This is a genomic window from Patulibacter defluvii, assembly GCF_034096925.1.
GTDB classification, from domain to species: Bacteria; Actinomycetota; Thermoleophilia; order Solirubrobacterales; family Solirubrobacteraceae; genus Patulibacter; species Patulibacter defluvii.
Genome location: NZ_JAWZSQ010000016.1, coordinates 1 through 56,493 on the forward strand (window position 1 = coordinate 1; position 56,493 = coordinate 56,493).

General features: G+C 75.4%; 53 protein-coding genes and 2 tRNA genes (1 of these 55 only partly in view). 34 read left to right on the forward strand and 21 right to left on the reverse strand.

Features of this window, described 5'->3' with window-relative positions; translation table 11 throughout:
- The first annotated feature begins 99 nt into the window (after positions 1-99).
- Positions 100-429 (forward strand): ArsR/SmtB family transcription factor, encoded by a 330-nt coding sequence (locus SH587_RS15870; protein ID WP_320671613.1) that lies wholly within the window; start codon positions 100-102, stop codon positions 427-429.
- A gap of 11 nt (positions 430-440) precedes the next feature.
- Here the strand turns inward: SH587_RS15870 and SH587_RS15875 are convergent, their stop codons facing one another.
- Positions 441-1,565 carry a nucleotide disphospho-sugar-binding domain-containing protein gene (locus SH587_RS15875; protein WP_320671614.1) on the reverse strand — a complete coding sequence of 375 codons (1,125 nt, stop codon included), beginning with the start codon at positions 1,563-1,565 and terminating at the stop codon, positions 441-443.
- A 100-nt stretch (positions 1,566-1,665) separates the two neighbouring features.
- Here SH587_RS15875 and efp point away from each other — a divergent pair, with 100 nt between their 5' ends.
- From efp to SH587_RS15910, 7 genes are all read left to right on the forward strand, one after another.
- Entirely contained in the window at positions 1,666-2,226 is a 561-nt protein-coding gene (gene efp, locus SH587_RS15880) for an elongation factor P (RefSeq protein ID WP_320671615.1), read from the forward strand.
- Between the two features lie 57 nt (positions 2,227-2,283).
- On the forward strand, positions 2,284-4,440 hold the full coding sequence (locus SH587_RS15885; protein WP_320671616.1) for a phosphoinositide-specific phospholipase C-related protein: 2,157 nt from the start codon (positions 2,284-2,286) through the stop codon (positions 4,438-4,440).
- A 48-nt stretch (positions 4,441-4,488) separates the two neighbouring features.
- On the forward strand, positions 4,489-4,911 hold the full coding sequence (gene nusB, locus SH587_RS15890; protein ID WP_375341775.1) for a transcription antitermination factor NusB: 423 nt from the start codon (positions 4,489-4,491) through the stop codon (positions 4,909-4,911).
- An 81-nt stretch (positions 4,912-4,992) separates the two neighbouring features.
- Positions 4,993-5,184 (forward strand): hypothetical protein, encoded by a 192-nt coding sequence (locus tag SH587_RS15895; protein WP_320671617.1) that lies wholly within the window; start codon positions 4,993-4,995, stop codon positions 5,182-5,184.
- The gene (locus tag SH587_RS15900) at positions 5,181-6,122 is read left to right on the forward strand and encodes a polyprenyl synthetase family protein (protein WP_320671618.1); all 942 of its coding nucleotides are present in this window, start codon (positions 5,181-5,183) and stop codon (positions 6,120-6,122) included. The genes SH587_RS15895 and SH587_RS15900 overlap by 4 nt, the downstream gene beginning before the upstream one ends.
- Positions 6,123-6,129: 7 nt before the next feature.
- Positions 6,130-8,127: a 1-deoxy-D-xylulose-5-phosphate synthase gene (gene dxs / locus SH587_RS15905; protein ID WP_320671619.1), complete on the forward strand. Its 1,998-nt coding sequence runs from the start codon at positions 6,130-6,132 to the stop codon at positions 8,125-8,127.
- 2 nt (positions 8,128-8,129) lie between these two features.
- Positions 8,130-8,651: a DUF4333 domain-containing protein gene (locus SH587_RS15910; protein ID WP_320671620.1), complete on the forward strand. Its 522-nt coding sequence runs from the start codon at positions 8,130-8,132 to the stop codon at positions 8,649-8,651.
- A gap of 116 nt (positions 8,652-8,767) precedes the next feature.
- On the opposite strand, the gene SH587_RS15915 is transcribed toward SH587_RS15910, so the two are convergent.
- Positions 8,768-9,121, reverse strand: a complete 354-nt coding sequence (locus tag SH587_RS15915; protein WP_320671621.1) for a hypothetical protein — start codon at positions 9,119-9,121, stop codon at positions 8,768-8,770.
- A gap of 112 nt (positions 9,122-9,233) precedes the next feature.
- Here SH587_RS15915 and SH587_RS15920 point away from each other — a divergent pair, with 112 nt between their 5' ends.
- From SH587_RS15920 to recN, 3 genes are all read left to right on the forward strand, one after another.
- A complete protein-coding gene (locus SH587_RS15920; RefSeq protein WP_320671622.1) occupies positions 9,234-10,040 on the forward strand; it encodes a TlyA family RNA methyltransferase in 807 nt (268 codons plus the stop codon).
- Entirely contained in the window at positions 10,037-10,903 is an 867-nt protein-coding gene (locus SH587_RS15925) for an NAD(+)/NADH kinase (protein WP_320671623.1), read from the forward strand. Before SH587_RS15920 ends, SH587_RS15925 begins: the two co-directional genes overlap by 4 nt.
- Positions 10,904-11,050: 147 nt before the next feature.
- Positions 11,051-12,721 carry a DNA repair protein RecN gene (recN, locus tag SH587_RS15930; RefSeq protein ID WP_320671624.1) on the forward strand — a complete coding sequence of 557 codons (1,671 nt, stop codon included), beginning with the start codon at positions 11,051-11,053 and terminating at the stop codon, positions 12,719-12,721.
- Positions 12,722-12,735: 14 nt separating this feature from the next.
- On the opposite strand, the gene msrB is transcribed toward recN, so the two are convergent.
- A complete protein-coding gene (gene msrB, locus SH587_RS15935; RefSeq protein ID WP_320671625.1) occupies positions 12,736-13,164 on the reverse strand; it encodes a peptide-methionine (R)-S-oxide reductase MsrB in 429 nt (142 codons plus the stop codon).
- Between the two features lie 265 nt (positions 13,165-13,429).
- On the opposite strand from msrB, the gene pyrG reads away from it, so the two are divergent.
- From pyrG to mutM, 7 genes are all read left to right on the forward strand, one after another.
- Entirely contained in the window at positions 13,430-15,115 is a 1,686-nt protein-coding gene (gene pyrG, locus SH587_RS15940) for a CTP synthase (RefSeq protein ID WP_320671626.1), read from the forward strand.
- Between the two features lie 16 nt (positions 15,116-15,131).
- The gene (locus SH587_RS15945) at positions 15,132-16,352 is read left to right on the forward strand and encodes a M20/M25/M40 family metallo-hydrolase (RefSeq protein WP_320671627.1); all 1,221 of its coding nucleotides are present in this window, start codon (positions 15,132-15,134) and stop codon (positions 16,350-16,352) included.
- A gap of 33 nt (positions 16,353-16,385) precedes the next feature.
- A complete protein-coding gene (locus SH587_RS15950) occupies positions 16,386-16,940 on the forward strand; it encodes an NUDIX hydrolase (RefSeq protein ID WP_320671628.1) in 555 nt (184 codons plus the stop codon).
- A 105-nt stretch (positions 16,941-17,045) separates the two neighbouring features.
- Positions 17,046-18,020 carry a site-specific tyrosine recombinase XerD gene (xerD, locus tag SH587_RS15955; protein WP_320671629.1) on the forward strand — a complete coding sequence of 325 codons (975 nt, stop codon included), beginning with the start codon at positions 17,046-17,048 and terminating at the stop codon, positions 18,018-18,020.
- Between the two features lie 63 nt (positions 18,021-18,083).
- Complete coding sequence (locus SH587_RS15960) at positions 18,084-18,791, forward strand: hypothetical protein (RefSeq protein WP_320671630.1); 708 nt, start codon at positions 18,084-18,086, stop codon at positions 18,789-18,791.
- Positions 18,788-19,960: a phosphopentomutase gene (locus tag SH587_RS15965; protein WP_320671631.1), complete on the forward strand. Its 1,173-nt coding sequence runs from the start codon at positions 18,788-18,790 to the stop codon at positions 19,958-19,960. The genes SH587_RS15960 and SH587_RS15965 overlap by 4 nt, the downstream gene beginning before the upstream one ends.
- Before the next feature lie 163 nt (positions 19,961-20,123).
- Positions 20,124-20,975 (forward strand): bifunctional DNA-formamidopyrimidine glycosylase/DNA-(apurinic or apyrimidinic site) lyase, encoded by an 852-nt coding sequence (gene mutM / locus SH587_RS15970; protein ID WP_320671632.1) that lies wholly within the window; start codon positions 20,124-20,126, stop codon positions 20,973-20,975.
- Here the strand turns inward: mutM and grxC are convergent.
- Positions 20,959-21,225, reverse strand: coding sequence for a glutaredoxin 3 (gene grxC, locus SH587_RS15975; RefSeq protein ID WP_320671633.1), 267 nt, complete (start codon positions 21,223-21,225; stop codon positions 20,959-20,961). The two genes, mutM and grxC, sit on opposite strands and share 17 nt — an antisense overlap.
- A 27-nt stretch (positions 21,226-21,252) precedes the next feature.
- Here grxC and recO point away from each other — a divergent pair, with 27 nt between their 5' ends.
- From recO to SH587_RS16010, 7 genes are all read left to right on the forward strand, one after another.
- The gene (recO, locus tag SH587_RS15980; protein WP_320671634.1) at positions 21,253-21,975 is read left to right on the forward strand and encodes a DNA repair protein RecO; all 723 of its coding nucleotides are present in this window, start codon (positions 21,253-21,255) and stop codon (positions 21,973-21,975) included.
- A 34-nt stretch (positions 21,976-22,009) separates the two neighbouring features.
- A complete protein-coding gene (ppdK, locus tag SH587_RS15985; protein WP_320671635.1) occupies positions 22,010-24,682 on the forward strand; it encodes a pyruvate, phosphate dikinase in 2,673 nt (890 codons plus the stop codon).
- A 134-nt stretch (positions 24,683-24,816) separates the two neighbouring features.
- Positions 24,817-26,415, forward strand: a complete 1,599-nt coding sequence (locus SH587_RS15990) for a tyrosine-protein kinase domain-containing protein (RefSeq protein ID WP_320671636.1) — start codon at positions 24,817-24,819, stop codon at positions 26,413-26,415.
- A 28-nt stretch (positions 26,416-26,443) separates the two neighbouring features.
- Entirely contained in the window at positions 26,444-28,051 is a 1,608-nt protein-coding gene (locus SH587_RS15995; RefSeq protein WP_320671637.1) for an O-antigen ligase family protein, read from the forward strand.
- A 2-nt stretch (positions 28,052-28,053) separates the two neighbouring features.
- Entirely contained in the window at positions 28,054-28,980 is a 927-nt protein-coding gene (locus SH587_RS16000; protein ID WP_320671638.1) for a glycosyltransferase family 2 protein, read from the forward strand.
- Positions 28,980-30,140, forward strand: coding sequence for a glycosyltransferase family 4 protein (locus tag SH587_RS16005; RefSeq protein WP_320671639.1), 1,161 nt, complete (start codon positions 28,980-28,982; stop codon positions 30,138-30,140). The genes SH587_RS16000 and SH587_RS16005 overlap by 1 nt, the downstream gene beginning before the upstream one ends.
- Positions 30,137-31,036, forward strand: a complete 900-nt coding sequence (locus SH587_RS16010; protein WP_320671640.1) for a glycosyltransferase family 2 protein — start codon at positions 30,137-30,139, stop codon at positions 31,034-31,036. The genes SH587_RS16005 and SH587_RS16010 overlap by 4 nt, the downstream gene beginning before the upstream one ends.
- 16 nt (positions 31,037-31,052) lie before the next feature.
- Here the strand turns inward: SH587_RS16010 and SH587_RS16015 are convergent, their stop codons facing one another.
- A complete protein-coding gene (locus SH587_RS16015) occupies positions 31,053-32,018 on the reverse strand; it encodes a glycosyltransferase family 2 protein (RefSeq protein WP_320671641.1) in 966 nt (321 codons plus the stop codon).
- Positions 32,019-32,106: 88 nt separating this feature from the next.
- On the opposite strand from SH587_RS16015, the gene dgt reads away from it, so the two are divergent.
- Positions 32,107-33,225, forward strand: coding sequence for a dGTP triphosphohydrolase (gene dgt / locus SH587_RS16020; protein ID WP_320671642.1), 1,119 nt, complete (start codon positions 32,107-32,109; stop codon positions 33,223-33,225).
- Positions 33,226-33,234: 9 nt separating this feature from the next.
- Positions 33,235-35,259 (forward strand): DNA primase, encoded by a 2,025-nt coding sequence (dnaG, locus tag SH587_RS16025; RefSeq protein WP_320671726.1) that lies wholly within the window; start codon positions 33,235-33,237, stop codon positions 35,257-35,259.
- Here the strand turns inward: dnaG and SH587_RS16030 are convergent.
- The 4 genes from SH587_RS16030 to SH587_RS16045 all read right to left on the reverse strand — a co-directional run bounded on the left by SH587_RS16030 (position 35,256) and on the right by SH587_RS16045 (position 38,079).
- The gene (locus SH587_RS16030) at positions 35,256-35,720 is read right to left on the reverse strand and encodes a peptidase inhibitor family I36 protein (protein ID WP_320671643.1); all 465 of its coding nucleotides are present in this window, start codon (positions 35,718-35,720) and stop codon (positions 35,256-35,258) included. The two genes, dnaG and SH587_RS16030, sit on opposite strands and share 4 nt — an antisense overlap.
- Positions 35,694-35,765, reverse strand: a tRNA-Asn gene (locus tag SH587_RS16035). The genes SH587_RS16030 and SH587_RS16035 overlap by 27 nt, the downstream gene beginning before the upstream one ends.
- The gene (locus SH587_RS16040; RefSeq protein ID WP_320671644.1) at positions 35,756-37,024 is read right to left on the reverse strand and encodes a glycosyltransferase; all 1,269 of its coding nucleotides are present in this window, start codon (positions 37,022-37,024) and stop codon (positions 35,756-35,758) included. Before SH587_RS16040 ends, SH587_RS16035 begins: the two co-directional genes overlap by 10 nt.
- An 11-nt stretch (positions 37,025-37,035) precedes the next feature.
- On the reverse strand, positions 37,036-38,079 hold the full coding sequence (locus tag SH587_RS16045; protein WP_320671645.1) for an LLM class F420-dependent oxidoreductase: 1,044 nt from the start codon (positions 38,077-38,079) through the stop codon (positions 37,036-37,038).
- Positions 38,080-38,191: 112 nt separating this feature from the next.
- Here SH587_RS16045 and SH587_RS16050 point away from each other — a divergent pair, with 112 nt between their 5' ends.
- Both SH587_RS16050 and SH587_RS16055 read left to right on the forward strand, forming a co-directional pair.
- The gene (locus SH587_RS16050) at positions 38,192-38,896 is read left to right on the forward strand and encodes a hypothetical protein (protein ID WP_320671646.1); all 705 of its coding nucleotides are present in this window, start codon (positions 38,192-38,194) and stop codon (positions 38,894-38,896) included.
- Between the two features lie 107 nt (positions 38,897-39,003).
- Entirely contained in the window at positions 39,004-39,939 is a 936-nt protein-coding gene (locus SH587_RS16055) for an SAM-dependent methyltransferase (protein ID WP_320671647.1), read from the forward strand.
- Positions 39,940-39,950: 11 nt separating this feature from the next.
- Here SH587_RS16055 and SH587_RS16060 read toward each other — a convergent pair whose 3' ends face one another.
- The 4 genes from SH587_RS16060 to SH587_RS16075 all read right to left on the reverse strand — a co-directional run bounded on the left by SH587_RS16060 (position 39,951) and on the right by SH587_RS16075 (position 43,823).
- Positions 39,951-40,730: a hypothetical protein gene (locus SH587_RS16060; RefSeq protein ID WP_320671648.1), complete on the reverse strand. Its 780-nt coding sequence runs from the start codon at positions 40,728-40,730 to the stop codon at positions 39,951-39,953.
- Positions 40,731-40,796: 66 nt separating this feature from the next.
- Positions 40,797-41,831, reverse strand: coding sequence for a hypothetical protein (locus SH587_RS16065; RefSeq protein ID WP_320671649.1), 1,035 nt, complete (start codon positions 41,829-41,831; stop codon positions 40,797-40,799).
- Positions 41,832-41,900: 69 nt separating this feature from the next.
- Positions 41,901-42,890, reverse strand: a complete 990-nt coding sequence (locus SH587_RS16070; RefSeq protein WP_320671650.1) for a sphingomyelin phosphodiesterase — start codon at positions 42,888-42,890, stop codon at positions 41,901-41,903.
- A gap of 45 nt (positions 42,891-42,935) precedes the next feature.
- Positions 42,936-43,823, reverse strand: a complete 888-nt coding sequence (locus SH587_RS16075) for a peptidase inhibitor family I36 protein (RefSeq protein ID WP_320671651.1) — start codon at positions 43,821-43,823, stop codon at positions 42,936-42,938.
- A gap of 228 nt (positions 43,824-44,051) precedes the next feature.
- Here SH587_RS16075 and SH587_RS16080 point away from each other — a divergent pair, with 228 nt between their 5' ends.
- Positions 44,052-45,002 carry a DUF808 domain-containing protein gene (locus tag SH587_RS16080; RefSeq protein ID WP_320671652.1) on the forward strand — a complete coding sequence of 317 codons (951 nt, stop codon included), beginning with the start codon at positions 44,052-44,054 and terminating at the stop codon, positions 45,000-45,002.
- A 46-nt stretch (positions 45,003-45,048) separates the two neighbouring features.
- Here SH587_RS16080 and SH587_RS16085 read toward each other — a convergent pair whose 3' ends face one another.
- Together SH587_RS16085 and SH587_RS16090 are read right to left on the reverse strand one after the other, a co-directional pair.
- Positions 45,049-45,498, reverse strand: a complete 450-nt coding sequence (locus SH587_RS16085) for a VOC family protein (RefSeq protein WP_320671653.1) — start codon at positions 45,496-45,498, stop codon at positions 45,049-45,051.
- Positions 45,499-45,548: 50 nt separating this feature from the next.
- A tRNA-Ile gene (locus tag SH587_RS16090) sits at positions 45,549-45,621 on the reverse strand.
- Between the two features lie 132 nt (positions 45,622-45,753).
- On the opposite strand from SH587_RS16090, the gene SH587_RS16095 reads away from it, so the two are divergent.
- From SH587_RS16095 to pdxT, 3 genes are all read left to right on the forward strand, one after another.
- Entirely contained in the window at positions 45,754-46,629 is an 876-nt protein-coding gene (locus tag SH587_RS16095) for a MurR/RpiR family transcriptional regulator (RefSeq protein ID WP_320671654.1), read from the forward strand.
- 91 nt (positions 46,630-46,720) lie between these two features.
- Complete coding sequence (gene pdxS / locus SH587_RS16100; RefSeq protein ID WP_320671655.1) at positions 46,721-47,605, forward strand: pyridoxal 5'-phosphate synthase lyase subunit PdxS; 885 nt, start codon at positions 46,721-46,723, stop codon at positions 47,603-47,605.
- A 2-nt stretch (positions 47,606-47,607) separates the two neighbouring features.
- On the forward strand, positions 47,608-48,195 hold the full coding sequence (pdxT, locus tag SH587_RS16105; protein WP_375341777.1) for a pyridoxal 5'-phosphate synthase glutaminase subunit PdxT: 588 nt from the start codon (positions 47,608-47,610) through the stop codon (positions 48,193-48,195).
- Positions 48,196-48,237: 42 nt separating this feature from the next.
- On the opposite strand, the gene SH587_RS16110 is transcribed toward pdxT, so the two are convergent.
- The 5 genes from SH587_RS16110 to SH587_RS16130 all read right to left on the reverse strand — a co-directional run bounded on the left by SH587_RS16110 (position 48,238) and on the right by SH587_RS16130 (position 54,417).
- Entirely contained in the window at positions 48,238-50,844 is a 2,607-nt protein-coding gene (locus tag SH587_RS16110) for a zf-HC2 domain-containing protein (RefSeq protein ID WP_320671657.1), read from the reverse strand.
- A gap of 124 nt (positions 50,845-50,968) precedes the next feature.
- The gene (locus tag SH587_RS16115; protein ID WP_320671658.1) at positions 50,969-51,949 is read right to left on the reverse strand and encodes a hypothetical protein; all 981 of its coding nucleotides are present in this window, start codon (positions 51,947-51,949) and stop codon (positions 50,969-50,971) included.
- Positions 51,946-53,397, reverse strand: coding sequence for an exopolysaccharide biosynthesis polyprenyl glycosylphosphotransferase (locus tag SH587_RS16120; protein ID WP_320671659.1), 1,452 nt, complete (start codon positions 53,395-53,397; stop codon positions 51,946-51,948). The genes SH587_RS16115 and SH587_RS16120 overlap by 4 nt, the downstream gene beginning before the upstream one ends.
- A 28-nt stretch (positions 53,398-53,425) precedes the next feature.
- Positions 53,426-54,001 carry a hypothetical protein gene (locus SH587_RS16125; RefSeq protein WP_320671660.1) on the reverse strand — a complete coding sequence of 192 codons (576 nt, stop codon included), beginning with the start codon at positions 53,999-54,001 and terminating at the stop codon, positions 53,426-53,428.
- A complete protein-coding gene (locus SH587_RS16130; protein ID WP_320671661.1) occupies positions 53,998-54,417 on the reverse strand; it encodes a hypothetical protein in 420 nt (139 codons plus the stop codon). Before SH587_RS16130 ends, SH587_RS16125 begins: the two co-directional genes overlap by 4 nt.
- A 99-nt stretch (positions 54,418-54,516) precedes the next feature.
- Between SH587_RS16130 and SH587_RS16135 the strand changes: the two genes are divergently transcribed.
- The gene (locus SH587_RS16135) at positions 54,517-56,139 is read left to right on the forward strand and encodes an O-antigen ligase family protein (protein WP_320671662.1); all 1,623 of its coding nucleotides are present in this window, start codon (positions 54,517-54,519) and stop codon (positions 56,137-56,139) included.
- A gap of 3 nt (positions 56,140-56,142) precedes the next feature.
- On the opposite strand, the gene SH587_RS16140 is transcribed toward SH587_RS16135, so the two are convergent.
- Positions 56,143-56,493, reverse strand: the 3' end of a protein-coding gene (locus tag SH587_RS16140; RefSeq protein WP_320671663.1) for a glycosyltransferase family 2 protein. The gene runs 579 nt beyond the window's last position; only the last 351 of its 930 coding nucleotides appear in the window; its start codon lies off the right edge, out of view; it ends in the stop codon at positions 56,143-56,145.

Sequence of the window (56,493 nt, forward strand, 5' to 3'; positions counted from 1 at the left end):
GGGCGAGGGGACGGGGGCGGGGCGGGACGGCGACTGGGACACGGAGGGCCTCGAATCCAAACTTCCAAAGATTTGGAAGAACCGTTGTAGCATAGGTCGGTGGCCACTCCCCGCCTGCGCGACAAGTTCCCGGTCCCGCCGCTCGAGCAGGTCGAGCTGCCGACCGTCCTGCGGACCGTCGGCGAGCCGATCCGGCTGGAGATGGTGCGGCTGCTGGCGGACGGCCGCGCCCGTCCCTGCCACGAGATCTGCGAGGCGCTGGGCCTGCCCAACTCGACCGGCAGCTACCACATGCGGCTGCTGCGGGAGGCCGGCCTGACCCGGGTCCGGCCCGAGGGCACCGAGCGGCGGATCAGCCTCCGCCGCGAGGAGCTGGAGCAGCGCTTCCCCGGTCTCGTCGACGTGCTGGTGCGCGACGACCGCGACTGACCCTGGCTAAGTCAGGCGAGGCCGACGATCTTCGGCACGAGGTCGGAGGGCCTCGGCAGCGTCGCGATCTCGTCGGCCACCTCGGAGGCGGCCCGGCCCAGCCCCGGGTCGGTGAGCAGGCGGTCGATCAGCTCCGCGTCCACCTGATCCGGCTCCGAACGCAGACCGAGCCCGCGCCGCGCCACGGCGTCCGCGTTCATGTACTGGTCGGCGCCGTGCGGCAGCACGAGCTGCGTGACTCCGGCGTCGATCGCGGTCAGCGTCGAGCCGGCCCCGCCGTGGTGCACCAGCGCCGCGCAGGTCGGCAGCAGCGCGGACAGCGGCACCCACCCGGCCGCCCGCACGTTGTCCGGCAGTTCTCCCAGTGGCGACGGGTCCGCGTCGCCGAGGGCGAGTACGAACTCGGCGTCCAGATGCCGTGCCACGTCGACGAGCTTGGTCAACGACGTGAGCGCGCCGACCTGGGTCAGCACCGTGCCGAGGGTCACCGCGACGCGCGGGCGCGCGGGCCGTTCGAGCACCCACTCGGGTAGCACGGCGCCTCCGTTGTACGGCACGTACCGCATCGGCCAGCCCCGCACCGGCCGGTCGACCATGCTCGGCGGCGCCACGTCGATCGACTCGCGCACCTCGGGAAGCCCTTGCACGCCATGCCGTTCGCGTTCCTCGACCATCTTCTCGAAGATCGCCTCGGTCATCGACGCCTCGTCGGTGAACCCGAAGCCGTGCGACACGGCCGGCACGCCGAGCTTCGCGGCGACCAGCGGCCCGGTGCCCTCCATCGACGAGTGCACGACCACGTCCGGCCGCCACGATTCGGCCGCCGACACGGCCAGGTCCACCGACACGCCGGACAACCTGGCGAAGATCGCGCCGACGAACTCCAACCCCTTCTCGGTGTCGACGTCCGTGCTGTAGTCGAACCCCTCGGGTTGCTCGCTGGCCGCCTGATGGAACACCGCGCCGATGTCGACACCCGGCGCGGTGTCCACGACGTGCAGGCCGGCGTTCGCGGCCTCCTTGCCGCCCGGGGTCGCCACCAGCACCTCGTGGCCGGCGGCACGCAGCGCGTGCGCCAGGGAGATCGTCGGGAACACATGGCCAAGACCGGGGGAGGTCGCGAAGAGTGCGCGCACGATTCCCATTCAACCCGGATCTCTCCGAGCAAGGGTCACGCGGCAATATCGCGGCGCACCGCTACCCTCTTTGACCGCAGCGCGGACGAGGAGGCAAGTGGTGATCAGTACGAACCAGCTCAAGAACGGGAACCACATCGAGGTGGACGGGATCGTCTACAAGGTCGTGGAGTTCCAGCACGTCAAGCCCGGCAAGGGGCCGGCGTTCGTCCGCACGAAGCTCCGACGGGCGACCGACGGCAACGTGATCGACAAGACCTTCCGGGCCGGCGAGAAGTTCCGCGCCGTCCACACCGAGGCGCGCAAGATGCAGTACCTCTACGAGGACGGCACCGACGCGCACTTCATGGACAGCGAGTCGTTCGAGCAGCTGCCGATCCCGGTCGAGGCGGTCAAGGGCGCGCTGCGGTTCATCCGCGCCAACGACGAGGTCGACCTGCTGTTCATCGACGGCAGCCCGGCCGACATCCAGCTGCCGGCCTCGGTCGAGCTGGAGATCACCCACACCGAGCCGGGCCTGCGCGGCGACACCGCCTCGGGCGGCGGCGACAAGCCGGCGACGCTCGAGACCGGCGCCGAGATCCGGGTGCCGCTGTTCGTCAACGTCGGCGACCGCGTCAAGGTCCAGACCGAGACCGGCGAGTACATGTCGCGGGCCTAGCCCCGCGACCGCCGCACCCGCCCCGCGGCGCCCGCCGCCGCGGGTAGATTGCCCTCCGTGCGCCCAGCGCTCCGCCGCCGCGCGGCCACCGGCCTGGCCGTGGCCGCCGCGCTGCTGCTGCTCGCCGGGCTGGCGCTCGGGTACTTCCAGCGCGCGCTCGCCGACGACGAGCAGTTCGCCGACCGCGCCACCGCCGCGCTGCGCGACGACAGCGTCCGCTCGCTGACCGCCGAGGCGGTCACCGACCAGCTGATCCTGCGCCAGCAGGCCGACCTGATCGCGGCCCGGCCGCTGATCGAGTCGGCCGTCGACGGGGTCGTCGGCAGCCGCGCCTTCACCGGGCTCTTCCGGCTCGCCGTCCGCGACCTCCACCGCTCGCTGCTCGACGGCTCCAGCGACACCGTCACGCTGGCCCTGACCGACGTCGGCACCGTCGCCGGCGCGGCGCTCGAGCGGCTGCAGCCGAAGCTCGCCCGCCAGCTGGAGCTGACCGGCCGGGTCGAGGTGGTCCGGCGCGACGTCGGCGACCTCTCGGCCGAGCTGGCGCGGGCCGCCGACGACGCCTGGCTGGCGACGGCGCTGCTGCTGGCGGGCGCGCTGCTGCTGGCCGCCGCGGCGCTGGCCCTGGCCCGCGACCGGCGGCGGACGATCGTCGTGCTCGGCGTCGCCGTCGCCGCCGCCGGGGTGCTGCTGGTGGTGGCGCTGGCGATCGGGCGGACGCTGGCCGTGCGGGCGGTCGACGGGCCGCAGGAGCGGGCCGCGGTCGGGGCGATCTGGGACGCCTTCCTCGGCGACCTCCGCGGCGAGGCGTGGCTGGTGGCGGCGATCGGGGCGACCGTCGCCGCGGCCGCCGCCTCGCTGCTGCGACCGACCCCGCTCGGCGAGCCGCTGCGGCGGCTCGGCGCCCGCCTGCGGGCCGACCCGCGGACCCCGGCCGGCCGCGCCGCCCGCGGGATCGCGCTGGTGACCGCCGGCGTGCTGCTGCTGGTCGCCCGCGACGCGGTGCTTTCGCTGCTGGTCTCGCTGGGCGGCGCCTACCTGGTCTACGAGGGCGTGGTGATCCTGCTGCGGCTGGTCCAGCCCGCCGCCGGGCCGCGCGCCGACGCCGACCATCCGCCCGCCGGTCCCGCCGGTCCCGCCCGTCCCGGCCGCCGGCGGACGTTGGCGGTCGCGACGCTGGCGACCGCGCTGGTGCTCGCCGCGACGGCGGCGTTCGTGGCCGGCGGCGGCACCAGCGCGCCGGCGGCCGGCCCGGTGACCGCCTGCAACGGCCACGCCGCGCTCTGCGACCGGCGGCTCGACCAGGTGACGCTGCTGGCCACCCACAACTCGATGTCGGCGCCGCTGCCGGGCTGGTTCTCCGCCCTCCAGGAGAAGCCGATCGCCGGCCAGCTGGAGGACGGCGTCCGCGGGCTGCTGATCGACACCCACTACGCCGACCGGCTGCCGAACGGCCGCTACCGGACGGTGATCGCCGGCGACGTCCGCGAGCAGGCCGCCCGCGACGGCGTCGGCCCGCAGGCGATCGACGCCGCCCTGCGGCTGCGCGACCGGCTCGGCTTCGCGGGCCAGGGCACGCGCGGGATCTACCTCTGCCACTCCTTCTGCGAGCTGGGGGCGACCGCGCTCGACGGCGTCCTGACCGACCTTCGCCGGTTCCTCGTCACCCACCCCGGCGAGGTCGTGGTGGTGATCAACCAGGACGAGGGCGTGCCGCCGGCGGCGTTCGTGGCCGCCGTCCGCCGGGCCGGGCTCGAGCGGCTGGCCTACCGCGGCCCGGTCGACCGTCCGTGGCCGACGCTGCGGCGGATGATCGACCAGGACCAGCGGCTGGTGCTGCTGGCCGAGCACCAGGCCGGCGCCGCGCCCTGGTACCGGCCGGCCTACGCGGCCGCGCTCCAGGAGACGCCCTACGCCTTCGCCCGTCCGGCCCAGCTGACGTCGGCCCGCGACCGGGCCGCCAGCTGCGCGGCCGGGCGCGGTCCGGCCCGCGCCCCGCTGCTGCTGCTCAACCACTGGATCACCACCGACCCGCTGCCGCGGCCCTCGCTCGCCGACCAGGTCAACGGCGAGCGGTCGCTGCTGGCCCGCGCCCGCGAGTGCGCGCGGCTGCGCCACCGGCAGCCGAACCTGATCGCCGTCAACTACTACCGGCGCGGCGACGCGGCGAGGGTCGTGGATCGGCTGAACGGGATCGGCGACGGCCGCCGCTGACGGCCGCGGACCGCCCGGGCCCCGGCGTCCCGTACTCTTCGCCGCTGCATGTCCCGCAGGAGCGAGCAGCGGCGCGAGGCCGTCTTCACCGTCTACCAGCACGATCTGACGGGGAGGCCGCTGCACGAGCTGTTCGACCAACGAGCGGCGCTCTTCACCCGCTCGCTGGCCCACGCGACGACCGACCACCAGGACGAACTGGACGACCTGATCGGCCGCTACGCCAAGGGCTGGACGCTGGAGCGGATCGCCCCGCTGGAGCGCTCGATCATGCGCGTCGCGCTGCTCGAGATGCTCTACCCGGAGGTCGTCCCCGGCGAGACGCCGATCCCGCCCGAGGGCGCGATCTCCGAGGCGGTCGAGACGGCCAAGAAGTTCTGCGGCAGCGACGCGCCGAAGTTCGTCAACGGGATCCTGGCCGCGGTCCTGCGCGACCGGACCGCCGGCGAGCCGCCCGCCGCCGCCGGCTAGGCGACGGCCGCCACAGCCGCCCGCCGGGCGAGCGTGACGAGGACCCCGCCGGCCCCGTCGCCGATCCTTCACACTGTGGGGGTGGCCGACGATGCCGATCGCGACTTCCAGATCCAGCTCGCGCGGCTGGAGCACGCCCTCGGGCGGGTGACCGACGACGCGGCCGAGCCGGACGCGCAGGTGACCGCGGCCGAGCAGGCGGCGATCACCGCCGGCGAGGCGGGCGCCGCCTTCGACCGGATGGTGCGCGAGAGCGGGGGTGGGGGCCAGTGACCGGCACGCCCTCCGCCGACGCCGCCGCGACCCCGGCGCCGGTCTACCCCGACCACCTGCGCGACACCGTCGAGCGCTACCTGGAGCAGCTGCGCTTCCCGGCCCGCAGCGCCGGCGTCGCCGGCCTCGAGGAGGCGATGCGCTACTCGCTGCTGGCCGGCGGCAAGCGGATCCGGCCGGTGCTGGCGCTCGCCACCGCCCGCGCGCTCGGGCTCGACGACCGCGACGTGCTGCCGCTGGCGGCCGCGGTCGAGCTGGTCCACACCTACTCGCTGATCCACGACGACCTGCCGGCGATGGACGACGACGACCTCCGTCGCGGCCGTCCCACCTGCCACGTGGCCTACGGCGAGGACGTCGCGATCCTGGCCGGCGACGCGCTCTACGCCGAGGCCTTCCACCTGCTGCTGCGCGAGGGCGCCCGCCCCGACGGCCCGCCGGCCGAGCGGGTGCTGGCGGCGGCGACCGAGCTGGCCGACGCGACCGGCGTCGACGGCATGGTCGGCGGCCAGTTCCTCGACGTGAAGGGGATCGAGGCCGAGGGCGACGGCGACGCGGCCGCCCAGCTGCGGGTCGTCCACGGGCTCAAGACCGGCCGCCTGATCGGGGCCTCGGTCGGCGGCGTGGTGCGGCTGGCCGGTCTCGACGGCGAGCGGGCCGACCCCTACCGCCGCTTCGCCACCGAGCTCGGCGTGCTGTTCCAGATCGTCGACGACATCCTCGACGTGACCGGCACCGCCCAGGACCTGGGCAAGCCGCAGGGCAGCGACGAGCGCCACGGGAAGCGCACGTACGTGACCGAGTACGGTCTGGAGGGAGCGCGCGAGATGGCCCGGCGCCACCACGCCGCCGCCGCCAGCGCGCTCGACGACGCCGATCCCTCCGGCGCCCCCGACCTCCGGACCCTCACCGACTTCATCCACACGAGGACGAACTGACGCTCGCATGACTCGGCTGCTGGATCGCATCGACCGCCCCCAGGATCTCCACGGCCTCTCGGAGGAGGAGCTGCAGCAGGTCGCGCAGGAGGTGCGCGAGCACATCATCGACACCGTCGGCGAGATCGGCGGCCACTTCGGCGCCAATCTCGGCACCTGCGAGATCGCCGTCGCGCTGCACTCGATGCTCGACAGCCCGCACGACAAGCTGCTGTGGGACGTCGGCCACCAGGCCTACCCGCACAAGGTCCTGACCGGCCGCCGCGACCAGCTGGCGACGATCCGCAAGTACGACGGCCTGGCGCCGTTCTGCGCGATCTTCGAGTCCGAGCACGACATCATGGGCGCCGGCCACGCGTCGACCTCGGTCGGCTACGGCGTCGGCCTCCGCGAGGGGATGCGGCTGAAGCAGGAGGACGTCTCCGCCCGCGCTCCGGGCGAGGACGGCACCCCCGGCCGGGTGGTGGCCGTGATCGGCGACGGCGCGATGACCGGCGGCGTCGCCTTCGAGGCCGCCCACCAGGCCGGCGGCCTCGGCACGCCGCTGGTCGTGGTCCTGAACGACAACGGGATGTCGATCAGCCCCAACGTCGGGGCGCTCTCCCGCTACTTCCAGGGCGTGCGGCTGAAGCCGAAGCTGTGGCACGGCCGCGAGAAGGTCGAGGAGGCCCTGACCGACCTGCCCGGCGTCGGCGGGCTGGTCGAGCGGGTCGGGCCGACCCTCAAGGGCTCGATGAAGCTGCTCAACAGCGAGGGCGAGCTGTGGGAGTCGCTCGACTGGGCCTACGTCGGCCCGGTCGACGGCCACGACGTCCGCGCGCTGCGGGCCGCGCTGCGGCAGGCGTTCGCCGCCGACCGGCCGGTGGTCGTCCACGCCAAGACCGTCAAGGGCAAGGGCTTCGCGCCGGCCGAGGACGGCGGCCTGGCGGGCATGGAGCAGTGGCACGCGGCCAAGCCGGGCAGCATCGTCGGCGGCGAGCCGGCCCCGAAGGTCCCGGCCGACCCCGACGCGCCGCCGAAGCCGCCGGCCTACACCCAGGTCTTCGGCGAGCGGATGGTGGCCGAGGTCCGCGGCGACCGGCGGGTGGTCGGGATCACCGCCGCGATGAACTCCGGCACCGGCCTCAACCTGCTGCAGGAGGCCGAGCCGGCCCACTACTTCGACGTCGGGATCGCCGAGCAGCAGGCGCTGCTGTTCGCCTCCGGCCTGGCGCTGGAGGGGCTGAAGCCGGTCGCGGCGATCTACTCGACCTTCCTCCAGCGGGCCTACGACCAGATCGTCCACGACATCGCGCTCCAGGAGCTCGACGTGGTGCTGGCGATGGACCGCGCCGGCCTGGTCGGCGACGACGGGCCGACCCACCACGGCGTCTTCGACATCTCGTACCTGCGGGCGCTGCCGAACCTGGTGATCGCCGCCCCGCGCGACGAGGCCGAGCTGGTCCACCTGCTGCACACCGGGATCGCCCACGACGGGCCGTTCGCGCTCCGCTACCCGCGCGGCGAGGCGGTCGGCGTGCCGATGCCGGCCGGGCCGCTGGTCCAGGAGATCGGCAAGGGCGAGGTCCTGCGCCAGGGCGACCGGGTGGCGATCCTCGGCTACGGCACCGGCGTCCAGGTCGGGCTCCAGGCCGCGGCGCTGCTGCGCGAGGCGGGGATCGAGACGACCGTCGCCGACGCCCGCTTCGCCAAGCCGATCGACGTCGAGCTGGTCCGCGCGCTGGCCCGCGAGCACGAGCTGCTGGTGACGATCGAGGAGGGCGTGCTGCCGGGCGGCTTCGGCTCGGGCGTCTTCGAGGCGGCCGAGGAGCACGGGATCGCGCTGACCACCGCCGCCGGGATCGCCGGGGCCACGCAGCTGATCCGGATCGGGATGCCTGACCGCTTCGTCACCCACGGGGCCCCGAAACTGCTGCACGCCGAGGTCGGCTACAGCGGCCGCGCGGTCGCGCTGCGGGTGGCGGCGGCGCTCGGCGTGACCGACGCCGTGCCGGCCGAGGCGTAGCCGTGCCCGCGCCATCCCGCGCCCTGCTGCTGCTGGCCGCGGCCGGCAGCGTCGCGCTCGCCGCCTGTGGCACCGACACGCTCGACACCGGCCAGGTCGAGCGCACGATCGCCGAGCAGTTCAAGGCCAAGGGCATCCCGCTGACCGACGTCACCTGCAAGGACGACGTCGAGGCGAAGGTCGGCACGCCGGTCTCGTGCACCGGCAAGAACCCCGGCGGCACCGTCCTGCGGCTGGAGGGCAAGGTCAGCGAGCGCAACGGCGACCGCGCCCGGTTCGAGGTCAAGGCGGTCGGCGGCACGGCCATCGGCAGCGTCCTCGCCGACCAGGCGAAGGCGGTCCTGGAGCAGCGGGTGGGGCAGAAGGCCGACAGCCTGACCTGCCCGAAGACGGTCGAGATCCCGACCGCGAAGCCGATCCGCTGCACCCTCGCCGTGGGCGCGACCCGCTTCGGCGTGAGCCTGAACGTCAGCGCCGAGGGGGCGCTGAACGTGAAGGTCGACGACCGGCCGCAGCAGCGCTAGCCGCCCCGCCAAAGTGAAACGGCCCGCTCGAGAGCGGGCCGTTTCGGGGAGGAGAGTGCTGTGTGGGTCCAGCTATGTGATGTTGCGTTTCGTGCTCTGGGAGAAGTCTTGGTCGGTCAGCGAGCGCTGTACCGGGTCGCGAGGCTGAGGGCGAAGAGCGCGGAGGCGATCACCAGGATCGCGATCGCGACGGTGCCCTGACCGGCGAGGGCCAGCACCAGCGCGGCGCCGGCGCCGCCGAGGGCGAGGCCCTGGTCGTACGCCTGGTGCGCCGCCACCGACACGATCCCGCGGGGACCGTTGCCGATCGAACTGAGCGCGACCCCGGTGACGAGGACGCCCAAGCCGAAGCCGACGACGATGCCGGCGGGGTCGGCCCCGACGGCGAACGGCGCGACCATCAACGCCAGACCGAGCAGGAACTCGATCGCCCCGTGAGCGGGGAAGGAGATGAGGCGGGTGCTGCTCACGACGAGACCCATGTTGGGGCACGAACGCCTGTTCCGGTGTGCGGTCGATCACAGCCGATGTGACCGTCCTGTTGCGGCGCCGCCGCGCCCAGGCAGTACGGTGTGCCGGCCGATGGCCAAGGTCCGCCTCGACACGCTCCTGCACCAGCGGGGCCTGTACCCGTCGCGCTCGGCGGCGGCCGCCGCGATCCTCGCCGGCGACGTCCGGATCGGCGGTCGCGGATCGTCGGGGCCGGGGGCGCTGAAGCCCGGGACCCAGGTCGACGCGGGGGCCGAGGTCGAGGCCGCCGCGCCGCCGCGGTTCGTCTCGCGCGGGGGGATCAAGCTGGCCAACGCGCTCGAGCGGCTGGCGATCGACGTCGACGGCCGCCGGGCGCTCGATGTCGGCGCGTCGACGGGCGGCTTCAGCGACTGCCTGCTGCAGGCGGGGGCGGCGGCGGTGACCGCGGTCGATGTCGCCTACGGCGAGCTGGCGTGGGCCGTCCGCAACGATCCGCGGGTGACGGTGATCGAGCGCCAGAACGCCCGCCACCTCACCGCCGACCAGCTGCCGTACGCTCCCGATCTCGTGGTGGCGGACGTCTCGTTCATCTCCCTGACCAAGCTGCTGCCGGCGCTGGCCGCGATCGTCGCGCCGCGCTTCGACGCGCTGCTGATGGTCAAGCCGCAGTTCGAGGTCGGCCGCGACCGGATCGGCGACGGGGTCGTGCGCGACCCGGCGCTGCGGCGCGAGGCGATCGTCACCGTCGCGACCGCCGCCCGCGACGGCGGCTGGTCGGTGCTGGCCGCCGCCCCCTCCGGCCTGCCGGGTCCGAAGGGCAACCGCGAGACCTTCCTGCTGCTGGCCGAGGGCGCCCGCGGCGGCGTCGACGACCTGGCGGCGCTGGCGCTCGCGGCTGAGCCGGGGGAGGACGCGTGAGCAGCCGCCCGCCCGCCCGTACCGTCTCGGTCCTGACCCACGGCCGCCCGACCCAGGCCGCCGACGCGCTGGCCGCGCTGCGGGCGATCGCCGCCGAGGCCGGCGCCGAGCTCTGGTTCGACGTCGAGGAGACGGCCAAGCACGGCCTCGAGCCGGCCCCGGGGATCGTCGTCGACGCGCCCTGGCGGGCCGACGCCGACCTCTGCGTGGTGCTCGGCGGCGACGGCACGATCCTCAAGGGGCTGCGGCGGCAGGTGCTGACCGAGGTCCCGGTCTTCGCGGTCAACCTCGGCGAGATCGGCTTCCTGGCGACGGTCGAGCCGGCCGAGCAGGACGAGGGCCTGCGGCGGGCGCTGGCCGGCCAGTTCGACGTGCTGCCGCTGCCGGCGCTCGAGGTGACCTTGCCCGACGGCAGCTCGCACGTGGCGATCAACGACGTCAGCGTCCACCGGCGTTCCGGCGACCGGGTGGCGGCGCTGCGCTACAAGATCGACGGCGAGGACGTCGGCCACGTCCGCTGCGACGGGCTGGTGGTCGCCACCCCGGCCGGCAGCACCGGCTACAACCTGGCCAACGGCGGCCCGGTGCTGGCTTGGGGCGTCGAGGGCTACGCGGTCTCGTTCATCGCCCCGCACACGCTCTCCGCGCGCGCGCTGGTGGTCTCGCCGGAGGGCGTGCTGGAGCTGCACAACGGGTCGTCGACCCCGGTCGAGCTGGTCGTCGACGGCCGTCCCCGCGGGCTGCTGGCGGCCGACGCGCTGATGGGCGTGCGGTTCCGGCGCGACGCGGCGATGCTGGCCCAGACGCCGGACTCCAGCTTCTACCGCCGCCTGCGCGAGAAGTTCGGCCGCTTGGCCGGCTGAGGCGGGGCGGGGCGGGACCGCCGTGCCGCGGCCGATTCGCTGCCGATCCGGCGACGTTCGCGCCGATCCGGTGCCGGTTCTGTGCCAAATCCGCGCGACGGCCCGCCGACGGGGCGATCCGTCCTGTCGCGCTGCCACGCTCACGGCGTGCTGCTGGAGCTGCGCGTCGAGAACCTGCTGCTGATCGAACGGGCCGAGCTGGACCTCGTCCCGGGGCTGAACGTCGTCACCGGCGAGACCGGGGCGGGCAAGACCGTGCTCGCCCACGCGCTCGACCTGCTGCTGGGGGCGAAGCCGCGGAGCGGGATCGTCCGGCCGGGCGCGGCCGAGGCCTGGGTCGAGGGGGTCTTCGCGCTGCCGGACGAGCTGCCGGAGGAGATCGCCGACCGGCTGCCGGCCGACGCCGAGGAGCTGGTCCTCGCCCGCCGCGTGACCGCCGAGGGCCGCTCGCGGGCGTTCCTCGGGGGCCGCTCGGCGACCGCCGCCGACCTCCGCGAGGTCGGCACCGCGCTGCTCGCCTTCCACGGCCAGCACGAGGCCCGGCGGCTGCTCTCGCCGGCGGCCCAGCTGGCGCTGCTCGACGGCTTCTGCGACGCCCACGGCGGTGCCGGCGCCGGCCACCTGGAGCGGCGCGCCGAGCACGCGGCCGCCTACGCGGCGGAGCGCGACGCCCGTCGCCGGCTGGAGGAGCTGCGCGAGGCGGCCGGCGCCCGCGAGCGCGAGCTCGACCTGCTGCGGTTCGAGCTGGCGGAGATCGACGAGGTCGACCCGAGCGCCGACGAGCGCGAGGAGCTGGCCGCCGCCCGCGAGCGGCTGCGCCACGTCGAGGCGCTGCGCCAGGCGGCCTTCGTCGCCGCCCAGGCGCTCGGCAGCGAGGAGGGCGGCGCCGGCACCGCGCTGGTCGCGGGCGAGGCCGCGCTCGACGGCGTGGCCGGGGTCGACGCGGCGCTCGACGGGCTCGGCGAGCGGCTGCGCTCGCTGCGGATCGAGGCCGACGACCTGGCCGGCGAGCTGCAGCGCCACCTCGACGGGCTCGACGCCGATCCGGCCGAGCTGGAGCGGGTCGAGGAGCGGCTGCAGGCGATCTCGCGGCTGGAGCGCAAGCACGGCGGGACGGTCGAGGCGGTGCTGGCCCACGCCGACCGCTGCCGCGCGCGGCTGGCCGAGCTGGAGGACGTCGAGGGCGCGACCGCCGCGGCCGAGGCCGACCTGGCCGAGGCCGGCCAGCGACGGACGCTGCTCGCCGAGCGGCTGAGCGCGGCCCGCCGCGAGGCCGCGCCGGCGCTGGCCGCGGCGACGATGGAGCGGCTGGCCCAGCTGGCGATGCCGGCGGCGGTGCTCGAGGTCCAGGTCGGCCCGCGCGATCCCGGCCCGACCGGCGGCGACCAGTGCGAGCTGGTGCTGGCCCCGAACCCCGGCGTGCCCGCGGCCCCGGTCCGCGAGGCGGCCTCGGGCGGCGAGCTGTCGCGGGTGATGCTGGCGCTGCTGGCCGTGGCCGGCGACGGCTCGGGCGCGACCCAGGTCTTCGACGAGATCGACAGCGGCGTCGGCGGCCAGACCGGCCGCGCGGTCGGCGAGCAGCTGCGGGCGCTGGCCGAGGGCGGCCAGGTGCTCTGCATCACCCACCTGCCGCAGATCGCCGCCCTCGCCGACCGCCACTTCGCGATCGAGAAGGACGTCGACGCCGAGCCGGCGCGGACGGTGGTCCGGCGGCTGGCCGAGCGCGAGGTGGTCGGCGAGCTGGTCCGGATGCTCGGCGGCGAGCACGGCGACAAGGGCGCCCGCCGCCACGCCGAGGAGCTGCGGCGGGCGGCGTAGGCCCGCGTCGGGGCTCAGCCCTCGCGCTGCTGGAGGTCGAGCGCGGCCGAGTTGATGCACCACCGCTGGCCGCTCGGGCCGGGACCGTCGGGGAAGACGTGGCCCAGGTGGCCGCCGCAGTTGGCGCACTTGACCTCGACCCGCACCATCCCGTGCGAGCGGTCCTCGTGGAGCGAGACCGCCTCGGCGACCATCGGATCGGTGAAGCTCGGCCAGCCGGTGCCGGAGTCGAACTTGGTGTCGCTGGAGAACAGCTCGGCGTGGCAGGCGGCGCAGCGGTAGGTGCCGTCCTCCTTGGTGTCCCAGTACTGGCCGGTGAAGGCCGGCTCGGTCCCGCACTGGCGCAGGACGGCGTACTGCTCGGGCGTCAGCTCCTGACGCCAGGTCCCGTCGTCCTTGGCGGCGGCGGTCGGGTCGGGGGCGGTGGGGGTCTGGTCGGTCACGGGGTCCTCCGAGCGATTCGGGCGGGCCGGCCGGGCGGCCGGCGTGCGCCTCCGTTTCCCGATGGTTGCAGGTCGTCCGCGCGTCCCGGGAGCGATCGGGGGTCGCGGGCGGCCGCCCCCGCAGCCCGGGACGTCCGCACGGCCCGCTACCGTCATGCGTGGTCGGTGAGCGTCGAGCGTCCGGACCGGGAAGCCCCCGCGTCCCCGCCGCGGCCTGCTGGAGCCGGCCCGCCCGCCCCGCAATCGCGACCGCCCAGGACCGCCCGTGCCCGAACGCAGCCAGACCAAGTACGTCTTCGTCACGGGCGGCGTGGTCTCGTCGCTCGGCAAGGGCATCGCCGCCGCCTCGATCGGCCGCCTGCTGGTCGCGCGCGGGATCAGCATCAGCATCCAGAAGCTCGATCCGTACATCAACGTCGATCCGGGCACGATGTCGCCGTACCAGCACGGCGAGGTCTTCGTGACCGAGGACGGGGCGGAGACCGACCTCGACCTCGGCCACTACGAGCGCTTCACCGGCACCAACACGTCGAAGGCGTCGAACGTCACCACCGGCGGCATCTACGACACGGTGATCCGCCGCGAGCGGCGCGGCGACTACCTGGGCGGCACCGTCCAGGTCGTCCCGCACATCACCAACGAGATCAAGAACCGGATCAAGCTCGCCGGTGAGTCGTCGGAGGCCGACGTCGTCATCTGCGAGATCGGCGGCACCGTCGGCGACATCGAGTCGCTGCCGTTCCTCGAGGCGATCCGCCAGTTCCCGGCCGACGTCGGCCGCCGCAACTGCATGTTCATCCACCTCACCCTCGTGCCGTTCATCAAGCACGCGGGCGAGCTGAAGACGAAGCCGACCCAGCACTCGGTCAACGAGCTGCGCCGGATCGGCATCCAGCCCGACATGCTGCTCTGCCGCTCGGAGGCGGTCCTGAGCCAGGACATCCGCTCGAAGATCGCCCTCTTCACCGCGCTGCCGGACGACATGGTGATCTCGGCCAAGGACGTCGACGACGTCTACGAGATCCCGCTCTGGTACCGCGAGGAGGCCGTCGACCGGCGGGTCCTCGAGCACTTCGGGCTGGAGGCCCCGGCGCCCGACATCACGGACTGGGAGCAGGTCGTCCGCCGCACCCGCGAGGCGAAGAGCCGGGTACGGATCGCCCTCGTCGGCAAGTACGTCAAGCTCGAGGACGCCTACAAGTCGGTCGCCGAGGCGCTCAAGCACGCCGGCGTCTGGGACGGCGCCAAGGTCGAGATCGACTGGGTCGACAGCGAGCACCTGGAGAACGAGCAGGTCGCCCTCGACCGGCTCGGCGACGTCGACGGCATCCTCGTCCCCGGCGGCTTCGGCGGCCGCGGGATCGAGGGCAAGATCCTGGCCGCCAAGGTCGCCCGCGAGCAGGGGATCCCGTACCTGGGGATCTGCCTCGGGATGCAGGTCGCGGTGGCCGAGTTCGCCCGCCACGTGGCCGGCATGCCCGGCGCCAACTCGACCGAGTTCGACCCCGAGACGGAGTGGCCGGTGATCGACCTCCTGCCCGAGCAGAAGGAGGTCCGCGACCTCGGCGGCACGATGCGGCTGGGCGCCGACCCGGTCAAGCTGGTGCCCGGCACCCGGATCCGCGAGCTGTACGGCGAGGAGACGGTCTACGAGCGCCACCGCCACCGCTACGAGGTGTCGATCACGCTCCGCCGCAAGCTGGAGAGCGCCGGCCTGATCGTCGGCGGCACCTCGCCCGACGGCCGCCTGGTCGAGGCGATCGAGCTGGCCGACCACCCGTTCTTCGTCGCCGCCCAGGCCCACCCGGAGTTCAAGAGCCGGCCCGAGCGGCCGTCGCCGATCTTCCAGGGCTTCGTCACCACCGCCCACCGGCAGGCCCGCGAGCGCCGCGGCGAGGCCGACGAGGTGACCGTCGCCAGCGTGGTCCAGGAGGCCGACGCCCGCGGCTGACCGGCGGCCCGCGCCCGTGTCCGCGCCGATCCGCCCGGCCGACCCGGCCGAGCGGCAGGCCCTGCACGACGTCTTCGCGGCGCTCTGCGCGATCCCGAGCCCCTCGGGCCGCGAGCGGGCCTGCGCCGACCACGCGGCCGACCTGCTGCGGCGGCTCGGCCTGACCGTCGAGGAGGACGACGCCGGCGCCCGGATCGGCGGCGACGCCGGCAACCTGCTCTGCCGGATCCCGGCCGCCGCGCCCGTTCTCGGGACGGAGGCGGGGGAGCCGCCGACGATCCTGCTCTGCGCCCACCTCGACACCGTCCCGGTCGCCGGCCCGATCCGGCCGCTGCGCGACGAGCACGGCTGGCGCGACGAGGGCGGCGGGATCCTCGGCGCCGACAACAAGGCGACGGTGGCGGCGCTGCTGGTGCTGGCCCGGCGGCTGGTGCGGGAGCCGGCGCCGGTCGCGGTCGAGCTGCTGCTGACCGTCCAGGAGGAGCCGCAGCTGCGCGGCGCCCAGGCCTTCGACGCGGCCCGCCTGCGGGCCACCTGCGGCTACGTGGTCGACCACCCGAGCCCGCTCGGCGGGATCGTCGTCGGGGCGCCGGGTCACGTCCGCTTCGACGCCCGCTTCCGCGGCCGCGCCGCCCACGCCGGGATCGCCCCCGAGGAGGGCCGGAGCGCGATCGCCGCCGCCGCGCGGGCGGTCGTCGCGCTGCCCCAGGGCCGGCTGCCGAGCGGCGCGACGGTCAACGTCGGCGCGATCGAGGGCGGGGTCGAGGAGGCGCCGGACGGCGAGCCGGTGACGAACGTCGTCCCGCCCCACGCCCGGATCGTCGGCGAGGTCCGCGGCCTCGACCGCGACACGCTCCAGGCGACGGTCGACGCGCTCGAGGCGACGCTCCACGACGCCGCCCACGACGCGGCCGGGCCGGTCGACCTCGACCTGACGCTCCAGACCCGCTTCGCGCCCTACCGCCACCGGGCGACCGCCGAGCCGGTGCTGCGCGCGACCGCCGCGCTGGAGCGGCTGGGGCTGACCCCGCGGCCGTTCGCCGACGGCGGGGCCAGCGACGCCAACGTCCTCAACGCGGCCGGCCTGGCGACCGTCAACCTGGCCGGCGGCAACGAGCGCGCGCACCAGCCGGGCGAGCGGATCTCCGCGGCCGCGCTGGAGACCACCCTCGACCTGCTGCTGGCGCTGGTCGACGAGCATCGGCCCGGCGCGGCGCCCACCACCGCCGACGCCTGAGAGGATGGCCTCCGTGAGCAGCGAGGGACCGCGATGAGCACCGCCGAGGAGCGCCGCTTCGAGCGGGTCGGGGGCGAGGTCCTCTACGACGGCCGGATCGTGCGGCTGGTCGAGGACCGCTTCCGGTTCGCCAACGGCGACGAGGTCAAGCGCGAGATCGTCCGCCATCCGGGCGCGGTCGGGATCCTGGCCCACGACGGCACGCACCTGTGGCTGACCCGCCAGCCGCGCGAGACGATCGACGACCCGGACAGCCTGGAGATCCCGGCCGGCAAGCTCGACGTCGCCGGCGAGCCGCCGATCGAGTGCGGCAAGCGCGAGCTGGCCGAGGAGATCGGCCGCGCCGCCGACTCGTGGCAGCCGATCCTCGCCTTCCAGCCCTCGGTCGGGATCCTCGACGAGACGGTCCACCTGTTCTGCGCCTGGGACCTGCGCGAGCAGCACGCCGACAGCGGCGAGGTCGAGCGGATCGAGGTCGTCCGCTGGCCGATCGACGACCTCGACGGCGCGATCGCCGCCACCAACGACGGCAAGACGCTGATCGCGCTGCTGTGGGCGAAGGCCAACGGCCTGCCCGGCGTGGGCTGAGGCGCCGGCCCGGCCCGGGCGCCGCGCACGGCCGCTTGCGCCGGCCGCACGGCCGGTTGCAGCGGCAAGGGACCGGTGGGGTCGCGAGCAATCGAGCCCGCGACCATGCAGCCACTCGCCGCGCCCGCACCCCAGCGTCAGATCACCGGCCTGGTCCTGGACTTCCTGGCCTACCTGGAGTTCGAGCGCGGGCTCTCCCGCAACACGCTCGAGGCGTACCGCTCGGACCTCCAGCAGTACGGCGCGTTCCTGGACGGCCGCGACGTCGACGTGCTGGAGGCCACCAGCGAGGACATCACCGCGTTCCTCGACGAGCTGGCCGCCGGCGGCACCAACGCCGACGGCAGCCCGCGGCGGCCCGCGGCGGCGGCCACGATCCAGCGCAAGGCCGCCTGCCTGCGCAGCTTCTACCGCCACGTCCGCCGCGAGGGCCTGCTCGAGGCCGACCCGACGGCCGACGTCCGCGGTCCCCGCAAGCGCGAGCAGCTGCCGAAGGTCCTGACCCGGGCCGAGGTGGCGAAGCTGCTGGCGATGCCGACCAACCACGGCGAGGTCTCGACGATCGCCCTCCGCGACCGGGCGATCCTGGAGCTGATGTACGCCTGCGGCCTGCGGGCGAGCGAGGCGACCGGGCTCGACGTCGGCGACGTCGACCTGGAGGAGGGCATGCTGCGGGCCCGCGGCAAGGGCAGCAAGGAGCGGCTGGTGCCGGTCGGGCGGCGGGCGGTCGAGGCGGTCACCCGCTACCTCCGCGACGCCCGCGGCGGGCTGGTCGGGGGCGGCAGCGAGCGGGCCCTGTTCGTCAACGCCCGCGGCGGCCGGTTGAGCCGCCAGGGGCTCTACAAGATCGTCCAGCGCCACGCCCGCACCGCCGGGCTCGAGGGCCGGATGAGCCCGCACACGCTGCGTCACAGCTTCGCCACCCACCTGCTCGCCGGCGGCTGCGACCTGCGGACGCTGCAGGAGATGCTCGGCCACGCCGACATCGCCACCACCCAGATGTACACGCACCTGTCCGCCCAGCGGCTGCAGGACGTCTACCGCAGCGCCCACCCGCGGGCCCAGCACGCCGGGGCCTGAGCGCCCGGGCGCGATCGACGGCCGCTGCGCCGTCGGTCGGGCCGATCCGCGAGAATCGCCGCCGTGGTCCCGCGTCCGCGCATGCCGAAGGCGAACCAGCGCCTGCGCCGCGACGGCGCGGCCGGACGGGCGCCGGGCGCCGGAAGGCGGCGGATCGGCCCCGGGGTCCTGCTCGTCGTCGCCGCGCTCCTGCTGCTGCTCCCCGCGCTCGGGGTCGGCCGCGACCCGACGGTCCCGCAGTCGCTCGTGCGGCCGCTGCCGCCGGAGCGGTTCTCGCGCCAGAACGTCGGCTTCGGCACCCTGCTGCGGCTGCCGGAGGATCCCTGGAGCGTCCGCAAGGCGGCCGACGACGACCTCCGCCCGCTGCGTGCCTCGGCGTCGAGCGGCCCGGCGGTGGTTTCGGTCTGGATCTACCCCCGTGGTCGTCGCGGACCGCGGACCCACGAGCAGCTGGTGGCCGCCCGCCGGCGGCTGGTGGCGGCCTCGCGGACCCGCGATCCGACCTACCGCACGATCGCCTCGGCCCTGACCCGCTACGACCGGCTGCCGGCGATCGAGCTGCGCGGCCGCGAGTCGGTCCTCGGCCGGCGGCGGACGGTGCGCTCGGTCCACGTCTTCGTCGGCGGCCGCGAGATCGTGGTCGACGCCTACGCGCCGGCCGACGACTTCCGGCGGGTCGACCGGACGGTCTTCCGCCCGATCCTCGAGTCGCTGCGGGTCGCGCCCGACTGGCGGACCGTCCGCGAGCCGGACCGGACGGGGACGGGGTGAGCCGCCGCGCCTTCGTGGTCGTCCTCGACGCCTGCGGAGTCGGCGCCACCAGCGACGCGGCGGAGTACGGCGACGAGGGCAGCGACACGCTCGGTCACCTGGCGGCGATCGAGGGCGGGCTGGCGCTGCCGACGCTGGCGGCGCTCGGCCTCGGCCACCTGACGGCGATCGCCGGCGTGCCCCCGAGCGGCGCGCCGGTGGTCCACGGGCGGCTGGCGCCGATCGGGCCGGGCAAGGACTCGATCGTCGGCCACTGGGGCCTGATGGGCGTCGCCGCGCCGGGGCCGCTGCCGGCCTGGCCGGAGGGCGTGGCGGCGGACGAGCGCGAGGAGTGGGGGCAGGCCCTGGGCGTGCGCTTCCTGGCCGGCGCCCGGACCGACGGGATCACGGCGATCGAGCGCTGGGGCGAGCAGCACCTGGCCTCGGGCGACCCGATCCTCTACACCTCGGTCGACTCGGTCCTGCAGGTGGCGGCCCACGACGACCACTGGCCGGCCCCGGCGCTCCACGAGCTGTGCGCCCGGCTCCACGCCGCGCTGACGCCGGAGCGACGGCCGGCGCGCGTGATCGCCCGCCCGTTCGCGGGCCGGCCGGGAGCGTTCCGCCGCACCGACGGCCGCCGCGACGTCGCGCTGCCGCCGCCGGGCCGGTCGTACCTGGACGAGCTGCTGGCGGCCGGCCAGGCCGTCCACGGCGTCGGCAAGGTGGTCGACGTCTTCGCCGGCCGCGGCTTCACGGCGACCCATCCCGGCGCGACCAACGCCGTCGCCCTCGCCACCGTCGAGCGGCTGCTGGACGAGCTGCCCGCCGGCCTCGCCTTCGCCAACCTGGTCGAGACCGACGAGCGCTACGGCCACCGCAAGGACACGGCCGGCTTCCACCGCGCCCTGCGCGAGATCGACGCCGCCGTCGCCCGCTGGCTGCCGCGGCTGGGGGCGGACGACCTGCTGATCCTGACCGCCGACCACGGCGTCGACCCGGCCGCCCCGCACCGCGACCACACCCGCGAGCTGGCGCCGCTGCTGGCGACCGTCGGCGGGACCAGGGGCGGGCCCGTCGTGGAGGGCGCCCGCCACGACGGCGTCCTGGCCGACGTCGGCGCGACCGTCCTCCGCTGGCTGACCGGCGGCGACGCCCCGGGCCTGCCCGGCCGGCCGCTGCTCGGCTGAGCGGAGGACGGCCTGCGGGCGGGCGTTCCGCTCCGTCGGCGCTCCCGCCCCGACCCCCGTTGACGATCGTTTCCATGATGGAAACGATCGCCAAGCGCACCCGGGAGACGCGCGAACCCCGATCGCCGCTCGCCCGGCCGCGGCGCCCGTCAAGCTCCAGGGGATGCCCGAGCTGCCCGAGGTCGAGACGATCCGCCGCCAGCTGCTGCCGCTCGTCGTCGGGCGGACCGTGACCGCGGCGACGATCGACGATCCGCGCTGGTGCGCCCCGCAGCCGGTGGCGGAGGTCGAGGCGGCGCTGACCGGTCGCCGGATCACCGCGATCGACCGCCGCGGCAAGCACCTGCTGTGGCGGACCGACGGCGGCACGATCGCGATGCACCTGCGGATGACCGGCGTGCTGCTGGTCGACGCGGAGGAGGGCGACGCGCCCTACGAGCGGGTGCGGCTGGTGCTCGACGGCGAGCGCACCGTTCGCTTCTGCGACCCGCGCCGGTTCGGGACCGGTCGCTGGTTCGCCGGCGACGCCGAGGCCGACCGCTGGATCGACGAGCGGCTGGGGCCGGAGCCGCTCGCCGACGGCTTCGACGGGCCGGTCCTCCAGGCCGCGCTGCGGGGCCGGCGGGCGCCGATCAAGGGGCTGCTGCTCGACCAGCGGATCGTCGCCGGCGTCGGCAACATCTACGCCGACGAGGCGCTCTTCCACGCCCGCGTCCACCCGCTGCGGCCGGGCGGGCAGCTGACGGCGGCGCAGTGCGCGGCGCTGGCCGAGGGGATCCAGCTGGCGCTGGCCGACGGGATCGCCTCGGGCGGGGCGACGATCGACGACTTCCGCCACGTCGACGGGGTCGAGGGCTGGTTCCAGAACGACTTCCGCGTCCACCGCCGTGCGGGCGAGCCGTGCCCGGCCTGCGGGACGGCGGTGGTCAAGCGGGTGGTGGCCCAGCGGGCCACCTACAGCTGCGACCGCTGCCAGACGAAGCCGCGGTCGCCGCGGGTCAGGCCGCGGCGGTGAGCTCGGACAGCCGGCCCGAGCGGTCGGCGGCGGCCAGCTCGTCGAAGCCGCCGAGGACCGTCTCGCCGACCAGGATCTGGGGGAAGGTCATCATCCCCGTCTTCTGGGCGAGCTCGATCCGGGTCTCCGGGTCGCGGCCGAGGTGGATCTCCTCGTACGCCAGGCCGCGCTGGTCGAGCAGCGCCTTGGCCCGCATGCAGTACGGGCACGCGTCGGTGGTGTAGACGGTGATCGCGGAGGGCTGGGTCATTGCTTCACAAAGTATAGTAGGTCGGCGATGACGAGCCGCCGGCTCAGCACCGAGGCCGTCGTGCTGCGGTCGATGCGCTACGGCGAGGCGGACCGGATCCTCCACGCGATCAGCCCCGAGCACGGCCGGATCGGGGCGATCGCCAAGGGCGCGCGGCGGCCGCGGAGCAAGCTCGGCGGCCGGCTCGAACCGCTGGCCGTGGTCCGGCTGGAGCTGCAGCGGGGCCGCAGCGACCTGCTGACCGTGGTCGGCGCCGACACGGTCGCCGTCCACCACCGGATCCTGACCAGCCACGCCGCGCTCGACCACGCCCAGCGCGCCTGCCACGCGGTCGACCGGACCTGCGTCCCCGACGAGCCGGCGCCGCGGGTCCACGGCCTGCTGCGGAGCCTGCTGGCGCTGCTCGACGGCCGCCCCGACGCGGCCCACGAGGGGCTGCAGCTGGCCTTCCGGCTGAAGCTGCTCTACGCGCTCGGGCTGCAGCCGGCGCTCGGGGCCTGCGTCCGCTGCGGGCGCCCCGACGCGCTCGTGGCCTTCGACGACGCCCAGGGCGGGGCGGTCTGCGCCGCCTGCCGCAGCGGCGCGGTCGCGATCGACCCCGGATCGCTGACCTTCATGATCTCGGCCCTCGGCCTGCCGTTGCAGGACGCGCCCGAGGCGCCGCCGGCGGTCGCGCGCCAGGTCCACCGGGCGGTCGGCGGCCTGGCGGCCCACCACCTCGGCGTCGAGCTGCGGGCCGACGCCGGCTGACCGGTCCCCGCCAGGGGATACCATCCGCCGCCTCATGACCGCCTCCAGCTGGGTACAGGACTTCGCCGAGGGCTCCAAGGAGCAGCGCGACCTGCTCGGCGGCAAGGGCGCCAACGTCGCCGAGATGACGCGGATCCTCGGCGCCGACCGGGTTCCCGGCGGCTTCACCATCACCACCGAGGCCTGCGTCGCCTACATGCGCGCCGATCGCGCCTACCCCGAGGGCCTGGGCGACCAGGTCGCCGCCGCGCTCGCGCGGCTGGAGCAGCGGGCCGGCAAGCGGCTCGGCGACGCCGGCGACCCGCTGCTCGTCTCGGTCCGCTCGGGTGCGCGCGAGTCGATGCCGGGGATGATGGACACGGTCCTCAACCTCGGCCTGACCGACGCCTCGGTCGAGGGGCTGGCCGCCCGCACCGCCAACCCGCGCTTCGCCTGGGACTCCTACCGCCGCTTCGTGCAGATGTACGGCAACGTCGTCAAGGGCGTGCCGGGCGAGGCGATCGAGGAGACGATCGCCGGGCTCAAGCGCGAGCGGGGCGTGACGCTCGACACCGAGCTGGACACCGCCGCCCTGCAGGAGCTGGTGGCGCGCTTCAAGGCCCTCTACCGCGACCACACCGGCGAGGACTTCCCGCAGGACCCGCAGGTCCAGCTCGACGGCGCGATCCGGGCGGTCTTCGACTCCTGGATGGGCGAGCGGGCCGTCCATTACCGGCGGATCAACCGGATCCCCGACGACTGGGGCACCGCGGTCAACGTCCAGCAGATGGTCTTCGGCAACAAGGGCGACAGCTCGTGCTCGGGGGTCGCCTTCAGCCGCGACGAGGTCACCGGCGAGCCCACCCCGTCGGGCGACTTCCTGGTCAACGCCCAGGGCGAGGACGTCGTCTCCGGCGTCCGCAACACCCAGGACCTGGCCGAGCTGGCCGACCGGATCCCGGCCGCCCACGGCGAGCTGCTGGAGATCCTGCGGACGCTGGAGCGCCACTACGGCGACATGCAGGACACCGAGTTCACGGTCGAGGAGGGGCGTCTGTACATGCTGCAGACGCGCAACGCCAAGCGCCCCGCCCAGGCCGCGGTGCGGTTCGCCGTCGACGCCGTCGAGGAGGGGCTGCTCGACCGTCCCGCCGCGCTGCTGACCCTCGACGCCGAGGCGCTCGAGACGCTGCTGCACCCGACCTTCGACCGCAGCGCCGACTACACGGTGCTCGGGACCGGCGTCAACGCGTCGCCGGGGGCGGCCAAGGGCGCCGCGGTCTTCACCGCCGAGGAGGCGGTCCACGCCGCCGAGCGGGGCGAGAAGGTGATCCTCGTGCGGCCCTTCACCGAGGCCGACGACGTCGCCGGCTTCCACGCCGCCCAGGGGATCCTGACCAGCGAGGGCGGCAAGGCCAGCCACGCGGCGCTGGTCGCGCGCGGGATGGGCAAGCCGTGCGTCTGCGGCGCGACGGCGCTCCAGGTCGACCTGGCCGCCCACGTGGCGCGGATCGGCGAGGTCCTGATCCACGAGGGCGACCTGATCGCGATCAACGGCACCACCGGCGAGATCACCACCGACGACGTGCCGCTGGTCGAGCCGTCGCAGGACCCGGCGATGGCGGCGGTGCTGGAGCGGTTCGAGACCGTCCTCGGCTGGGCCGACGAGCTGCGGGTGCTGGGCGTGCGGACCAACGCCGACACGCCCGAGGACGCCGCCCGCGCCCGCCGGCTGGGGGCGGAGGGGATCGGCCTCTGCCGCACCGAGCACATGTTCATGGAGGCCGACCGCCAGCCGAAGATGCGGCGGATGATCATGGCCGAGGCGGAGGAGGAGCGGCGGGCCGCGCTGGCCGAGCTGCGGCCGCTCCAGCAGCAGGACTTCGAGGGCCTGTTCGAGGCGATGGCCGGCCAGCCGGTGACGATCCGGCTGCTCGACCCGCCGCTGCACGAGTTCCTGCCCAAGAAGGAGGAGGTCGGCGAGGAGCTGCACCAGGCCTACGCCGACAAGCGCTACCACCGGGTCGGGGTGCTGGCCGACGTGCTCGAGCGGATCGAGACGCTGTCCGAGGCCAACCCGATGCTCGGCACCCGCGGGGTCCGGCTGGGCCTGCTCTACCCCGAGGTCTTCGAGATGCAGGCCGAGGCGATCTTCGCCGCGGCGGTCGCGGTCCGGGAGCGGACCGGGACCGCGCCGGCGCTCGAGGTGATGATCCCGCTGGTCGGCTACGAGCGCGAGCTGGAGATCATGCGCGGCTTCGTGGTCGCGGTCGGCGATCGCCACGGGCTGGCGCTCGGCGAGGACTACGTCGTCGGGACGATGATCGAGCTGCCGCGGGCCTGCTTCCTGGCCGACTCGATCGCCCACCACGCCGACTTCTTCAGCTTCGGCACCAACGACCTGACCCAGACCGGGCTCGGCTTCAGCCGCGACGACATCGAGGGCAAGATCCTCGCCCGCTACATCGACTTCAAGATCCTCGACCGCTCGCCGTTCGAGACGATCGACACGCCGGGCGTCGGCCAGATGCTGCGGATGGGCGCCTGGCTCGGCCGCAAGACGAAGCTCGACCTGAAGCTCGGCGTCTGCGGCGAGCACGGGGGCGATCCCGACTCGATCGCGTTCTTCCACGACTCGGGGATCGACTACGTCTCCTGCTCGCCGTTCCGGGTCCCGATCGCGCGCGTCGCGGCGGCCCAGGCGGCGGTCCGCAGCCCGCGCCCGTAGACGGCGGACACGCGCGCGCCGGCTCGCGGGCGCGCGCCCGTGGGACACGGTCCGATCCGTCGTACCACGAGCTTGGCGGGGCGGGACCAATCCGCCGACCTCCGTCGGAGCGGCTGGTATCGTGCCGCCCTCGAATGGGTCCCGCCACAACTCCTCCGCCCGAGCCGCCGCTGAGCCGCCAGACCGCGAGCCTCGAGGCGGTCATCCTCCGCGGGCTCCCGGTGATCCTGGGAGCGACCCTGATCGGGGTCCTCGCGGCGCTGCTGTTCTCGCTCACCACGCCGCAGACGTTCGAGGCGGAGGCCCGGGTCCAGGCCCGGCTCGAGGCGCAGGACAGCTCGATCCTCAGCGCCGGCAACTCCGGCGCCGGCGTCGCGCAGACGGTCGACCAGGTCGCCTACACCGCGATGAACACCCTCGAGCGGCAGGACGTCGTCCAGGAGGCCACCAAGCGGCTGGCCGAGGCGGGCGTCACCGGCGAGGACACGCTGAAGCTGGCCCAGGGCCTCGACACCGAGATCACCCCGGGCACCGGCATCATCTTCCTCCGCGCCAAGGACCACGACGCGAAGAAGGCGGCGAAGATCGCCGACTCGTTCGCGCTGGCCCTGCGGACCACCCAGATCAACGGCCAGCGGCAGGTCTACTCGAAGGCGGCGGAGCGGCTGCGCAAGGAGTACCGCCAGCGCCGTCGCAGCGGCGCCGACGGGGCCGACGTCGGCAACCTGACCCGCGAGTCCTACGCGGCGACGATCTCGCGGCTCGACTCGCTGGCCCAGATCGCGCAGCCGATCCAGCTGCTCCAGCGGGCCAACGTCCCGACCAGCGCGATCGCGCCGAAGCCGGTCCGCAACTCGCTGATCGGGGCCGCGGTCGGGCTCCTGATCGGGCTCCTGATCGTGACCCTGCGGGCGACGCTCGACCGCCGCCTGCGGAGCGTCGACCAGCTGCGCGGCGCCGGCGCCCCGCTGGTCGGCACGATCCCCGACAAGCTCGGCAACGCGGTCGACAAGAAGACCGGTCGGCTGTCGCTCGGGGCCGGGCAGCTGGAGCCGTTCCGCGTCCTCCGCCGCAACCTCCGCTTCCTGACCGCGGACGAGGAGCCGAAGGTCGTGCTGGTCACCAGCGCCCAGCCGAGCGCCGGCAAGTCGGTCACCGCGGCCGGCTTGGCCGCCGCCTACGCGTCCTCCGGCCGCTCGACGCTGCTGGTCGAGTGCGACCTGCGGCGCCCGGTCCAGGCGTCGCGGCTGCAGGTCCAGGGCGCGCCCGGGCTGGGCGAGTACCTGCGCGGCGTCGCCGAGCCGGCCGACGTCGTCCGGCGGGTGCCGCTGAGCGCGATCCTCGACGGCAGCGACGACACCGCCGAGGTCGGGACCGACGTCGTGCTGGTGCCGGCGGGCGAGCCGACCGGGGCCGCGGCGGAGCTGGTCGACTCCCGCCGCTTCGAGGACTTCCTCAACGAGGTTCGCGACGTCTACGACGTGATCGTGGTCGACAGCACGCCGCTGCTGCAGGTCGCCGACGCCGGCCTGCTGGTGCCGAAGGTCGACACGGTGCTGGTCTGCGCATGGCTGGGGGCGACCAGTCACGAGACGCTGAAGACGGCGCTCGAGACGGTCGAGCGCAACGGGGGGACGGCCACCGGCGTGGTGGCCACCGCCGTCTCACGACGGCAGGACCCGGCCCACGAGGCGTACGGGTACACCTACTACGGTGCCTACGGCGCGGCGTGACATCGCCGACCGGGGCGATCGTTGGTCGGTGCGACCGGCCACGGCCGGCGCGGCGCCGGACGGTCCGGTCCGGCGGCGCCGGCGCGCGCCCGGCGGCGGCCGGCTGAGGCGCCGCCGCGAGCGGCCCCAGCGGCCGCCCGAGGAGCGGCTCGACCGGCTGGTCCTCCGCTGGGGGCTGTTCTTCGCGTTCTTCTTCGGCGGCTACGCCGGGACGACCGGGCAGTTCCTGCCGAACGAGCTGCTGATCGCGGCCCCGTTCGGGGTCCTCTACGTGCTGCTGGCGATCCACTGGCCGGCGGTCGCGGTCGGGATCTTCATGCTCGGGCTGCCGTACGGGCCCTACGTGGCCCAGATCGGCGAGTTCAAGGTGATCACGCCGCTGGTGCTGGCCGCGGTCCTGATCCCGATCCTGTTCTTCCACGGGATCGGCCGCCAGCGGCTGGCCTCGCGGCCGATCGGGCCCGCGATCCCGTTCGCCTTCGGGACCCTGCTGGCGTGGGGGATCCTTTCGACCGCCTTCGGCGGCGACGTGGTCGCGACCGGCGCGCGGATGCTCTACCTGAGCGTCTTCGGGCTGCTCGGCGCGGCGCTCCTGTTCGCGATGCGGCGGCGGGTGGTGCGGGTCGAGGACGTCGGCCTGACGGTCGTGATCGGCGGCGCGCTCGGCGCCTGCGGCGTGCTCTTCCAGTTCCTGCTCCAGTTCGCGCGCGGCGAGGGCTACACGATCAACTGGGTCAACGAGCGGCTCGACCTGTTCGCCGCCGCCAGCCGGGTCGCCAACCTGAAGAGCGGCGACTTCGACCTCGTGCGCGGGATCTTCCCCTTCATGGCGGTGCCGAGCGCGGGCCAGTACCTGATGGTCGCGATCCTGCTCGGCGCGGCGATGCTGCTGCTGCGGATGCGGGTCTCGCGGACCGTGATCGTCGTCTGCCTGGGGATCATGCTGGCGGCCCTGATCGTGACCTTCTCGCGCCAGTCGTGGGTCGGCCTGGCGGTCGCGCTGATCGCCTTCGCCGGGCTGCGGACGCTGCCGTGGCTGACCTTCGTCGCGCTGCTCGGCGTCGGCGGGCTGGCGCTGCTGCGCAAGGACGATCAGTCGTTCCTGAGCTACGTGCTGTCGGCGGCCGACACCAGCACCGAGTCGACCGGCGAGCGGGTCTCGCTGATGTCGCGGGCGGCCGCCCAGGTGCCGGACCACGTCTTCCTCGGCACCGGCCGCTTCAGCGACCGCTTCGACGAGCTGAGCGGCCACATCACCTCGGCCCACAACGTCTACCTGCAGGTGGCGCTGGAGTCCGGCGTGTTCGCGGCGATCGCGCTGATCGTGCTGCTGCTGACGGTGATCGGGACGGCGTTCCACCGGCGGCTGCTGCCGATCGCGGCGCCGATCGTGGCGGTCGCCGTGGCGGCGCTCTTCGACGACACGATGTACCTGCCGCGCAACGGCATGCTGGTGGCGATCGTGATGGCGATCGCCGTCTTCTGCATCACCGTCGAGGACCGGCGGGTCTTCCAGCAGCCGGCGGCGGACGCGGGGACCGCCCCGCCCGAGCCGCGCTGGACGTTGCCGCCGGACGACGAGCCGCCGCCGCGTCGCGAGCGGCCCGCCACCCCCTGGGTCCCCGTCGAGCGCTGACCGTGCCCGTCGACACCGAGCGGATCAGCGTCGTGATCCCGACGCGCGACCGCGCCACCCTGCTGGAGCGGACGCTGCGGTCGCTGGCGCGCGTCGAGGGGGCGGCGGGGCTGGAGATCGTCGTGATCGACGACGGCAGCGAGACGCCGCTGGCCGACCAGCTGCCGCTGGCCGAGCTCGACCTCGACCTGCGGGTGCTGCGACAGGAGCCGGGTGGCCTCAACGTCGGCCGCAACAGCGGCGTGGCGGCGACCAGCCGCGAGATCGTCGCCTTCCTCGACGACGACGTGCTGGTCGAGCCCGACTGGGGGATCGGCGTCGCCGCCGCCTTCGACGGGCGGCGGGCGCTGATCGGCGGCCGGATCCTGGCCGACGCGCCGATCCCGGTCCCCGACTGGGTCCACCCCCAGAAGCGGACCTACATCTCGGTCCTCGACCTCGGCGACCGGCCAGGGCCGTTCCCCTCCTGGGCCGGCCCGGTGGGGGCGAACTTCGCCGTCCTGCGCGACGTCCTGCACCGCGTCGGGACGTTCCGGCCGGGGCTCGACCGGACCGGCAAGTCGTTGCTCTCGGGCGGCGACACCGAGCTGGTCGGACGGGTGCTGGCGGCCGGCCTGGTGGTCGAGTACTGGCCGGCGGCGACTGTCCACCACCACATCCCGGTCGAACGGCTGACGAAGGCGTGGTTCCGCGAGCGGGCCCGCGCCCAGGGCCGCACCAACGTGCTGATGGACGGCGCCGACGACCTCGGTCCGCGAGCGCTGGCCGGCGAGGCGCTGCGGGCGCTGCGGGCCGGCGGGATCGCGGCCAAGCGGGTCCGCCAGCGGCAGTCGCTGATCGACGCCGAGCTGTGGCTGTGGTCGTCGCGGGGGCGGCTGGAGGCGCGGCGCGACCTGCGCCGGGCCCGCCGCGAGCGCGAGGACGGCTGATGCGGGTCCTGCTCGTCTCGCAGGAGTACCCACCGGAGACCGGCTGGGGCGGGATCGGCACCTACCTGGGGCTGGTCGCCCCGGCCCTGGCCGCCGCCGGGGCCGAGGTCCACGTGCTGTCGGTGGTCGACGGCCAGCCGTCGTCGACCCGCAGCGCCGACGGGGTGACCGTCCACCGCCGCGGGCTCGGGCGCCGCGTCCGCGGGCCGGGCCGGGTGCTGCCCCAGAGCTGGAAGCGGATCGAGCTGGCGGCCGCGGTCGCCCGCGCCGTCCGCGCGCTGGACGGCTCCTTCGACGTGGTCGAGTCGCCGGAGTGGATGGCCGAGTCGCTACTGCTGCGGCGGCGGCCGCTGGTGGTCCGGCTGCACTCGTCGGCGGCCCAGGTCTTCCCCTTCGTCGGCCGCTCGGGGCTCGACGCGCGGCTGGCGATCGCCGCCGAGGAGCGGGGGATCGCCCGCGCCGACCTGCTGGTCGGGACCGCCGTCCAGCTGGCCAGCCACCGCCACGCGGTCCCCGACGTCGCGATCAGCTACCCGGTCGCGCTGCGCGAGCCGCGGCCGGCCTGGGACCCGGCCGGCGGGGCGCCGCCGCGGATCGTCTTCGCCGGCCGCTTCGAGCACCGCAAGGGCGTCGACCGGCTGCTGGAGGCGCTGCCCGCCGTCCGCCGGCGGGTGCCGACCGCGCTGCTGGAGATCGTCGGCCGCGACACGACGACCCCGACCGGCGGCAGCGTGCTCGACGAGCTGCGCGCCCGCGCCGCCGCGCTCGGCGTCGCCGACGGGCTGCGGGTGACCGAGAAGTGGGGCCGCGAGGCGGTCGAGGAGGCGCTCGACGGCGCCGCGGTCTGCGCGGTCCCCTCGCGCTGGGAGAGCTTCGGCTACGTCGCGGCCGAGGCCCTCTCCGGCGCGACGCCGCTGGTCGTCTCCGACTGGCCGTCGTTCCGCGACGTGACCGGCGACGAGGGGCTGGTCCCGATCGTCGCCGGCGACGACCCCGAGGCCTGGGGCGCCGCGCTGGCGGCCGCGATCGAGGACCCGCGGGCGGCCCGCGAGGCGGCCGAGGCGGGCCGCGACCGGCTGCGGGAGCGGGCGGCGCCGGCGGTCGTGGCCGGCCAGACGCTCGACGCCTACGCCCGCGCGCGGGCGGGGAGGGGACGATGAGCAGCGATCCGATCCCGACGGTCCGCGCGACCGTCGGCGTGGTGGTGCCGACCCGCAGCCGGCCCGACGCGCTGGCCCGCTGCCTCGACGCGCTGCGGGCCGCCCGCGAGCACCTGCCGTTCACGGTGGTGGTGGCCGACTCGACGCCCGATCCCGAGGTCCGTGCCGCCGGCGCCGCCGTCTGCGCCCGCGACCCGTGGGTCCGCCACCGCCCGCACGACCTGGTCGGTCCCTCGGCCGCCCGCAACTTCGGCGCCCGCGAGAGCGACGCCGAGATCCTCGTCTTCGTCGACGACGACGTCTACGTCGAGCCGCAGGCGGTGGTGCGGCTGGCCGCCGCCGTCGAGGCGACCCACGACCCGGTCGTCGTCGGCGGCACGGTGGCGATGGAGCCGTGGACCGCCGACGGCGGCTGGTCGCTGCTGATGGTCACCCGCCCGAACGGCTTCTGCCGGCCGGTCCGCCCCGGCGAGCGGCCGACCTTCGTCATCAGCGCCCTGATCGCCCACCGCCGCGCGCTGGTGATCGACGTCCCCTGGGACGAGGACCAGCGCTACTACGACGACCGCCTGCAGTGCCTGCGGTGGCTGATCGCCGGCGCCCGGCTGGAGCTGGAGCCGCGGGCCCGCGCCCACCACGACGACGTCCGCAAGCCCTACCCGCTGGCCCAGGAGCGCGACCGGATCTACGCCAACCTGGTGCTGGCGCTGGTGCTGGAGGACGATCCGCGGGCGGCGATCGGGTTCGACACGCTCGGGCTGGCCCACAGCGTCAAGCGGGTCGTCCGCAGCCGCGCCCAGCTGCGCGAGCTGCTGGTCGGCTGGGCCGGGGCCCACCGCCGCTTCCTCGCCGACCGCCCGGCGCTCGAGGCGCTGCGCGGTCGCGCCCGCCGCTGAGCGGCCGCGGCCGCGGTCAGAGCACCGGCGTCCGGTGGCGGACGCTGCCGACCACCAGCGCCGCCGTCTGGACCGCGTCGCCGGCCAGCGCCACGGCGACGTGGAGCGGCCCGGCGGCGCGCAGGTCGCGCGCCACCCGCAGGCCGTGGGGCAGGGCCAGCAGCAGCGGCGCCCGCCGGCGGCTGACGGCGGCGAGGGCCAGACCGGCGCCGGCGGCGGCGCTGGTCGCGGTCCGGCGGTCGACGAAGAGCCCGCCGGTCAGCAGCGTCCGCCGCAGCTCCGGCACCTGGCGGACCAGATCGGGCAGCTGGTGCATCTCCCAGCGGCGCCGCAGCCAGCCGCGCGGGTCCTCGGGCAGCACGGCGTGGTGGACGAGCGCGTCGGCCGCCCAGCCGGCGCGGGCGCCGCGGCGCAGCAGGCCCCAGGCCATCCGGGTGTCCTCGCCGAAGGGCCGCGCGGGGGCCTCCTCGGTCGGGCTGCCGTCGTCGTGCCAGTCACGGAAGCCGCCGGCGGCGAGGAAGTCCTCGCGGCGCACGAGCAGGTTCGCGGTCGGGTAGAGCCCCTGGTCGGCCGCCACCCGCAGCGTCCGCTCCCACGCCCGCCGCTCGCCGGGGTCGGGCTCGATCGGGCCGGCGACGAGGTCGGCGTCGCGGGCCGCCGCCACCAGCCCGGCGAGCCAGTCGGGGGTCGGGTAGCAGTCGATGTCGGTGAAGGCGATCAGCGCGCCGCGGGCCTCGCGGACGCCGTGGTTGCGGGCCACGCCGGGACCGGCCCCGCGGTCGTCGAGCCGCAGCACCCGCACCCGCGGATCGCCGCTGGCCGCGGCGCGGGCGCCGGTGTCGTCGCGCGAGGCGTTGTCGACCAGCACCAGCTCGTAGGCGGGCGCGTCGCGCTGGGCGAGGACCGCGGCGACGGCGCGGTCGACGGTGGCGGCGCCGTCGCGGGCCGAGATGACGACGCTGACGACCGGATCGGCGGGCACGCGCGGAAGCCTACGAGACCGCCTGGCGGCGCGCCGGGCCGGCGCGGGTCCGAGGTCGGCGGCTGCGACAATCGGGGCGATGGCGGCGGTGACGACCTCCCTCGGCGATCCCCACGCGCGGCGGCGGGCGTTCGAGGACGCCTTCCTGGCCCCGGCGGCGGCCCGCACCTGGCCGGCCGGCCGGGCGGCGGAGGAGCCGGACTGCCCGCTGCGGACGCCGCTCCAGCGCGATCGCGACCGGATCGTCCACAGCAAGGCGTTCCGGCGGCTGAAGCACAAGACCCAGGTCTTCCTGGCGCCCGAGGGCGACCACTACCGGACCCGCCTGACCCACACGCTCGAGGTGACCGGGATCGCCCGCACCGTCGCCCGTGCGCTGGAGCTGAACGAGGACCTGGTCGAGGCGATCGCGCTCGGCCACGACCTCGGCCACGCGCCCTTCGGCCACATCGGCGAGGAGGCGCTCGACGCCTGCCTGAAGCCGCACGGCCGCCACTTCCGCCACTGGGAGCACTCGGTCCGCCTGATCACCGTGCTGGAGGACGCGCCGAGCGCCGTCCGCGAGGCGGGCGGGCGCGGGCTGAACCTCTGCGCCGACGTCGTCGACGGGATCGGCGGCCACTCCGGGCGGGCGCCGATGCCGCGGACGCTGGAGGGGCGGATCGTCCGCGTCGTCGACCGGATCGCCTACCTGAACCACGACATCGACGACGCGATCCGGGCCGGCGTCCTGACCGAGCGCGATCTGCCGGTGGGCCCGATCGGGGTGCTGGGGGCGACGGCCTCGCGGCGGATCGACCGGCTGGTGCAGGACCTGGTGGCGACCTCGCGCGAGGCCGGCGACATCGTCCAGGGCGACGAGGCCGGCGCGGCGATGGACGAGCTGCGGACCTGGATGTTCGAGCACGTCTACCTGGCCCGCGACGCGCGGACCGAGCACCGGCGGGTCCACGCGCTGGTCCGGACGCTGTTCGAGCACCACCTGGAGGCCGACGGCGGCCCCGACGGCGACCGCGACCGCGGGGCGGCCCCGCCGTTGCCGCTGGCGGGCGAGGACGGCGGCTGGGACCGCTACCAGGTGCACGCGGTGCCGGTGCCCGGCGCCGATCCGCTCGAGCGGGCGACCGACTGGGTGGCGGGGATGACCGACCGCTACGCGCTGCGGGCGTTCTCGGAGCTGGTCGTCCCACGGGTTCACGCGCGGTAGGAGGGCCCGATTCCGCGCTACCAGAAAGAGGACATCGACCGGATCCGCGACGCGGTCGACTTCGTGGCGCTGGTCGAGGGCCGGACCGAGCTGCGGCGGGCCGGCGTCGGTCGGATGACGGGGCTCTGCCCGTTCCACGACGAGCGCACGCCGTCGTTCTCGGTCAACGTCGACGACAAGCTGTTCCACTGCTTCGGCTGCGGCGAGGGCGGCGACCTCTTCCGCTTCGTCGAGCTGACGGAGAACGTCGACTTCCCGGGGGCGGTCGAGCTGCTGGCCGACCGGGCCGGGATCCAGCTGCGGACCGAGGAGGAGAACCCGGCGCTGGCCCAGCGGCGCCAGCGCGACGCGCGGCTGCTGGAGCTGCTGGACCGCACCAGCCGCTGGTTCGAGCGCCAGCTGTGGGCGGGCAACGAGGCGGGGGCGGCCCGCAACGAGCTGCGCCGGCGGGGGCTCGATCCCGAGGTGCTGCGGACGTTCCGGGTCGGCTACGCGCCCCGCTTCGGAGTCGTCGACGGCTCGCGCCAGGCCGGCTACGCCGACGAGGAGATGCTGGCGTCGGGGATCGCCCAGCCGTCGAAGCGGCGCGAGGGCGACCTGCACGACCGCTTCCGCCAGCGGATCACCTTCCCGCTCGCCGACCGGCGGGGCCGGATCATGGGCTTCGGGGCGCGGGCGATCATGCCCGACCAGAAGCCGAAGTACGTCAACTCGTCCGACGGGCCCGTCTACCACAAGGGCCGCCACCTGTTCGCCGCCCACCTGGCCCGCAAGCACGCGGCCCGGACCGGCGAGGTGATCCTCTGCGAGGGCTACACCGACGTGATCGCCCTCCACCAGGCGGGGCTGCAGCACGCGGTCGGGCTGATGGGGACGGCGCTGACGCCGGAGCAGGTGCAGGAGCTGGCGCGGCTGGCGCCGTCGGTGGTGCTGGCGCTCGACGCCGACGAGGCGGGCCGCAAGGCGATGCTGCGGGCGGCGGAGCTGGCGCGGGGGAGCGGGCTGGAGCTGCGGGTGGTGGCGCTGCCGGACGGGATGGACCCGGCCGACCTGCTGGTCAGGCGCGGGACCGAGGCGCTGGCCAACGCCTTCGCCGAGCCGATGGCGCTGGCCCGCTTCCACGTCGGCCACCTGCTCGACGCGGCGGATCTCTCGACGGCCGAGGCGAAGGACCGCACGATCGCGACCCTGCGGCCGGTCTTCGCCGAGATCCCGGCCGGGGTGCTGCGGATGGAGCTGGTGGGGCTGGTGGCGGGACGGCTGCGGCTGGACCCGTCGATCCTCGGGCCGCTGCTGGAGCAGGGCGGGGCCGGGGGGCCGGTGGCCGGCGTCGCGGGGCCGGGCGGCGGAACGGCGGGGGTCGGCCGCGGCGGCGGGCCCGGCGGGGGCACGGGCGCGCCGGGAGCCGCCGGCGGAGCGGGCGGCGGCTGGTCGGGCGGCGGCCGTGGACCGGGCCCGAGCGGCGGTCCCGGCGGACCGGGCCGCGGGCCGGGAGGCGGCGGCGCGCCGGCCGGCGGCTGGGGCGGACCGGTGACCAGCAGCTTCGCGCCCTCCGGCGGCGGGTTCGCCCCGGTCGGTCCGGGGGGCTTCGGGCCAGGCCCGGCGGGTGGTGCCGACGACGTCGCCCGGGCCGAGGTCGCGTTCCTCGCCGAGTGCCAGGCGGCCGGCGCTGAGAGCTCGGGCCTGCTCGACGAAGCCCGGATCGCCGAGCTGTTCGCCCACGAGCCGCACCGCCAGGCGGCGGCCGTGCTCCGCGACGCGCTCCGCGAGCAGCGTCCGCCCCAGAGCGAGGATCCGCTGGTGCGGCGGGTGCTGGACGGCGTCGCGGAGGCGGCGGGCAAGGTCCGCCACCCCTCGGTCGCCGCCGCCGAGCTGGCCGGCCTGCGGGTCGAGCTGGGGGCGGTCACCCGCGCCCTCCGCCGCGGTGGCGGCGAGGCGCCGGCCCACGACCTGGTGCTCCGTCGGCTGGACCTCCAGCAGCGCGTCAACCACGGGATCGGCGAGCTGCTGAAGGGGCCGCGGCGGGGGGCCTAGTAGCCGCCCGAGTCGACGTTGCTGCACTCGCTGCGGTTGACCAGCCGATCGAAGACCAGCACCGAGGAGACGCGGTTCTTCAGGTTGAACCGCAGCTGGTCGAGGTTGAGCTTCTGGTTGGGCGAGAGCCAGTCGTAGTCGCCCGCCTCGTCGCAGTTGCGGCGGGCGTAGACGAAGACCGCGCCGCTCGTGCGGTTGTAGGCCGAGGCGGCGTTGTCCTCGACCTGCACGAGCCAGCCGTTGCGGCCGGCGGGGCCGTCGTTGAACAGCTCGTTGGCGAGGTTGCCGTCGGTGATCTCGAAGTCGGCGCGGGCGCCCGCGTAGCCGCTGTTGAACCAGAGGCAGAAGCGGCCGCTGGGGCACTCGCCGGCGGCGGCCGGCCGCTCACCCGGCCCCGAAACGATCGAGGCCCCCGCTTCCGCGAGGGCCTCCAGCTCCGGGGGTGGGACTCGAACCCACAACCCTTCGATTAACAGTCGAATGCTCTGCCATTGAGCTACCCCGGACCGCTGTCGTCGGCATGGTACGGGATCGGGGCGGGGATCGGCGCCCGGGCCCCCAGGGCCTCGACCAGCGGCGCGGCGCGGTCGGTGCCGTCGCCGGCCGCCACCCAGTCGGCGACCGCCGCGGCCCGCTGCCGGTAGCGGGGATCGCGGATCGCCTGGAGCACGGCCGTCCGCAGCACCCGACCGCCGGCCAGCCGCCGCGGCAGCCGGATCCCGGCCCCCGACCAGGCCAGGCGGGCGGCGTTCTCGTACATGTCGCCGGCGGCCGGGATCGCGATCACCGGGCGGCCCGCCGCCAGCGCCCGCAGCAGCGTCCCGTGGCCCGCGTGGCAGAGCACGACGTCGGCCTGGGGCATCACCTGGCCGTAGCTCATCCACGGCACCAGCCGGGCGTTGGCCGGCACCCGCAGCGGCGGCAACCGGCGCGCGGCGGCGGCGCTGGTCCGGTTCTGGGCCGCCAGCACCCGCACCGGGGCGTCGGCCAGCCCGTCGAGCGCGGCCCGCAGCAGGTGCCCGTCGGGATCCTGCGAGGTCGACGGCGCCACCACGACCAGCGGGTCGTCGCCCGGCGGCGGCGCGACCGGCGCGGCCGGCGGCTCCCAGACCAGCGGCCCGACCAGGTGGGTGCGGGGCAGCGGCCGCCGTCGCGGGTACTCCAGCTGGGGAACGCTGCCGACCAGCACCAGCTGCTCGCTGATCCCCCCGTGGTGGCGCTCCAGCGGCGGCAGCCCGACCCGCGCCCGGGTCTCGTTCAGCTCCACGCGCCCACGCTCGAGCGACCACCCGACCAGCGCGTTCGGCAGCGCCCAGAGAGCTCGGCCGATCGGCCCGCCGGGACGGGCGCCCGACGAGTAGGGCGGCCAGCCGGGCTCGCCGCGCGGGTCGACGTGGGGGATCAGCGTCGCGCACGGCACCCCGCAGCGCTCCGCGGCCAGCGCGGGGGCGAGGGTCAGGATGTCGGCCACCGCCGCGTGCGGCCGCAGCTGCTCGACCAGCGGCACGGTGTCGACCGTGGCCCGGGCGACCGCGGCGTAGGGCTTCAGCGGCTCCTGGCCCAGCTGCGGGAAGACCCGGTACTCGGGTGCGGCGGCGAACCGCATCCCGGCCGCCTCGACGTCCTGCTGCCACTTGGTCCAGGTCTGCATCCAGACCTCGTGGCCCCGGGCGGCGAGCCGCGCGCCCAGGGCCATCATCGGGAAGGCGTGACCGGGGTCGCCGAACGCGCCCAGCAGCAGCCGCAGCGGGCGCGGATCGGTCACGCGGGCCGGAACTAGAGCGCCTCGAGGGCGGCGGCCAGCTCGCGCATCTGCTGGATCCGGCCGTCCTTGGTCGGGGTCACCGGGGTCGCGATGATCGTGTCGACGCCCGCGTCCTCGTAGACCCGCAGCCGCTCGGTGACGTGCTCGCGGCTGCCGAAGAGCGCGACGGCGTCGATCAGCTCGGGCGGGATCGCGCCCATCGCCTCGACCTTCTTGCCCTCCAGGTACAGATCCTGGATCTGCTTCGCCGCGTCGCCGAAGCCGTAGCGGGTGACCGCGGCGTTGTAGAAGTTCTTCTCGCGCGAGCCCATCCCGCCGACGTAGAGCGCCGTGAAGCCGCGCAGCATCCCCTCGGCGCCGCCGTCCGGGTCGGGACCGATGTGGACGTTGACGCTCGGGCAGACCGCGACCGAGTCGGCCGGGCGGCCGGCCTTCTCCTGCCCGGCCCGGAGCGGGGCGAGGGCGGTGTCGGCGTGCTCGGGGGCGAACATCATCGGCAACAGGCCGTCGGCGATCTCGCCGACCAGCTCGGTGTTCTTGGGGCCGATCGCCGCGATGTAGATCGGGATCCGCTCCTGGATCGGGGCGATCGTCAGCTTCAGCGCCTTGCCGGGGCCGTCGGGCAACGGCAGCTCGATCGTCTCGCCGTGGAACTCGAGCCGCTCGCGGGCCAGCGCCTTGCGCATCACCGCGACGTACTCGCGCGTGCGCAGCAGCTGCTTGCCGAACCGCTGGCCGTGCCAGCCCTCGGCCACCTGCGGGCCCGAGGTGCCGAGGCCGAGCACGAAGCGGCCGTCGGAGAGGTTGTCGAGCGTCGCCGCGGTCATCGCGGTCATCGCCGCCGAGCGGGCCGGGATCTGGAAGATGCCCGAGCCGATCTTGATCTTCGAGGTCTGACCGGCCAGCCAGCCAAGGATGGTCGCGGCATCGGAGCCGTAGGCCTCGGCCGCCCAGACCGAGTCGAAGCCCAGCCGCTCCGCCTCCTGGACGATCTCGAGCTGGTCCTGTCGCGTGAGGCCGAGGCCCCAGTATCCGAGCTGCACGCCGAGCTTCATCTGCAATCTCCCGTTCACCGGCAGGTCTGCCGTTGTCCTCGTCGACGGTCGCGCCTACTGTGGGCGGGCCGTCCGTCGCGCACTCTACGTCAGTCCCACGGGTTCTCCGAGCATGAACAGCCGCCGCCGCACCGCCACCGCCATCCACGACCTCCGTCGCACGATCGACTGCCTGCCGCTGTCGACGCGCCAGGCGATGCTGGAGGGGGTCCGTCGCGACCCGATCATCGTCGGGGCCTACACCGACGGTCAGGGCGGCGTCTGCCCGATGCTCTCGGCCCACCGCCGCGGCGGACGCACGAGCTTCCTCGCCTTCGCCCGCACCTGGGACCGCTTCACCGCGGCGCCCTCTCGCGGCTCGCGTCCGGCGACCCCGCGCGAGCTGCGGATCCTGGAGCGGCACCTGGAAGCGAGCATCGCCGCCACGATCGACGAGGGCAGCAGCGCGCCGCTCTCGGACGTGATCGCCGAGCACCAGGACCTGGTCGAGACCCGCCGCCGCAGCGTCCGCCGCCAGCGCGCGCTCGGCGAGCAGCCGTCGCTGGCCGAGGCGATCGCCGCCCACCGGGCCTCCGCCGACCGGACCGCGCTCGACCGCGAGCACGAGGTCGAGCCCGAGGTCGAGGTCGAGGTCGTCCGCGCGCCGGCGCCCCGGCGCCGCCGCGGCGGCGCCGTCCGGCTGCCCGAGTGGATGCGGCCGATCGGCTCGCTCGAGGACTATGAGGCCGCGCTGGCCGAGGTCGATCGTCAGCGGGTCCGCCTGGGCCTGGTCGACGACACGGCCGGCCCGCGCGACCGCCAGCCGGCTACCCGCTGACCGGCCGGGCGGGGCCGGGCGTGGCCTCGCGTGGGCCTCGCGTGGCGGCTGACCCCCGGCGTCTGGGGCTGATCCGCCACGCGAGGGCGGGTAGGATCCGACGCCGGATGGGGGATCAGACAGTTTCGGCCGCGCTGGCCACGGTCGACCAGCAGGCCTGCGACGCGATGGCGGAGCGGTTGCGGACGGCGAGCGAGCGCGCGCCGGCGCCCGCCGACGACCCGGAGGGCCGCTGGCGCAGCGACTACCTCGACAACCCCGAGGTCGTGCCGCTGAACTTCACGAAGTGCTTCGCGATCCTCGAGGCGACCGGCGGCGGGTCGCTGGAGGGTCGCTCGATCCTCGACATCGGCTGCGGCGGGGGCGGCTTCGTCACCCAGGCGCGCTCGCTCGGCATGCGGCCGGTCGGAATCGACATCTACTCGGGTCAGGCGCACTCGCGGGCGGCGGCCGAGGGCCTGCTGCGCGCGCACGGCGTGCCCGAGGAGGACCTGGCCGGGATCGTCCGCGAGGGCGACATCACCGAGCCGGTCGGCGACCTGGCGGACCGCTTCGACTTCGCGATCTCGATCGGGATGCTGGAGCACATCCCCGAGGCCGACGCCCGCCGGCGGGCGGTCGAGAACATGATCCGCGTCCTCAAGCCGGGCGGAACCCTGCTGCTGGTCTGCGGGCCGAACCGGCGGATGCCCTTCGACCTCTTCCACTACGGGCCGCGGTTCCCCTTCTACCACCAGCTGCCCGCGCGGCTGAAGGCCCCGTACATGCGGCGCCTGATCAAGCCGCGGCGGCCCGACCTCAACGAGGTCCAGACGGCGACCGACTTCCTGACCGGCGTCACGATCGGCGAGATCGAGCGCGCGATCCGGACGGTCTCGCCGGCGGCCGACGTCGCCCAGGCCTTCCCGACCTTCGTGCGGATGGCCGTCACCCGCTCGTGGCTGCGGCGGCCGGCGGTCCAGACCGGGGTCCAGGCGCTCAGCCGGGCGCTGGTCCGCGCCAAGGCCGAGCCGCTGATCCTGATCGTCGCGACGCGGCGCTGAGGCCGGGCGCCTCAGCGCTTCGCCACCGAGCGCGAGAAGCGGATCCGCCCGTCGGCCTCCTCGCGCTGGTCGCCGCCGGACTGGGCGTGGGTGAGGAGCACGCCGGTGCCGCCGCCGTCGAGGCCGCCGGTCGCCGCCAGGGTGGGGGCGAACTGGACGTTCCAGTGGCCGAGCGGGGCGTCGATCGGGGTCCGGAGGCAGTTCTGCATCGCGATCGACTCCCAGTCCTCGAAGTAGCCGGTGGTGACGAGGCCCATCTCGTCGATCGACGGCCAGGCGACCTCGACGGCCCAGCCGCCGGCCAGCTTGCGCTCGACGCCGCCGACGGTGCGGCGGTTGGTGGCGTAGACGTAGATCGGCGCCCGCTCGTGGAAGGTGGCGGTCGAGGTCCGCTCCTCGCGGTCGCAGCCGGCGTGCCACGAGCGGTCGTCGGTGCCGTAGGTGGCCTGGTAGGTGATCGCCACGTCGGCCTTGCCCTTCGCGCTGCGGCCGGTCGTGTCGGGGAAGGTCGCCGTCCCGTCCTTCACGGTGACCGTCAGCTTCTCGCTCTCGACGCCGCCGCGCAGTTCGCCCGAGCGCGAGATCGTCCACGACCCGGAGACGGTCGCCGTGGTCTTCGCCGGCTTCGAGCGGCCCTTGCGGGGGCGCTTCTTGCGCTTCTTCTTGGCGATCGCGGGCGCGACCTGGGGTGCGGCGGACGTGGGCGCGGCGCCTGCCTCGACCGGGACGACGGCGACCGCCGCCGTCAGGCCGAGGACGAGCAGCGGACGCCGCCGCGACGAGAGGAGCATCGCCCGAACCTAGGGCGCGCCAGGGCCGCTCCGCATCGGTGATCCCACGGGACCCGCGCGCTGCCCTCAGGGCGCGTCGGGCCCGTGCACGAAGGTGGCGTCGAGCAGGAAGCCCTGGACCGCCGGGTTGGGCTGGAAGTTCGCGGACGGGTTCGGATAGAGCGGCAGCGCGAGCAGGCGCTTCTCGACCCGGCCGTCGCCGTGGGTCAGGGTCAGCGTCCCGCGCTCGCCGATCGCGTAGCGGCCGGAGCGGGCGGGCGGCAGGCCGTCGAGCGTGCCGCCCTCGCTGTCCGGGTAGCCGAAGCGGCCGGACGCGTCGAGCTTGATCACCTGGCTGCCGGTCCAGCAGCTGCAGAGCGCCTCGCCGTAGGCGGTGCCGACCAGGTCGAGCCGCGCGCCGGCGGCCGGGATCGCGGCCTCCAGGTAGGTGACCCCGTCGCGCTCGAAGCGGTGGCCGCCGTCGAGCAGCGCGGTCGCCTGGCCGTCGACCCGCAGCGACCCGCCGTCGACCGCGTAGGGCACGCAGCCCGGACCGGCGGCGGTGCAGGCCGGGACGCCGCCGTCGGGCGAGCCCTCGAAGGCGAACGAGCCCGAGGTGAAGAAGATCCCCGGGTTGGTCGTCGTCGTCCCGGTCGGGATCACGCGGTAGAAGTAGCGGCCCTGGAACGGGTTGCTCGCCGACGTCCCCCGCAGCCGGACGCCGAAGCTGCCCTTGGCGCCGCGGACCCGGCGGCCGCTGGCGGTCAGCCGCACCCGCACCGGTCCCGCGACCGCCCGCGTCAGCCGCACCGAGACCTTCACCGTCCGCGACCGGCGGCCCTTCAGCGCCGTCCGCAGCCGCGTGCGCGCGGGCGTGACCTTGGCCCCTGATCCCGGGGAGACCCGCAGCGTCAGCGAGCGGATCGCCGAGCGCGAGCGGTTGCGGACCGTGATCTTCGCGGTCAGCGAGGCACCGACCGACGGCACGGTCACGTCCTTGGCGGAGACGGTCAGCGGGCTCGAGGCGGCGGAGGCGGGCGCGGCGGCGGCGAGCAGGCCGGCGGCGGTCGCGAGCGCGACGGTCGAACGGCGGGGGAACGGGCGGCAAGTCGGGGGGCGCATGCGCGCCAGACGCTACCGGGTGCGCCAGCGAACACGCGGCGGTTTCCGGTGGCCGGCGCGGCCGCCCGCTCACGGCACCGTCACCGTGGCCCGGACCGGGTAGTGGTCCGAGGCCACGGCGCCGGCGGCGAAGCCGACCAGCGTCACCGGCGAGAGGCTGGCGCTGCCGCCGGTCCGGACGCCGACGTAGTCGAGCGTGTCGCGGTAGCTCGCGTAGCCCTGGGCTGCGACCAGCGGGTTGGTGACGCCGTCGTAGCTGTAGCCGTAGGCGGACGGGTCGCCGACGGTGAAGCCGGACCGGACCTGGGCCTGCTGGATCTCGTTGCGGCCGGCGCCGTCGAGCCGGGTCGCGCCCGCGTAGTACTCGACGTTGAGGTCGCCGGCGAGGACGACCGGATCGCCGCCGGTGCGGGCGCCGACGAGGGTGGCGATCTCGCCCAGCTGGTTCATCCGCACGCGGTGGGCCTCGGGGCGGGCGCTGGCCGTGGTGTCGGCCTGGAGGTGGGTGCCGGCGATCCACAGCGGTCCGTCGCCGGTGTCGATCCGGACCAGCGCCACGCCCTTGTTGGCGTAGTAGTCGGCCGTCCACCGCTGCGAGGCGTTGAAGACGTGCTGGTAGCTGGCGGTGATCGGGCGCTTGCTCAGGATCGTGACCCCGCCGTTGACCACCACCGGGCTGTTCGAGCAGTTGCCGGAGACCGCGGTCCAGCCGGCGCTGGCGCTGCAGCTCTGGCCCAGCAGCGGCGTCTGGTGCGGGTACTCGGTCCGGAGGCTGGTGCGCATCGTCTCGGCCTGGGCGCTGAAGGCCTCTTCGAGCACCACCACGTCGGCGTTCTCGCGCCGGATCAGGGCCGCCGCATGGTCCGCCCGTTGCTGCTTGCCGGCGGTGTTCGTGTCCGCGACCCAGGGCAGCTGGTAGAGGTTGAACGTCAGCACGCTGACGTCGCTGCTCGCGCTCGCACGGGTCGCGAAGGGCGAACCGGCGAACGCGAGCAGCAGCAGGACGAGGGCGCCTGCGAGCCGGACGCGGTTCTCAAACGCTCGTGTGTTCTGGATCACGGCGTGACGCTACCACCGCCGTCGACCCGTGTGTGTCTGGCGTGCTCAGCGCACGTTGTAGCCCCGCGCCTCCCAGAACGAGGTCGGGTTCGGGTTGTCGAGCGTCGGGTCGTTGACGCTCTTGGCCGCCAGCGTCCGGCGGCCGAGGCGCATCTCGACGTGGGTGTGGGCACCGCCGCTGGAGGAGACGCCGCGCCAGGCCTCGGTCGCGATCTGCTGGTCGCGGCTGACGCGGTCGCCGACCGTGACGCTGGCCAGCGGCGCCGAGTGCAGGTAGATGACCGTCTTGTCGTAGGTGGCGTTGTAGACGGCGATCGTCGAGAGCCCGCCGCTGCCGTTGGCGCCGCGGACGACGTTGATCACCTCGCCGGCGACCAGCGCCCGGACCGGCGAGCCGATGCTGCGGGCGATGTCGATCCCCTCGTGGCGGCCGGGGGTGTTGACGTAGCCGTCGAAGCCGCAGGTGATCCGGCCACCGGTCAGGTCGTAGAGCCCGAACGAGAGGTTCTCGTTGCCGGTGCTGCTGGTGCCGAACTTGTGCGACGCGTTCTCGTTCTTGAGCGTCGCGTTCAGGTTCGCCTTGACGCCGGCGGCGAAGCCCTGGCTGGCCCCGCCGTAGCCGCTGTTGTAGTAGACGGTGACCGCGCCGGAGGTCCGGTTCCAGACCGAGGCGGCGTTGTTCTTCACGCAGACGCCCTGGCCCGCGCCGGGGCCCTTGAAGTCGTAGCAGTCGGGCTGGCTGGCGCCGTAGTCGGAGATCGACCCGGCGAAATCGGACACCGAACCGGCCTGGTCGCTGTTGTAGTACAGGCAGAACTCGCCCGACTCGCAGACGCCGTCGCGGGCGGCGGCGCTGGCCGACGGCGCGGCGACGACGGTCGCGCACAGGACCGCGCCGGCGACGCCGGCCAGCGCGAGCTTCCTCTGGAACATCACGGACTCCCTGGTGGGTGGATGCGGCGACACACGCGTGCGCCGGGCGCAGCATCACACCCCCGTGGGCAGCCGACCGTGTACGACGTGTTACCGCGACGGGCCGGGTGCCGACGGGCGCCGACGCGCCACCCGCGCCGTCGAATACGGTCCGCCGATGACCGCAGGATCATCCCCCCGGCGGGCGGCCGCTCCGCCCCGCCCGTCGGCGCCCCAGCAGGTGTCCCGATGAGCGCCGGGCTCGCCGCGCTGCTCGACGACGTCTCCGTGCTCGCGCGGGCCGCCGCCGCCTCGATCGACGACGTCGCGGCGGGGGCCGGCCGGGCGAGCGTGAAGGCCGCCGGCGTGATCGTCGACGACGCCGCCGTCACGCCCCGCTACGTACAGGGCTTCACGCCCGAGCGCGAGCTGCCGATGATCAAGCGGATCGCGGTCGGCTCGGTCCGCAACAAGATCCTCTTCATCCTGCCCGTCGTCCTGCTGCTGAGCGAGTTCGTCGACTGGCTGCTGACGCCGATCCTGATGGTCGGCGGCACCTACCTCTGCTTCGAGGGGGCGGAGAAGCTGTGGGAGGCGATCGGCCCGCACCGCCACGCCGCCCGCGACGAGACCGGCGCCCGCGACCCGGCCGACGAGGAGCTGCTGGTCAAGGGGGCGATCCGGACCGACTTCATCCTCTCGGCCGAGATCATGGTGATCTCGCTCAACGAGGTCACCGACGAGCCGTTCCTGGCCCGGGCGATCATCCTCGTCGCGGTCGCCTTCGCGATCACCGCGGTGGTCTACGGGGCGGTCGCGCTGATCGTGAAGATGGACGACGTCGGCCTGCGCCTGGCCCAGGTCGGGGAGGGTCCGGTGGCGGGGCTCGGTCGCGGCCTGGTCCGCGGGATGCCGGTCGTGCTCTCGGTCCTCTCGACGGTCGGGATCGCGGCGATGCTGTGGGTCGGCGGCCACATCCTGCTGGTCGGCCTGAAGGACCTGGGCGCCTCCTGGCTCTACGACCAGGTCCATCACCTGGAGGAGGACGTCCACCACGCGCTCGGCGCGCTCGGGGGCGTCGGCGGCTGGCTGACGAACACCGCGGCCTCGGCGGTGCTCGGGGTGCTCGTGGGGGCGGTCGTGGTGGCGATCGTCCTGCGGCTGCACCACCACGGGGACGGGGCCGCGGAGGCGCACTGAGGGGCGCGGGGCCGGCCGGGGCGTGCCCGGCCGGCCCCGCCGCGGCTCAGGCCGACGTCGCGACGGCGTCCGGGCCGGCCGCGGCCGCGGCCGGATCCATCCACATGATCTGCCAGCCGTGGCCGTCGAGGTCGTAGAAGCTGCGGGAGTACATGAAGCCGAGGTCCTCGGCCTCGTCGACCTCGGTGCCGCCGGCCGCGAGCGCCGCCGCGCCGATCTCGTCGACCTGCTCGCGGGAGTCGACGCTGAAGCAGTAGAGGGCCAGCGTGTGGGTGGTCGGGTCGGCGATCGGCAGCTTCGCGAACTCGGCGAACTTCTCGCGGCCGAGCAGCATCACGAAGGCCTGCTCGCCGATCAGCATGCAGGCCGACTGCTCATCGGCGAACGCCGGGTTGAAGGCGAACCCGAGGCGGGCGAAGAATGCCTTGCTGCGCTCGACGTCGGCGACGGGGAGGCTGACGAAGAGCATCCGGCCGGGGTGCGTGGGAGTGGTCATGGGCCGTAGGACCGCCGCCGGCGGCGGAACTCATCGGTCGTCGATCGCAATAGGCCGGCCAGGACTCGAACCTGGATCGGACGGATTATGAGTCCGCTGCTCTGACCATTGAGCTACCGGCCCGTCGACGGTCGCAGCCGCCGCGGGCACCAGCCTGGCAGAGCGACCGGCGGCGCGGTCCGTGGCAGGTCGACCGGACGGATCGCGAGCCGGCGAGAAGGAACGGCGGCGGTGAGGAAGAACACCTCACCGCCCATGAAGCGCACGGCCTCCACTTCCCCGACCGCACTCGCGCCGATCGTCGATCATCAGACGCTCACCGAGTACATCCAGTCGCGTTTCGACGAGTTCTCGCGGTCCCAGAAGGACGTCGCGCAGTACATCGTCGACCACCTCGACGAGGTCGCCTTCCAGACCGCCGAGGAGCTGGCGCGGCGGGCGAACACGTCGAGCTCGACGGTGGTCCGCTTCAGCCAGGCGCTCGGCTTCCACGGCTTCCCCGACCTGCAGGACGCGGCCCGCGACGAGTACCGCCGGCGGGTCGAGTCGCGCGGGGGCGGCGGGGGCGAGAGCGAGCCGCTCTTCGGCCTCGACCAGAGCCCCGGCGAGGCGTCGATCGCCGCCGACCACCTGGCCGTCGAGGAGACCGCCCGCCGCGTCTCGCGCAGCGTGCTGGAGCAGGCCGTCGCCGACATCGGCAAGGCCGACCGGGTGATCATCGTCGCCGCCGACCAGGTGGCCTACTTCGGCACCTACTTCCGGCACCTGCTGATGCTGCTCGGGGTCCAGACCGACATCGTCGCCAGCCACGCGCAGGAAGCCCGCGCGCGCCTGGCCCGCCTGGACGAGAACGCGGTCCTGGTCGGGATCACCGCCGGCCGCGCCCACCCGCTCGTCGTGCGCGCGCTGCAGCTGGCCCGCCACCGCCGGGCGAAGACGATCGCGATCACCGACGCGACGCTCTCCGAGGCCGCGAAGCTGGCCCACCACTCGCTCTTCTACTCGTCGAACAGCCCGTCGTTCGTGCGCTCGCACGTCGCGCTGCTGTCGCTGCTCCAGGCGCTGGCCCAGGGCGTCTACGCCAACGACGGCGCCCGCGCGGACCGGATCCGCGCCTACCGCCTGAAGTAGCGGCGCCCGCGGGGCCCGGTCCACCGATCGGCGAATGGACCGCCGGGCGGCCGTTCCGGCCGGTCCACGTCGCTCTACACTCGGTGGCCGAATGCGCGACGAATCGACCATCCGTGTCAAGACCGGCCTCGCGGAGATGCTCCGTGGCGGCGTGATCATGGACGTCGTCGACGCCGAGCAGGCCCGGATCGCGGAGCAGGCCGGCGCGGCGGCCGTCATGGCCCTCGAGCGGGTCCCCTCCGACATCCGCCGCGACGGCGGGGTCGCCCGCATGAGCGACCCGGAGATGATCAAGGGGATCCAGGAGGCCGTCTCCATCCCCGTGATGGCGAAGGCCCGCATCGGCCACTTCGTCGAGGCCCAGATCCTCCAGGCGCTCGAGGTCGACTACGTCGACGAGTCCGAGGTCCTGACCCCGGCCGACGAGGCCAACCACATCGACAAGTGGGCGTTCGACGTCCCCTTCGTCTGCGGCGCCACCAACCTCGGCGAGGCGCTGCGGCGGATCGCCGAGGGCGCCTGCATGATCCGCTCGAAGGGCGAGGCCGGCACCGGCGACGTCGTCGAGGCGGTCCGCCACATCCGCTCGATCCGGGGCGAGATCAAGCGCCTCGGGACGCTCGACGGCGCTGAGCTGGGCACCGCGGCGAAGAACCTCCAGGCCCCGCTCGAGCTGGTCCGCTGGGTCGCTCGCGAGGGCAAGCTGCCGGTGCCGCTGTTCTCCGCCGGCGGGATCGCGACCCCGGCCGACGCCGCGCTGATGATGCAGCTGGGCGCCGAGTCGGTCTTCGTCGGCTCCGGCATCTTCAAGTCCGAGGATCCGGCCCGCCGGGCCGAGGCCGTCGTCGCCGCGACGACCCACTTCCAGGACGCGGCCCGGCTGGTCGAGGTCTCGACCGGTCTCGGCCAGGCGATGCAGAGCCTCGAGGCGCGCAAGCTCGCCGACGACGAGCTGCTCGCCGGCCGCGGCTGGTGAGCGTGGGACGGGCGCCGCTGATCGGCATCCTCGCCCTCCAGGGCGGGGTCGCCGAGCACGCCCAGCACCTGCGGGCGGCCGGCGCCGAGGTCCGGGAGGTCCGCACGCCGGCGGGCCTCGACGGGCTCGACGCGCTGGTGCTGCCGGGCGGCGAGAGCACGACGATGACGCTCGGGATCGCGCGCGAGGGACTGGCCGAGCCGCTGCGGGCGTTCGCCGCCTCCGGCCGGCCGCTGCTGGCGACCTGCGCGGGCCTGATCCTGCTCGACCGCGAGCACCTCGGCCTGCTGCCGATCCGCTGCGAGCGGAACGCCTTCGGGCGTCAGATCCGCAGCTTCGAGAGCGACCTGGAGGTGGCCGGCCTGGAGGGCGGACCGATCCGGGCGATCTTCATCCGGGCGCCGCGGGTGACCGAGCGCGGCGACGGCGTGACCGTCACCGCCGAGGTCGACGGCGCGGTGGTCGGCGTCCGTGCGGGCGCGATCGAGGGCTACGCCTTCCACCCCGAGCTGACCGACGACGGCCGGATCCACGAGCGGTTCGTGGCGGCGGTCGGCGCGGCGGCGGGGCCGACCGCGGCCGCGGCGTAGACGGCGCCGGTCGGGCGGCGGGCGGGAGCTCGGCGCGTCCGGCTAGGGCGCGAGCGACGGCAGCTGGGACGGGTCGTTCGGGACCGTCTGGCTGCTCGGCTGGGTCGGCGTCGCGGGCTCGTCGTCGCCGCTGAAGACCCCGGCGGCCGCGAGCGCGGCGACCAGCACGATCACCAGCAGCACGGCGGGGATGCCGAGCTGGCGGACCACCACCGCGACCACGCCGTGCTGGGCCGGCCGCTCGACCGCGGTCGGATCCTCCGCGACGGTGGCGGGCAGGACCGTCGTCGGCTGCTCGCGACGGCCGGCGCGACCGGCCGGGCCGGCGACGGCCGGGAACGAGGCGGGGCCGACCGGGTTGGCGGTCGGCGTGGCGGCGGCCTGCGGCGGGGCCGGGTCGGCGAGCTGCTGTGGCGGCGCGTGGTCGGCCGGGACGGCGGGCGGGGCGGCGGGGTCGGGCTGACCGGTAGGCGCGTGCGGCTGGGCCGGAGCGGCGTGCGGCGTCGCGGCGGGCTGCGCCGCCCGAGCGGCGGGTTCCGGCTGGCCGATGGCGGGAGGCGCCGCGTGCTCCGACGCCGCCGCGGGGTCGGCAGGGATCGTCGGACTCGGCGGACCATCGGGGTCGGCGGTGTGCGGCTGGGGCGCGGCCTGCTCCGGGGCAGGGGCCGGCGTTTCGTGCGTCGGGGCGGCGTGCTCGGCCGGGACCGCGTGGGCCTCGTGGCCCGTGGCCTCGGCGGCCGGCGGCGCCTGGTGGTCCGGCACCTGTCCGGCCGCTGCCGGGGCCACGTCGGCTGCGGGCGGCGCGGTGGGGCTGGGGTGCTCAGACGGAGCGGCGTCCGCGGGCGCGGCGACGTGGCCCGCGGCGGCGCTATGCGGCGCCGCCGCCGGGTGCTCCGGTTCGGGGGCGTGGCGGGCGTTCTGAGGCGCGCCGTGCGCCGGCGCGGCCGTCGGCGGGACGGCGTCGACCGGTGCCGTCGGCGCGGCGGCCATGGCCTCGGCCGGCTCGGCACCGACCTCCGGCGCGATCGGGCCGGCGGCGTCGTGCGCCGTCGGGCCGTTGGCGGCCGGCGCGGCGGGGGAGACCTCGACCGGCGACGCGGGGGCGGTCGGATCGACGCGGGCCTGACGGCTCTCGACCGGCGCGGCGGACGGGCGCGCGGCGGCGGCCTCGCTGGCGCGGGCCGCGGCCGGTCCGGCCGGGGACGGCTCGCCGGCGGCCGGACGGCCACCGACCGACGCCGGATCGGTCGCCCGGCTCGTCTCCCGCCGACCGGTCGGCCGGCGGCGCCGCAGGCCGCGGCGGCTGCGGCGCTCGGGGCGGGGGAGACCGGGCTGGGGAACGACGTAGCCCATCGCCTCGGGGCCGAGCGGGTCCGAGGGCGAGAGCACGACCTCGTTCCACTCGCCGGCGGGCGAGCCGTCGTCGTGGGTGGGCTCGTGCGGCTCGTCCCACGGGTCGTCGAGCGGGACCGGAGCGGCCTCGTCCTCCCACTCGTCGTCCTCGCCCCATTCGCCGTCCTCGTCGGTCGGCACGTCGGCGCTCGGCAGCGGCGCGTCGTGGACCAGCGGCGGGACGACCTCGGCGGCGGGCGCCGGACTCGGCGCGCTCGGCTCGGCCGGCGCCGCGGGCGGCTGCTCGACGGGGTCGGCGTGGACCTCGGGCCCAGCGGCCGGCGCCTGAACCTGCTCGACCGGCGCCACGGGCGGCTGCTCGTCGGCCTGGCCCCCGGCCGCCGGCCCGGGACTCGGCGCCTGAGCCGGCGGCTGCTCGACCGGCGCGGCCGGCGGCTGCTCCGAATGCTCGACGGGCTGGCCCGCGACCGCCGGCCCGGCGCCCGGCGCCTCGCCCGGCGGCTGCTGGCCCGGGCCCTGCGGCTGCTCGCCCGCCGCCTGCCCCAGCTGCTCGACCGGCTCGGCCACCGTCGCGGGCTCGGCCACCGCCGCGGCCTCGGCGCCCGCCGGAGCGGCCTCGACCGGCGGCTCGGCGCTCGCCACGTCGCCCGGGGGGGCCTCGACGACCGCCGCGCCCTCGCCCTCCGCGACGATCTCGCCAGCGGCCGGCCCCGGCGACCCCGCCGCGACCGGCTCCTCCTCGGCCGGCACCGCCGGCACCGGGGCCGGCGCCTGCGGATCCGGGATCTGGACCGCGGCCATCGTCGAGACGATCACGCTCGCCTCGGTCGCGTCGAGGGTCGCGCCCGCCTCGCTGCGGTAGCGCTCCTCGGCCCGCGCGAACGCGTCCTTCAGCGCCCGGCAGTCGGGGCAGCGGCGCAGGTGCCGCACCAGCCGCTGCTCGTCGGTGGTCGACAGGCGACCCTCGGTCCACGCCACCAGCAGCCGCGGCATCAGCTCGCAGGCGCTCGTCCGGCGGTCGGGACGCTCGCGCCCGGAGGGTCGGTAGGGGTTCTCCGCCAGCCGCGCCGCCGCCTCGCGGGTGGCGTGCAGCAGCGCCGCCTCGGGATCGAGCGCCTCGGCCCGATCGGCCGCGGCGACGGCGATGCGGAACGCGGCGAACGCCTCGCTCGCCGCCTGCAGGGCCAGATCCGGGCGCGCCACCTCGTCCGCGTACGCGAGCACTCGTCCCGCCCGCCGCTCCACGAGCAGCGCCAGGACCAGCGGCTCGGCGTCACGGATCCCCTGCGGCGTCACCGCTCCGTGCGTCGATGTCGACCTACCGCTCACCGATCTACGAAGGTTAGTGGCTCGTGTGGCGCCGGAGCGGCGACTGGACGCTCCGGGCGGTCGGGAACGGCGCGGGGGAGCGCGTGAGGGCTCAGCGCGGGGTGTCCTGCCGGATCGAGGGCGTGACCTGCGGCGGGGCGGACGACGTCGTCGACCGCGACGGCCGCGGGTTGCCCCCGCCGCGCGAGCCGTTGCCGCTCGAGCTGCCGTTGGAGCGCGACGGGGTCGGCGTCGGATTCGGGTTCGCCACCGGCGTCGAGGTGCTCGACGTCGTCGGCGTCGCGGTCGCCGTCGAGGCGCTCGCGTTCGCGTTCGCGGCCCGCTCGCGCGCGGCGGCCCGGCGGGCGGCCCGCCGGCGGGCCGCGGTGCGCTCGCGCGCCCGGCGGGCGGCGGCCCGGCGCTCCGCGCGACGCTCGGCCTGGCGCTCGGCGCGGCGGTCGGCGGCCGACGGCTCGTTCGGCGTCGCGCTGCCCTCGTCGACCGGCGTCGACTCGCCCCCCGGCGAGACGGCCTGGACGGCGGGCAGGGTCGCACCGCTCGGCGCGTCGTCGCCTCCGCTGGCCACGATCGCCCCGCCGATCGCGATCACCGCGACGCAGGCGCCGCCGACCACCAGCCGGGTCCGGCGGTGGTGCTGCGGGCCGATCGGGGCGGGCGGGGCCGGGATCGAGCCCGCGGGCGCGACCGGACGGCCGTCGTCGTCGACGGCCAGCGCGGCGGTCGGGGTCGTCTCCCAGCCGCCGACCTCGTCGGTCGGCAGGTCGCGACCGGGACCGACGCCCGCCGGCACCCACGGCACGCTCGCCGCCGCCGGGTCGGGCGCGGCAGCCACCGGCGCCGGCTCGGAGACGGTCCAGGCCGAGGTCGCCGGCTCCGCGGGCGCGACCGGCGCGGCCGGGGCCGCCGGCTCGACGGGCGCCGCCGGCGCGACAGCGACCGTCGGCTCGGCCGGCGTCCAGGCCGATGCGGGCCGGGCGGGCGCCGCCACGGTCGCGGTCGTCGCGGCCGCCTCCGGTGCCGCGGCCTCGCGCGGGGCGTCCGGATGCCAGGGAGAGGTCGGGCGCTCGCTCACAGCGATCGCAGCCCGAGGACCACGGGCAGGGTCCGGAGGATGATCTTGACGTCGGTCCAGGGCGACCACTCGAGCACGTACAGGTAGTCGATCTTGACCATCGCGTCGAACGGCACCTGGTGGCCCTGCAGCACCTGCCACGGGCCGGTCAGCCCGGGGGTGATGTCGAGCCGGCGGCGGTGCCAGCCGACGACGTGCCCGTCCTCCTCGGCGACCAGCGGCCGCGGGCCGACGATGCTCATGTCGCCGCGCAGGACGTTGAACAGCTGCGGCAGCTCGTCGAGCGAGGCCCGCCGCAGCAGCGCCCCGGCGCGGGTGATCCGCGGGTCGTCCGGGATCTTGAAGAGCCGGTGGTCGCTGTGGACGTTCAGGTGCCGCAGCTCGGCCCGGGCCTCGTGGGCGCCGTCGACCATCGTGCGGAACTTGAGCATCGTGAACGGCTCGCCGTTGCGGCCGATCCGCTGCTGGCGGAAGAGCACCGGCCCGCGCGAGTCGAGCCGCACGATCAGCGCGATCACCGCCATCAGCGGCAGCAGCGCGCAGACCATCGGGACCGCGATCAGCAGGTCGAAGGCCCGCTTCAGGACCAGCGTCGAGCGGGTGCGGGTGATCGGCGGCACGCCCATCACGCCGATCCCGTCCAGGTGCTCGACCAGCACCCGCGCGCCGGTCTCCTCGGCGACGCGGGGGACGACCGAGACCGAGACCGACGCGTGCCGCAGCTGCCGCAGCAGCTCCAGCGCCAGGTCGGCGTCGAAGGCGTCCGAGACGAGGATCACGCGCTCGACGTCGTGGGCCAGGCAACGGCTGGCGATCTCGCTGGCCAGGCCCGGGTGGTTGACGTGGCCGGTGGCCGGCACGACGTCGACCAGGGTGACGTGGCGCGGCCGGTAGGCGAACGAGCTGGTGAGGACCGACGAGAGCGCGTCGTCGCCGACGATCGCGACCCGCTCGGGCGGGGTCACGCGGTGGGCGAGCGCGCGCGCCGCCGAGCGCAGCGGCGGCAGCAGCAGCAGGGTCAGGACCCACAGCGCCAGCAGGTCCCAGCGGGTCAGCGAGTCGGTCGGCCGGATCGGCGCGACGACGAAGACGATCGCGGCGAGCGTCACGCTGACGGCGATCACCAGCCGCGGGACCTCGTCGAGCGTCGACGGGATCAGCCGCTGGACGTCCATGTCGTACAGCCGCAGGATCTTGGCGACGACCACCAGCACCGCCGAGCCGAGCAGGGCGATCGGGATCGCGAGCCCGCCGATCGCCTCGCCGCGGGCCAGCAGCAGCAGGCCGACGGCGCCGAGGAAGCTGGCGATGTCGGCGAAGCCCAGCAGCCGGCGACGGACGCTCTGGCGCTGGCCGCGGACGTAGCGAGCCGCGGTTGGCGCCTCGGCGGCCGCGGCCTCGGGCGCGCTCGTCGCCTCGCCGCTCAGTGAACGTGCGTCCAGCAGCATGCTGTGCGGTGCCCCCCCCGGCAGCGCGTCAGCTCGCCGCGTGCTGGCGGCGTTGCGCGACGGCGCGTACGGCGAGCCCGATCGCGAGCAGGATCAGCGCGATCAGGACGAGCGTCTCGAGGTTGAGACCGGTGAACGGCAGTCCGCCGCCCTTGTTGGACGGGCGCGAGAGCGAGTTCGGGACGGCGCCGCCCTCGGAGGGCTGCTCACCGCCGCTGGGCTCCTCGCCGGGGCCGCCGGTGGTCGTCGGACCGACGCCGCCGTCGTCCGTCGTGGTCGGCCCGGTCGTGTCGGTCGTGCCCGTGGTGGTGGGCCCGGTCGTGGTCGTCGGGGCCGTGGTCGTCGGCGTGGTGGTGTTGGTGCCGTACTGCGCCCCCGGGGCCGACTGGGCGTTCGCGGCCTGCACCGCGGCGATCGCGCCGGCGAGCAGCGCCAGCGTCACCGCGAGCACGAGCAGAACAGCCCGAGCACGCGCAGGTGGGGCGAGGAGACCAATGCGACCCGTCATTGCTCCGCGACTGTAGCGACCGGTTCGACGGATGTCACTCGTTTGCACGATTTTTGTCTCGAACGTCCGTCCGTTCGACTTGCGTCGAGCGATCATTTGCCCAAGCCCACCGTGTAGCGCGGATCGACCTGCTGCAGCCGCCGGAACGTCCGCCGCGCGGCCACCCGGTGACCGCGGCCGAGCTGGACCGTGAAGAGGCCCCGCAGCAGCATCTGATCCTCCGGCGTCCGCCGCTGCATCACCCGCAGGACGCGCTCGGCGTCGGCCAGCCGTCCGAGGTCGACGTCGGCCGCGACCTGCAGCTCGCGGGCGCGCTGGAGCGTCGCCGGGCCCTCGGCGGCGCGCGCCTCGCGCAGCGCCCGCCCGGGATCGTCGGCCAGTGCGCGCTGGCCGCGGTCGAGGTGCTGCTCGCGCCGGAGGGCGGGCAGCAGGGCGATCGCGAGCGCCAGCAGCCCGACCGCCACCACCAGGTGGACGGGGACCGCGAACGCGGGACGGGACGGCGTCGACACGGGGGCACGGTAGCGCGCCGAGGGGCGCCCGCGCCCCGGCCGGCGGCAGCCGCGGACGGCGTGCGCCCTTGCGCGCGCGACGCCTGCGAGGATGCCGCCGTGGCCAGCACGACCGTTCCGACGCGATCAGTGGTCCTGCCCGCCCTGCTCCGGCGGCGGGGGCGGATCGCCGACCTGCTCGGGGTCGCCGGCGGCGCCCTGATCGTGCTGCTCCAGGCTTTCGACGGCGGCGGCTACTTCCCGGTCCAGTACCTGGCCGCCGGCGTCGCCGCGCTGGTCGGCAGCGCGGTGCTGCTGGTCGTCCGCGGCGCCACCTGGCGGCCCGGGATCCACGGGCTGGTCGCGGCGGCCGGCCTGGTCGGGCTCGGGGCCTGGACCGGGATCTCGTCGCGCTGGTCGCCGCTGCCGGACGTGGCCGTGACCGAGATGCAGCGCCAGATCTCCTACGCGGCGATCCTCGGCTTCGGGCTGGTCGCCGTCGGTCCCGGCCGCCGCGCGCGGCTGCTGGTGCTGGCGATCGGCGGGGCGCTGGTGACGATCGCCCTGGCCGGGTTCGCCGGCCGGCTGCTGCCGGGCCTGGGGCTGACCAGCGCGCGCGAGGAGGCGTTCGGCGTCTACCGGCTCTCCTACCCGATCAACTACTGGAACGCCCAGGGCGCCGCGGCGGCGATGGCCGCCGCCTTCTGCCTCGGGCTGGCCGGCGACCGCCGCAGCGCGCCGTGGCTGCGGGGGCTGGCGGCCGGGTTGGTGCCGCTGCTGGCCGTGACCCTGCTGCTGACCGTCTCGCGCGGGGCGATCGTGGCCGCGGTGGTCGGGGCGGCGGTGGTCGTGGCGCTCGCCCGGCGGCCGCTCCAGACGCTGCTCGTCTCGGCGGTGGTGGCGGTGCCGACGGCGATCGCCGTCGCGATCGCGGCGACCACGCCGGCGGTGATCGACGACCCGTCGCTGACGCCCGGGCTCGACCAGGCCGGACCGCAGGTAGCGGTGGCGACCGTCGGCCTCGGCGCGCTGGCCGGGGTCGGGGCGGTGATCGCGCTCCAGCTGCTGCTGCGGCGCGAGAAGCGGCGGCGGCTGCGCGGCCCGCAGCTCGGCCGCACGCAGCGGATCGTGGCGCTGGCGACGGTCGTGCTGCTGGTGCTGGGGCTGGGCGGGACCGCGGTCGTCGCGGGCCGCGTCGACGGCGAGGCGGCCGGGCAGGTCAGCTCGTTCCGCCGCTTCCTCGACGAGCAGCGGCAGGAGTTCCTGGCCGCCGGTCCGGCCACCGGCACCGGCGCCGACCGCCTGAGCACGGCCAGCGGCACCCGCTCGGCCGGCTACCGGGTGGCGTGGCACGGCTTCACCGCCGACCCGCTGCTCGGCGACGGCGTCGGCGGCTTCCGCGTCCGCTGGCTGCGCGAGCGGACCACCGGCGAGCGGATCGTCAACGCCCACTCGCTGCCGCTGGAGACGCTGGGGGAGCTGGGCCTGCCCGGCTTCGCGCTGCTGCTGGCCTTCCTCGGCGCGGTCGCGGCGGGCGCGATCCGCGGACGGCTGCGACCGACCGTGCTCTCGCGCGCGCAGGCGGCCGGCGCGACCGGGGCGATCACGGCCTTCCTCACCTCCTGCCTGCTCGACTGGACCTGGCAGATGGGCGCCCTGACCGCGGCCGCGCTGCTGCTGGCGGCGACGCTGCTGCCCGAGGGCCGTCGCCACCGCCGCTCCCCGGGCGCGCCCGCGGCCTGAGGGTCAGCCGGCGCGCTCGGCCCGCAGCGCGTCGACCGCGGCGCCGGCGTTGGTCGCCAGCCAGGCGCGGTGGAAGCCGCGGCCGGGTGCGGCGCCGGTGCCGACCCGGGCCAGCGAGCCGGCGACGTTGAGCCCGGCGACCGCGGCGGCGGCGGCCGGACCCCGTCGGCGGGCCAGCCAGCGGTAGGTCGAGGCCATCGCGCGCCGCTGGCGGGCGTCGCCCCAGGCGGCGGCGGTCGCGGCGCTGACCTCGTGGCGGACGTGGGCCTCGGGCACGTAGCGGGTCGCCCAGCCGGCCTCGTGGGCGCGCCAGCAGACGTCGAGGTCCTCGGCGTACATCCACATCGACTCGTC

Excerpts from the sequence above, each read along its gene's own strand:
- SH587_RS15920 (WP_320671622.1), top strand. The coding sequence starts at position 9,234 with ATGGCCAAGGTCCGCCTCGACACGCTCCTGCACCAGCGGGGCCTGTAC.
- SH587_RS16125 (WP_320671660.1), bottom strand. The coding sequence starts at position 54,001 with ATGATCGCTCGACGCAAGTCGAACGGACGGACGTTCGAGACAAAAATC.
- ppdK (WP_320671635.1), top strand. The coding sequence starts at position 22,010 with ATGACCGCCTCCAGCTGGGTACAGGACTTCGCCGAGGGCTCCAAGGAG.
- dxs (WP_320671619.1), top strand. The coding sequence starts at position 6,130 with ATGACTCGGCTGCTGGATCGCATCGACCGCCCCCAGGATCTCCACGGC.
- nusB (WP_375341775.1), top strand. The coding sequence starts at position 4,489 with ATGTCCCGCAGGAGCGAGCAGCGGCGCGAGGCCGTCTTCACCGTCTAC.
- SH587_RS16005 (WP_320671639.1), top strand. The coding sequence starts at position 28,980 with ATGCGGGTCCTGCTCGTCTCGCAGGAGTACCCACCGGAGACCGGCTGG.
- SH587_RS16010 (WP_320671640.1), top strand. The coding sequence starts at position 30,137 with ATGAGCAGCGATCCGATCCCGACGGTCCGCGCGACCGTCGGCGTGGTG.
- grxC (WP_320671633.1), bottom strand. The coding sequence starts at position 21,225 with ATGACCCAGCCCTCCGCGATCACCGTCTACACCACCGACGCGTGCCCG.
- SH587_RS16120 (WP_320671659.1), bottom strand. The coding sequence starts at position 53,397 with ATGCTGCTGGACGCACGTTCACTGAGCGGCGAGGCGACGAGCGCGCCC.
- recO (WP_320671634.1), top strand. The coding sequence starts at position 21,253 with ATGACGAGCCGCCGGCTCAGCACCGAGGCCGTCGTGCTGCGGTCGATG.
- xerD (WP_320671629.1), top strand. The coding sequence starts at position 17,046 with ATGCAGCCACTCGCCGCGCCCGCACCCCAGCGTCAGATCACCGGCCTG.
- SH587_RS15990 (WP_320671636.1), top strand. The coding sequence starts at position 24,817 with ATGGGTCCCGCCACAACTCCTCCGCCCGAGCCGCCGCTGAGCCGCCAG.
- SH587_RS16085 (WP_320671653.1), bottom strand. The coding sequence starts at position 45,498 with ATGACCACTCCCACGCACCCCGGCCGGATGCTCTTCGTCAGCCTCCCC.
- SH587_RS16055 (WP_320671647.1), top strand. The coding sequence starts at position 39,004 with ATGGGGGATCAGACAGTTTCGGCCGCGCTGGCCACGGTCGACCAGCAG.
- SH587_RS16045 (WP_320671645.1), bottom strand. The coding sequence starts at position 38,079 with ATGAAGCTCGGCGTGCAGCTCGGATACTGGGGCCTCGGCCTCACGCGA.
- mutM (WP_320671632.1), top strand. The coding sequence starts at position 20,124 with ATGCCCGAGCTGCCCGAGGTCGAGACGATCCGCCGCCAGCTGCTGCCG.
- SH587_RS16095 (WP_320671654.1), top strand. The coding sequence starts at position 45,754 with ATGAAGCGCACGGCCTCCACTTCCCCGACCGCACTCGCGCCGATCGTC.
- SH587_RS16080 (WP_320671652.1), top strand. The coding sequence starts at position 44,052 with ATGAGCGCCGGGCTCGCCGCGCTGCTCGACGACGTCTCCGTGCTCGCG.
- SH587_RS16075 (WP_320671651.1), bottom strand. The coding sequence starts at position 43,823 with ATGTTCCAGAGGAAGCTCGCGCTGGCCGGCGTCGCCGGCGCGGTCCTG.
- pdxS (WP_320671655.1), top strand. The coding sequence starts at position 46,721 with ATGCGCGACGAATCGACCATCCGTGTCAAGACCGGCCTCGCGGAGATG.
- SH587_RS16050 (WP_320671646.1), top strand. The coding sequence starts at position 38,192 with ATGAACAGCCGCCGCCGCACCGCCACCGCCATCCACGACCTCCGTCGC.
- SH587_RS15950 (WP_320671628.1), top strand. The coding sequence starts at position 16,386 with ATGAGCACCGCCGAGGAGCGCCGCTTCGAGCGGGTCGGGGGCGAGGTC.
- SH587_RS16065 (WP_320671649.1), bottom strand. The coding sequence starts at position 41,831 with ATGCGCCCCCCGACTTGCCGCCCGTTCCCCCGCCGTTCGACCGTCGCG.
- SH587_RS16060 (WP_320671648.1), bottom strand. The coding sequence starts at position 40,730 with ATGCTCCTCTCGTCGCGGCGGCGTCCGCTGCTCGTCCTCGGCCTGACG.